Genomic DNA, 49,473 nt, shown 5'->3' with positions numbered 1-49,473 from the left:
AGCCAGAAGCAGACAAGCTTTCATTTACGGAAGAGTTCATTTTCATCCGTATGTTCAAACATTTTTCCATAGATATCAATGAGCGATGTTTGAGAGTAGCTCATTTTACGATCTCCGACGATAATGGTTTGATGAAATTCAACGCAGGATGCCTTCTTACTCATAAATGGTGATTGGACGATACCCCAATGAGGGTCTGCCAATTTGGCCTGAACTTCTAGCACGCGTCGTCCATTCTCATCAGTTTTACCTGAATAGGCACCACCAGCGATGACATTGACGGCGCGAGGGATGACAAAGGAATGCATCAAGATGTTTTGATCTGCATCCCAATGCCAATAGCCTGTCTGGTCATGAAAAATTTCGTCATTTGATTCCATTCTGACGATCTGCCGGTAATGCAGGACGGCCAGTTTTTGTTCGTTGGCATTAAGAACAGAACCAGCTTCTTCAAAAACAATAGTCTCATAATAGGAGTTGTTATCTACACCCTTTAACCCCGGGGCAATATCGGTGCCCTGATTGCCTTTCCAAGTGCCGATTAATTCTTCCAGAGGGCCATAATCTATATCCTGATAATTTTTCATTTTTGGCCCTCATTCAACTCTTTGCTATTTTGAAATGTTCATGAAGTAGTTTTAATCAATTTTCAAGCCCCTTGTGAAATAATCTCAGTTATGGCTGTGAGCCCGCTCCGATAGTCTTGGTAATCAAGCGGAATGGCATAAAGTTTTTCGTCATGTTGAAGTACCATTGATGGAAAACCATGTATGGGGAGGCTTTGGGCAAACTGCAATTCCTCAGAAAAGGCTTGTTCGAGTTTTTGTGAATTGAGGTCAGCTTCAAACCTTCCCGTATCAAGGTCCAGCTCTGATGCTAATTGAAGGTGCGTTTCTTGGTCTGACGGGTTCATGGCTCTGAGATAATAAGCCTCTTGTATGGCGAGGATCATTTTTTCTTCCGCATTCTGCCAACGTGCGGCGATGACTGCCCGACACGCAGGATAGGTTGATCGGCGCGGTGTGTTTTTTGTCCAGAAATCGTAGTTAAATTGTGTCCCAAGCAAGCCTTCAATTTTTTTCCAGTATCCAGAAATGGCTTGTTGCTGTGCCATGGGCATAGGGGCGTCACTGTCCGGTGCCAGACCGCCGACAATGTTTTTCACCATGACCGTATCAGGCAGGTTCTTTTTTAGTTTCTGCCATTGTGGGCAGTGCCCCCAGCACCAGCTACACATTGGATCATGCACGTAAAATAAAGTTGAGGATATCATGGCTATTCCTGTTTGTCTGATGTTCGTTCTACGCGATAGCCCAAGCGAGGGAAATGAACACAAACCTGTCCGACTTGTTCGTCTTCTCTCAATAGGGTCATTCGGTCTGCACAAAGGTGGTGTAGAGCTCCTTCAACTTTTGGACCACCAGCAACAGGGCTGATGGCAATTTTTTCTCCAACTTGCAAACCAAACGGGTCAAGTGGGTCTTCTTGTTCTGGCGTCTGTGGTTGAGCTTTTCTGGCAATTTCAAGGGCATCAAGATCGCTCATATCGTCTGAGGTCCCATGACCGATCGTATCGATACGCTCTGCCCATTCCATCAGGTTTGGGAACTGTTGTAAAAATGGGTTATCTTTTAGCAGACGGTCGCGCAGGAACCAGAGGAGATAATAAACCAACGCATCAGACAGACCCGAATTAGGACCGTTTAGAAAGTCACGGGATTGAAGGGTTTTATCGATCCAGCCAAATTGTGTGCGAATATTGGACAGGCTTTCATTGTATTTTGCCTTTATATCATCCAGCGAGAAATCCGGACCAAAATACAGAGGCCCCCGATCCGCTAAAAATTCTGGGGGCATGTTCGGGCTCATTTCCACCAGGGCAACCGTGACCACATCTTTAAATAAAGGCCCGTCTGTCCATTGACCAAGCCCGCAGGAAAGATGATCAGGAAAGAAATTAGGTGTTGGGAAGCGGTGTTCAAGCTCCTGAATAATGCATTTGGTATCGCAATAGATATCCGCCCCGATCTGCATTACCGGGGTGAGGCGATACCCACCTGTTAGAGGTGTCAAATTGGTTTTAGGCGGCAAACGGGGAATAAGCACGGATTTCCAGGTCAGGTTTTTCATACCAAAGATGATCCTGACTTTTTCACTCACAGGCGATTGGGGATAGTGGTGAAAGATGATCTGTTGGGTGCTCATTTGGGGGCTTCCTCTTTTATTAAATTATAAGGCTTCGTTGTTCTTGGCGTCTTCAGCCATGAACTGCTCGACAATCTCGCGCATATCTGTCCCAAAAACATCTGGGCGCTTGAACAATGGATTGTATGGTACACCTGTTCTATCAATATATGCAGCTTTCATCCCCGTCGTAATGGCTCCGTGAGTGTCCCAGTCGTGCGTTGCGACAAGGCGTAGATCTTCTAAAGGTCTCTCCAGTTTTTCTGCCCCATAGATATAGACCTTTGCATCCGGTTTGAAAGAGCCGCTTTCTTCAACAGAAATAATCCGGTCAAAATAGTCATTCAAGCCAGCATTTTTTATCTGGTTGGTAACCAGCTCAATCGAAGAGTTGGAAAAAGCCACCGTGCGATAGCCATTTGAACGTAAGGTTTTCAGGGCCGGAATAATATCACTGTGGGGCTGTAGGCTTGCAAAACCGCTTAGGATGTCTGTGCGTTGTTCACCGCTTAAAGAGATACCCCGACGTGCAGCAATATTGTCCAATGCAATACCGGCAAGTGTGGCAAACTCGGTATTCACCTTGGTTAGAGAACAGACGGTTGAGTTGTGAAGCAAAATCGTAAACCAGATTGGCATGATCGAGTTGTCTTTGAAAACCTTTTCAAATCTGGGTTTAAGCGAAGACAGGTCAAGGACGGTTTCATTAATATCAAATAAAATCGTATCACATGCCATGTGTTTCTTTCCTTTTTCTGTATCGACAGTTTGAGAGGTTATTGGGTTTTGATTGATTGATAAATGCAATCTATATAAAATAAACATTAATATTATTAATCAATCGAATGGTATTGTGATGGAGTATCTGGATTTAAGCCAGCTCAGAACCTTTGTAGCTGTGGCCGAGCAAGGCAGCTTTGCTCAGGCAGCTGACGTGTTGGAAATATCTGCACCAACGGTCAGCTTGCAAATGAAAAAGCTTGAAGAAAACGTACGTATCCCCCTGTTTAATTCACAAGGCAGAGGAAAAACGATTACGGATGCGGGTTATCGTTTTTTAGAGCAGGCCCGTAAAATGCTATCCATGAACGACGTCCTGCTTTCTGAATGTGAACAACTCAGCACAAGAGGGCGGATCCGTATCGGTACCACACAAGATTTTGCAGAAACAAAACTGTTGGGATTGCTGAAATCCTTTAAGGAAAGGAACCCAAACATACAGATCGATTTGAATGTGGATATGAATCGCAATATCCATAAGGCATTCAAGGAAGGAAAGCTGGACATTGCAATCGCAGGCAAGGATCCAAAGGCAGATAATGGGGGCGAGATCGTTTTTAAAGCCCCTCTGATCTGGATTTGTGCGGAGGATTTCCATCTGCCAACCGAAGCCTCCCTTCCACTGGTGCTATTTCATGAACCTTGCATTGTGCGTGACCTCACCCTTGATTACCTCAATCAGGCAGGTCTGCCCTGGCACATCAGTTCCGTCAGTCCAAGTTTACAAGGTATCTTTGCGGCGACACGGGCCGGGTTTGGTATTACTGCCAGAACACGTGAACAGTTAGGTGAAGGGTTGCGAGAGGCCACGGAACTGACATTTTTACCGCAGCTTCCCAGTCTTGAAATCGCGCTTTACACTCATAAAACGAGCAGCTCAGACATGAAAACCATTGCGGTACTGACGGACCTAGTCCGCACTTCACTTTTCTCTTAAAGCGTTTCCATCTTGATGAAACTGGAAAATAAAATGACATCTCCACAGCCTTTGAAAATTGATATCGTTTCCGATGTGGTTTGCCCGTGGTGTGTGATTGGATATCGCCAGTTGTTGCAGGCTTTAAATGACACAGGAACAGAATTCGAGATCCAATGGCATCCGTTTGAATTAAACCCGCTGATGGGATCAGAAGGCCAAAGCCTGCGAGAGCATGTTGCAGAAAAATATGGTACGATGAGGGAGCAATCTGAGAAGGCACGGGAGAATATCACAGCAATCGGTGTTGAGGTTGGTTTTCAATTTGTATTTACAGATAATATGCGTATGCATAATACGTTCAAAACGCACCAACTGCTTCATTGGGCTGAAGCTTATCAGAAGACCCACGAATTGAAACAGGCGTTATTTACAGCGCATTTCACAAATGGCAGGGACCTTTCAGATAGCACGGTGCTGGCAGAGGTTGCTCAAGACATCGGACTTGAGAAAGAAGAAGCGCTTAATGTTTTAAAAGACCAGCGTTTTGCCGAAGAAGTCCGTCGCCGTGAATTATTTTGGCAGCAGCAAGATATCGACGGTGTCCCCTCTATTATCTTCAAGGGTAAACATCTCATGGTGGGTGCTCAAGGTGTGGAAAATTATGCACAGTTTTTGAAACAGCTTGCTGATAAAGAAAATTAGGAGCTTTAAATGACTAAAGAATATACGCCCCCTGCTGTATGGCATTGGGATAGTGAAAATGGAGGAAAGTGGGCCAAGGTAAATAGACCTATTGCCGGGGCGACCCATGAAAAGGAATTGCCAGTGGGCAAGCATAATTTACAGCTTTATTCCTACGGCACGCCCAATGGTCAAAAGGTCACCATCATGTTGGAAGAGCTGCTTGAGCTTGGTGTCATGCAAGCCGATTATGACGCTTTTCTGATTGATATTGCTGAAGGGGAGCAGTTTTCTTCAGGCTTTGTCGAACTTAACCCAAACTCAAAGATCCCGGCTCTTTATGATGTAGAAGAAAAGGTGCGGGTTTTTGAGACAAGTTCAATCTTGTTATATCTATCTGAAAAATTCGGACATTTCCTGCCGAAAAACCCGGCAAAACGCACCGAGGTTATGAACTGGCTGTTTTGGTCACATGGGGCCGCGCCTTTTTTGGGGGGTGGTTTCGGGCATTTCTATCACTATGCACCGGTAAAAATTGAATACCCTATTGATCGATATGCAATGGAAGTGAAACGACAATTGGATATGTTGGATAAAGAGCTTGTGAAGAAGCCATATCTAGCTGGTGAGAAATATAGTATCGCTGATATAGCCGCCTGGGCATGGTATGGTAATCTCGTGCGCGGTGCACAGTATGGTGCTGCCGAATTTCTTCAGGTTCACACTTATGAGAATGTGTGCAGATGGGCTGAGAAGATTTGGCAACGCCCGGCTGTTCAACGCGGACGCAAAGTGAATCGTGTTTGGGGGGAACCCTCAGAACAGCTTCGGGAACGTCACGATGCTTCTGATTTTGAACATTAACTACAAGACAAGAATGTTTTTGAAAAACACCTTTTTATCAAAGACTAAGTGTTTTCTATTCCTTGTGCAGCTCTGGCATGGTTTCGGCTATTTTTTCTTCCAGTTGGGAGCGATAGGTTCGACTGATCGGTATGATGTCACCGGTGCTCAAAATAACCTTCATGGTTTGGCCTGACTTTTCCAAATCAGTGATCGCGTCAAAGGTAACCCAATGTGAACGGTGTACCTGCATGCCGGGATAGGAAGAAAGGTCTCTAATCAGGTCGGAAAAACGATGGAGAACAGTGCGGCTCTCCTTGGTCGTCACAATTTTTACATAATGTTCTTGAGCTGTAATCCAGAGGATATCACCATGCAGTTGGGGATCTATTGTCTGCAGGAAACCTTCTTCATCTAGCTGTTTCTTTGTCTCGTTTGGACCATTAAATTGGAACAAACGAAAGACAGATAATAAAAGACAGAGGGCGAAATGGTTATCAGATAGATAAACAAGCTCCAGTCCAAATTCGGCAAGTCTTCCATGTTCTGTTGTTCCGCTGTCTTCTATACCAAGTTCTGGATATCCCAGAATAAGATCGAACGCGGTGATGGCGAGGACAAAAGGAATAAGGCTGAGGGCGCAGGCCATAGAAGCTGTCGTAATAGCTGACTTATTTGGTAGGAGGTAGCGTTCAACAACTTCGCGGAAGGCAAAAAACAAAAAAGCTTCGATCAGTATTCGCAGAACCCAGTAGATATATCCGCCAATAACACCGCCCCCTTGTGTAGGCGATGATTGGCTTGCTGCAATTAGAAATGCGCAGGAAAGTGCAATGAATAAAAAGAGATAGCTTTCCTGTCTTAGACGGTTTGATACGGCCATTATACGAAATCAGTTCATGCTTCTTGAATGGATACTGTACTATAAGTGATTGAAAATACATAGAGTATTTTCCTCTTTAAAATTTTTCAAGATAATCAGTGACATTCACGTAATTGTGGATTGGATGACCTTTTTTCATTAGGCCAACTGTGCGTTAATAGAACTGGGCCTTTATTCACGGACGTATGATTTCAGCATGTGAATGGTTCCCAATACATTGATTTCAAACAGGGAGTTTTAAATGTTCAAGATATCCTATGCGCTTGTGGCTGGCGCAGCTTTGGCTGCACTTTCAGTTTCCACAGTTGAAGCATCAGATGCAAAAATGAGTTTCTTTGTCACCAGCGTTGGCGTGGGTGATGGTGGTAACCTTGGGGGGCTGGCAGGAGCGGATGCCCATTGTGGCAAGCTGGCGACTGCTGCAGGTGCAGGGGGTAAAACATGGCACGCTTACCTAAGCACACAGGAAGAAGGCAAGCGTGGAATTTCTGCGCGTGATCGCATCGGCAAAGGCCCATGGTACAATGCGAAAGGGGTGAAAATCGCCAATGATTTGGATGACCTTCATATCAGCCCGAATATCCTAAAGGGAACAGCTCTGGATGAAAACGGTAATCTGGTAAATGGTCGCGGCGACAAACCAAACCAGCATGATATTCTGACGGGTACGATGGCAGATGGAACGGCCTATTTCCCATGGCAGAAAGGTGATCATACCTGTAGCAACTGGACCAGTAATGGTGAAGGTTCTGCGACAGTCGGTCACCATGATCGCCATGGCGGTGGTAATGTTTCGTGGAATGCAGCACATGACTCACGTGGTTGCAGTGCAGATGCTTTGACGAAAACAGGTGGTGCAGGCTTCTTATATTGTTTTGCCGCCGATTGATCCTGACAACACCTCTGACAATCACTTTTGCATTGTTAGAGGTGTTCCTCTTTTTTTAGATTAACCCTTGCTGCTTGTAAAAGATCACCATGTTTTTTTCGATAAATCGTTTACGTAATATTATACCGACACTGTTTTTACTTTTAACCGTTTATAGTGTGAGTGCGGCCTATGCAGACACAGTGTCCTATGTTCGCTATGAAACAGCAGAAGGTGTTCGATATGGTGTTTTATCCGGTGACGTTATTGAAGAACTAAGCGGAGGTATTTTTCCTGTATCGCAGAAAACGGGTAAAAGTCTTACACGTCAAAATGTACGGCTGCTGCCCCCAACGGATGCGCGTAAGGTTTTCGCAGTTGGTATGAATTTCGCCAGTCATCTCGCATCTTCCTCAGACTTGCCACCGCCGTTATTTCTCAAACTACCCTCTTCACTCATCGGAAGCGGAGAAACGATCACGTTGCCCAGAGATGCAAGCAACGTCCATTTCGAAGGTGAACTGGTTCTGATTATCGGCAAGCAGGCAAAAAATGTCAGTGAGGCCGATGCAAATGATTATATATTTGGCCTCACTGCTGGCAACGATTTGAGTGAGCGTAGCTGGCAGAGCCGTGACCTGCAATGGATGCGCGCCAAGGCCAGTGATGGCTTTGGTCCTGTTGGTCCGGTTGTTGTGACAGGGCTGGATCCGAATAATCTTCTGCTCACCACACGTTTAAACGGTGAAACTGTGCAGCAGGAAAATACAAAAAATATGATCCATAAACCGGCTAAAGTCGTGAGTTATCTCAGCCGCTATTTTACGCTTGAGCCGGGAGATATGATTTTTATGGGAACACCGGGGCGAACGAAAGCCCTTGATGTTGGTGATGTGGTTACGGTGACGATTGACGGTATTGGAACCCTGAGCAATCAGATTGCACGAGAATAAATAATGTCAGGCTCACTTAAGGATTGGTGAGCCTGATATTCATTCAAATCTGCTTTTTCTTTAGTTTCTCAAAGATCGCTTCTTTGTGAGCATCCAGGACATCGTAGCCACCGATCAGGTGTCCGTCGATTATAATCTGGGGAACAGTTTTAGCCCCTGAAATCAATTCCTGCATGGCTTTGAATTTATCAATAGTACTGACATCGTGCTCTTTGTACGAAATGCCATTCTCATCAAATAAAGCCTTGGCTTTCTGACAGAACATACAGCTGTCTTTGGTATATATTTCAACACCCATTGTTTTACTCCTTTTATTAAGCACCAGGGCCGCAATCAAGGCAGCGCACTGGTGAAACAGGCCCCAGTTTCAGTTCATGATTGAGATCACGAAGGGCTGTGCGGACACCTTCTTCCACAACCGGATGATAGAACGGACGATCCAGCATTTCTGAAACGGTCAGGTTTGATTGATGTGCCCAGGCGAGCAGGTGAGCGATGTGTTCGGCTTTCGGTCCGATCATTTCTGCACCTAAGAACCTGCCTGTGCCACGTTCACCATAAACCCGCAGGATGCCGTTGTTGACAAGCATGACACGGCTTCGCCCCTGACCTTTAAAGTCGACGGAACCAATGGCGAAATCAGCATCACGTCCCTCAAGTTGACGATAACTTTCGCCGACCATCATGATCTGCGGATCAGAGAACATCACAGCAATCGGAGATGATTTAACGAAAGCTTTAATCTCTGGATAGCGTGCGGCATTAAAACCAACAATCTTGCCTTCATCAGCAGCTTCATGCAGCAATGGAATATTATTAACTGCATCCCCGGCAATAAAGATATGGCTAGCACTGGTTTGACCTGTTGCCAGAACAAAATGCGGAACACCGCGTTCGTCAAGTTTTAACGATGTTTTTTCAAGACCCAGCTTGTCTACATTCGGGCGACGGCCTGTCGCAACCAAGGCATAGTCATATTTTTCAGTCAGGGTTTCACCATCAACCATATGGTCAATCTCGACACCGTTTCCAACCTTCTCCATCCGTGTAACTTCACCATGGGGGTGGAAGTCAAATTCATCCATGAAGGTTTCACGGGCTTTATATTTAACAACGTCATCGCTTAAAGGCCCAACCAGATGGTCACGACCAAACAAGGAGACACGTACGCCAAGACGGCTTAACGATTGCCCCAGTTCCAACCCAATGACACCAGCACCAAAGACAACCACACTTTCAGGCAAGTCGTCCCAGTCAAAGACATCGTCATTAACAATCAGGCGATCACCAAAGGCTTTAAAGGGGGGCGGCACAAAGGTGCTGGACCCTGTGGCAATGACAATGCGTTCGGCATTGACGGTATCACCGTTGGAGAGTTCCAACGTGTTGTCATCAATGAATTTAGCAAAGGCACGAATGCGATGGGCTTCATTCCAGTCTTCGACATCTTCTTTAACAAATCCAACAAAGCGATCACGCTCTGACTTAACCCGATCCATGACGGCTTTACCATCGATAACGGGTTTGTCATAGCTCACACCAAAGGGCTGAGTATGTTGACCGAAATGAGCGGCTTCTGCTGCTGCAATAAGAAGTTTTGACGGCATGCAGCCAACACGGGCGCATGTGGTGCCATACTCACCGCCTTCGATAAGAACGACACTGTCTGTTTTTTTGGTTACTTCACGATATGCACCCATACCGGCGGTGCCTGCGCCAATGATGGCGACTTCTACGTTATGAGTGGTCATGATCTTGTCTTTCGAAGAAAAAAGGAGAGAAAGAGGAAGGGAAGGTTTGCGGGGACATGGAGAGGGCCACCCCTTCCTCTTTAGGAAGAGCCTTAACGGTTCTTCAGGTAGTTCAACATTGTGTCTGCATCAGACACTTCAAATGGGTCAGTTGGGCAGTTGTCAGAATAACCGTCTTCAGAGAATAACTGTTTGATCTCACCGTTTTCGACGTACATAGAATATCTCCAGCTGCGCATACCGAAACCAAGGTTTGATTTATCAACCAGCATACCCATTTTACGGGTGAATTCTGCATTCCCATCTGGCAACAAGAAGACATTTTCTGCACCTTGTGCTTTACCCCACTGGAACATGACAAAAGCATCGTTTACGGAAAGGCAGACAACAGCATCTACGCCCTGATCTTTGAATTCTTCATATAATTCTTCAAAACGGGGCAAGTGTGATGTTGAACATGTTGGTGTGAAAGCACCCGGTAGCGAGAAGAGAACAACATTTTTATCTTTAAACACATCGTCTGTTGAAAGATCTTTCCATTCAAACGGATTATCGCCTTCGATGGCTTCGTTGCGAACGCGGGTTTTAAAGATTGTTGCTGGTACAGTGTTAGTCATTTTAAGATCTCCAAAGTGTGGTTTGTTTCAGGTGTGTGTGTTTGTCTGAAACTGAATGTAGGAGATTACTAAAAATAAGTAAAATGAGTTATTTTTATAAAATTAATAGATTTTTCCTATTAATTAAAGCGGTTGCATAAGGAGCGTGACACATGTCTGGCATGGGTCAGGAGCCGTCATTCATACTCAAGAAATAGACTTCCGTTAACAGGCGTAAAGCGGACATTTTTTTGATTATGACTACTATTACGGCAAAAGCAGACCTGTTGCACAACAAGCTAGAATGCCTGCTGTTGACCCGACTCGGACATAATCAACACAGCGGTTCTCAACCTGTTACATTCCAAGCGAAAGACTATTAATACTAAGTGTCACTTCGCCCGATAGATCTTACTGTCCGACGAAATAAACCAAGGACGTCCGTCTTTTAAAACGCCTACCCAGGTTGGTTTTACACCGGACGGGACGGAAACTTCATCGAAGTCTTCGTTGCTGTAATTCCACTTTAACAGGCGTTCTTGTTCTGATTTTTCAGCGACATACATCGTGCCATCTTTACCAGAAGCGGAATAATGACCATTTCCAATAGTTTAGGTACGGGGGCTATATTTTGTTGGATTTTGTCGGTTTTCTAAATTAGACAAATTCACTCATATCATGTATAAGGAATGAAATGTTTGATTGCAAATTTAGTAATCAATGATTTTTTTACATCTTAGGCAGTTTTCGGGGGAAGGCTGTTTTTTTATGTTTGAGAACACAAGACGTGACTGGGGTTAGGTATTAAAACCACGAGAGTACAACAATCTGCGAACAAGGCGGAAAAAGGTTCTTTTTTGCCTGTGGATGACTTTACGCTGGTTTTAGACATAACATCAGGTTCGAGCGTTGATCTTTCCTCCATTTCCTCCCTTCATTCCTCTGATTTTATTCGTTTAGGCTCGGACCTTGTCATCAAGACTTTAGATGGCGAGACTGTGTTGATAAGGGGCTATTTTGCTGTTGAGAACCCGCCTGCTTTGGTGGCGGCAAATGGCGCTGTGGTTTCACCTGATCTGGTTCAAAAGCTGGCAGGTCCGCTTGCACCGGGGCAATATGCTCAGGCTGCGGGGTCAACTGTTCTGGGTGATGCCATTGGTCGTGTGGAAACATTAGATGGTGTGGTGCGTGTTACGCGCAGTGATGGGAAAGAGGTCCAGCTAGTCGATGGCGATGCAATCTTCCAAGGCGATGTGATTGTTACCCTTGATGCTAGTTCGGTAGGGATTATCTTTGCGGATGATAGTTCGCTTTCCTTAGGTGAAGACGGGCGCATGATCATGGATGAAATGGTCTATGATCCAGCAGGCGAGACAGGCTCGTCCGTGATCTCTCTCACCCAAGGGGCCTTTACTTTTATCAGTGGGGCCATTGCCAAGACACAACCTGATGCGGTGTCCATCAACACCCCGCTGGCAACCATCGGTATTCGCGGTACTGCCCTTGGTGGGCGCGTGGGCCGTGATGGCAGTTTTGAAGCTGCCCTCTTACCCGAAGCCGGACAAGTTTCCGGTGAAGTTACTGTAACGGCTTTGGATGGCAGTAGTTTTACCATCAACCAGTCCGGTCAAGGTGTGGCGATTACCTCCACAGGGGATGTGACGACCCGCAGCTATAGCGCTAAAGAAGTTGGGCAACTTGTTGGTAAGGCGCTCGCGGCACAACCCAATGCAGATCATTTAGACGCAGGGTTTAAAGAAGCAGCAGAGAAAGGTGTTGAAGCTGCAAAAGAGACGCCCAGCCTTGAAGAGGTTGAGCTGGAACTGAATGCTGCAATTGAAGCAGGGGAAGAACAGGCTCACCTGTTTGATCAGACTTTATTACAGGCAGAAACCTTCTTACGTCCGCCCCTGGTTGTCGAACCGGATGTGAAATTGATCTTGCAAGAAGATCGCATTTTGCAACAAAAAATCAACACGCTTCAAACGGATTACAGTGCAGATGCGCAGACAATCCTCGCCATTGTTAATCAAGCTGCAACGGCTGCGACCAATGCGGGGAATGCCGAAGATAGTGCGGCAGCGAGTGCCTCTTCTATTGCCGCGCAATTAAGCGTGCAGGGCACGGATAGCTCAGTGGGACTTTCCACCACAGAAGTTCAGTCTCTAGCTGAAATTGTCACAGGCCCGTTGAAGTCATTGGGTGCTGCCGGTGCGATCTCGGCGACCTCAAGCAGTGTGTCTAAAGCTGCTCTTGCTTTATTGTCTCTGGTCGGAACAACGACACCACCGGACGCCGATGTAATTGCGGAGCTTCAGGCTGCTGCGCAAGCGGCTGAAGATGCAGCTGCCAAAGTGGTGCTCATCGTGAATGCTGCGATTGCTGCTACAGAGAAGGTCTTTGCGAGTGCGATCACAGCTGCCAAGAATGCTGGATCGAATAAGGCTGCTGCTGCAGAAGCTATTGCAGCAACTAACTTTGAAACCGAAGTGGCAAGTGCGTTGAGCACGGATAGTTCCAACACAGCAAACATTTCTTTTGATGCACTACCTGATCTGGTGAATACCGTCACAACCAAGGTCTCTTCGGCCGCCTCCACCTTGTCAGCCAAGGGCAATGTACCTGCGACATTGAGTGATGTAATCGGTTTTGCAGTTAAGACAGCGGCGGCCGCAGACTTGGCAGCAGAAGAAGCCTTTCAGACGATTCGACTGACCGATCCCACTCAAATTAGGGCAGCGGCCACCAAAGCGTTAAATCATGCCAAGACGGCGGAATCAGAGCGAGCCAATGCGGCCAATTCAGTGGACGAAACAGCGCTTTCAAAACAATTAGACAGCTCTATTCTGGATGAGTTTTTAGCGGCCGTTGAACGGGTGAATACAGCCGAAGCCGAAGCTAAGGAAGCGGTCTCAGCCATTGAGGGGGCAACCGATGCACTGGCGGCGGCCGCAGATTATATTGATGGGACAGCGTTAGCTGATCTAAACACAGCCAAGGCTGTGGTGATCAGTCTTCAAACATCCAGCGCCACAGCGAAAGAAGCAGTTCTCACAGCTCAAGGTGTGGTTAAAACAGCGCGCACAACATTGGCGGATAAACTGATTACAGAAGCGGTTGCCAAGGCCAAATACGCGGCCTTGAAAACAGCTGCTGATGAAGCCAGCGCACGACTTGATCAATCCCTTGAAAGCGTGCTGGTTAATCAGAACCTGGGGGCCTTATCGGGTACGGACAGTGTGAGTGTTGCCTTGCAAAAGGCCGCGCAGACAGAAAGTACCGCCAAAACAACAGCGGATACGGCCCGGGCGGCGGCCGATGCAGACCCTACAGATGCGGTATTGGAAGCCCAAGCCAAACTGGCAGAACAGCTTCATGCCAATGCGGATACGACCAAGGCTTTTGCGCAAAAACTATTTAAGCTGTTTGATGATGCCGCGACTGATGCGCAGACTAAAGCAACAACAGCTCAAGCTGCTGTTACACAGGCGACAGCTGATGTTGCCACAGCGAAGACGGACTTAACCGCCAAAGAAGATACCCTTGATGCCAAGCTTGCTGCATCACTGGCAGAACTGGACAAGCTGTCAACAGCGAAGACTGAAGTAGCCACCCTTGAAGGCAAGTACCTTGTGGCACAGGCTGCGGCTGAAGGTCAGGCTAAGGCCGCCCTTGATATTGCCTTGGCAAAGGTGGTTGCGGCCTTGGTGGCGGTTGAGGCCTCAAGCCTGATTACAGGGAGCAATGCAGATGTGGCAGAAGTTGCCGCACGCGATGCTAACTTTGTGCAAACCAAAATTGCTTTAAACAAAGTTGAAGTGGCTTTTGCAGCCATTGAAACGGCAAAGGCAGGGGCTACGGATGCGCTCACTCAGGCGAAAGATGCTGTCAAGTTAAGCTATGCGCGCCAAGGTGTTGAAGCAGAAGCTGCACGGGACGCGCAACTGGTTCAGGCGCAAGCTTCATATGACAGGCTGGTCAAGCTGCATGAGACAGCCCGGCTTGATCTGGAAACTGCAAAACGGGCTTATGTAGTGGCTGAAGCGCCGATCATTGAAGCGGCCAATCAAGCCAGCTTGCAACAGCTTCTAAGTGATGCGGCGGCTAAGGAAAAAGAAGCCTTAAGGCTGGAAAAAGTTCTTGATGAGAAAAAGGCTGAACTAGTTGCAGCTCAGGCTGATCTTGTTGATGCCACAGAAAAACGTGATCAGGCGCAAGCTCAATATGACAACTGGGTAGCACTTAATTCATCTGGCTTCTTCGATGATGAGGTGGCAGCAGCCAAGGTGAGGTTGGATGCGGTCAAGGTGAAATATGATGAGGCCTTTGCGCTTGATGCCACTAAAATCGCCGAAGTTGCAACGGCACAAAGTAACTATGATGCGGCTCGTCTGGTTGCGGATGACACGGCAGCTAACGCAGCGGCTGTTCAGGCGGTGAATGATGCAGCCAAGGGCGATGCAGATATTGAAGGTGCCAAGGTCGCTATTGATCAAGCCGATGCGGCTGCGACACAGGCAGCAAGCTTAGCTGCTGCCCAAAAGGCTGAAATTGCGGCGGCTCAAACCATAACAGAGGCAGCCGCGAAAGAAGCCGCAACGGCTTTAGTAGTCGCAACGGCTGCGGCCAAAGAACAGGCGGAGCTTGCACAAACTCATCTCACATCTGCGCAGGTCCATCAGGCCGAGGTGGTGGCTTATGGCGTGGTGGCGACAGCGGCTTTGACCACAGTTCAAACTCTGGAAACTCAGGCCCTGAGCAATGGGTCCTCGATCAATCTTGCTGACATTGCTCTGTTAAAGACCAAAGCCTTGGAGGCTCTGAACGGGGCCAAAACATCCTTGCTTAAAGTAGAGATTGCTGCCCTTGGGGCGGATGCGGCCAGTGACATGGCCTTTGATCTGGCAAGTGGTAAAGGTGCAGATGCACTTACCCAAGCTAAAGTGGCCCAAACTTCTGCGGCTTCAGCAGGCGGGGTGAAAGAAGAAGCCGATAAATCTTTCCAGCAGATTGATGTGGCCTATGGACGCATCCTCAGTATTGCGGATTTGGCGCAAGCGCAAGCTGATGCCACAACGCAAGCCAATGCCGCAGCCAGTGAAGTCACAACCCAAGCCGATCAGGCAAGCCAAGCAACCGATGAAGCTTCCTCACAAGCGGCCACTGCGCAAAATGCCGAAGAACTGGCAGCCATCACGCGCGCCAAGGCTTTTGCCGATATTTCCATCGCCAAGGCAGACCTGGCGGCTGCTGCTGCTCAAAATAGTGACTCCGCGTCTGCTGAAGTGGCACGCAGATCTGCTGATCAGGCCAAGGCTGCGGCACAGGCGGCGGCTGAAATTGCCGCAGGTAAAGGCGATCTGGCTGCAGCACAGGTGGCTCGTGCCAATACAGCGGTCATTGACGCTGAAACAGCAGCCCAAAGTGTGGATAGCAACCGGGTGATTGCTCAAAACGCCATTGATGATTATGCCTACACAGCTACGGATATAGCCTCTGTCACCACACGTGTGCTGGATAATGATGAAGGTTCCAATCTGAGCATCACATCGGTAGATGCCACTGGATCAGATGGCACGGTGAGTATCAGCAGTGATCGTAAATCCGTGACCTACACTCCGGATGCAGCGACTTTTGAGGCGCTTAAAGAAGGTGTGGTTGAGACACGAACCTTTACCTACACATTAAGTGATAATTCTACAGCGAGCGTTCATGTCACCATCACAGGGACCAATGCAGCCCCCACATTGGTTGCAGATAGCAAAACGCAGATTGATGAAATCACCGCATTAAATATTGATGTGCTAGCTAATGACAGCGATGTGGAAAACGATACGCTTTCCATCACTGATGTCTCAGACGGGACATATGGCACGGTGAAAATTGAGAGTGACGGCACGCTGACTTACACGCCAAACGCAGGCGCTTATGACTTCCTGTCTGTGGGTGAAACCAAAAGCGATAGTTTCATTTACGAAGTGAGTGACGGGGGAATTCTGGGCACATCACTTGCAGAAGTCACCGTGACCTATACAGGTAGCAATGACACACCTGTTGCAAGTGCAGATACAGCCACAGCTGCAGATCACAGCACGGCGGTAACTCTCAATGTGCTGAGCAATGACACAGATGTTGATGCCAATGACACATTGAGTGTGAAGTCTGTCGCCAATGGATCAAATGGCACGGCTGTTCTTAATCAGGATGGCACCATTACTTACACGCCAACGAGCTCGGCCTTTAAGCACCTGAACGTGGGTGAAACCGCAACCGACAGCTTTACTTACATCCTGCAAGATGATCAGGGTGGAGAAAGCACGGGCACCGTCACTGTCACGATCACAGGCACCAATGATGCACCTGAATTGACAGCCGATACGGGTACAGTGGCTGAAAACGGCTCAACTACGCTCAGCGTACTAACCAATGACAGCGACGCCGATACGGGCGATGTCTTAAGCCTGCTATCCGTTAGTCAGGGTGGCAAGGGCTCTGTGGTGATTGCCGATAATGGCACGGATGTAATCTATAAACCAACATCCACCGCCCTTGAGGCATTAGGCGTAGGTGAAACCACAACCGATACCTTCACCTATACCGTCAGTGACAGTTATGGTGCAGCAGCGACAGAAACCGTTACCCTCACCATCACCGGCACCAATGATGCCCCGATTGTGAAGCAGGAGATTGCTGACACCCAAGCAACAGAAGGCAAGGCCTTTAGCTACACCATTTCAGCCGATAGCTTCAGTGATATTGATACAAACGATACGCTCACCTACAGCACCTCAAGTCTACCCAGTTGGCTGAGCTTTAATGCCCAGACCCGTATCTTCACCGGTACACCTGCCACAAGCGATATTGGCACCCAAAACATCACTGTTACTGTAACGGACGGCTCAGGTGCCACAGCTGAAGACACCTTCACGCTCACCACCATCGAAGACCCGAGCGTGACGCTCACAGGTACCTCTGCGAATGATATCCTCATTGGTAAAGAAGGCGATGACGACATTACGGCAGATAGCGGTGATGACGTGCTGTTCGGTAATGCAGGCGATGATCATCTCAAAGGTGGCGCAGGCAACGATAACCTCAATGGCGGTTTAGGCGATGACATCATTAATGGTGGAGATGGCATTGATCAGGTCAGCTATATCGATTTGGGTGCCACAGGTGGGGTAACAGTCGATCTCACCAAACAAGGCACCGCCCAATCCGTTGGTGGTAACATGGGCGTCGATACCCTCATCTCCATCGAAAATCTGCAAGGCTCAGATTTCGGTGACACCCTGATCGGTGATGACAATAATAACTGGCTCTACGGGATGGCTGGAAATGACACCATCACCACAGGAAACGGCATTGATTTCGCCTATGGTCACCAAGGAAACGACAAGCTTATTGGCGGTGATCATGCCGATAACCTGTACGGTGGTGACGATCATGATACAGTCTTTGGCGGTAAAGGTGATGATAACCTGCACGGGGATGCAGGAAATGATACTGTATTAGGTGGTGATGGGCGTGATTTCATCTATGGCGGGGCTGGTGATGATCATCTTCTAGGTGAAGAAGGCAATGATCGCCTTCATGCCAGCCTTGGCGGTGTTGATACTTATGATGGCGGTGATGGTTTTGATGAGCTGGCCTATCATATTGCCGGGACTTCGATGGGGATCTCCGTTGATTTAAGTAAGGCTGGGGTTGCTCAATTCATCAGTGCTGAAATGGGCAGTGATGTCATTACTGGCATTGAATATATACATGCAACCAGTTTCAATGACATTTTGATAGGTGATGATAATGGCAACATGTTCGGTGCTAATGGAGGGGATGATGTTATCCACACCGGAAATGGTAATAATTACGCATGGGCCGGCGATGGGAATGATACCATCACAGGGGGTAACGGCAATGACAACCTGAGTGGCGACAACGGGAATGATACCATTACAGGTGGTCTCGGTAATGATGCTCTTGGTGGAGGTGCTGGAGATGATACGATATTTGGTGGTGATGGTCGTGACTTCCTGACAGGCGGAGCTGGCGATGACATCCTTAAAGCTGAAGAAGGTAATGACCGCATTCATGCCAGCCTTGGTGGGAGCGATACTTATGATGGCGGTGACGGTTTTGATGAACTTGTCTATCATCTTTCTGGGGCGACAACGGGTATCTCCGTTGATCTAAGTAAGGCAGGGGTTGCTCAAACCATCAGTGACGAGATGGGAAGCGATGTCATTACTGGCATTGAATATATCATTGCAACTGATTTTGATGACGTTTTGATAGGCGATGACACGGGCAACAATTTTGGTACTCGAGCAGGTGACGATGTCATTTATACAGGGAATGGAAACAATTACGTATGGGCCCATGCGGGCAATGACACGATTACAGGCGGTAACGGTAATGACAACCTGAATGGCGGTGATGGGAATGATACCATTACAGGCGGCACCGGCAATGATGCTCTAAATGGTGAAGCTGGCAATGATACGATATTTGGTGGTGATGGTCGTGACTTCCTGACAGGCGGAGCTGGCGATGACATCCTTAAAGCTGAAGAAGGTAATGACCGTATTCATGCCAGCCTTGGTGGGAGCGACACTTATGATGGCGGTGCCGGTTTTGATGAACTTGTCTATCATCTTTCCGGGGCTACGATGGGTGTTAGCATTGATCTAAGTAAGGCAGGGGTTGCTCAGACCATTAGTGCGGAGATGGGAAGCGATGTCATTGCTGGCATTGAATATATCATCGCAACTGATTTTGATGACGTTTTGATAGGCGATGACACGGACAACAATTTTGGTACTCGAGAAGGTGATGATGTCATTTATACAGGGAATGGTAACAATTATGTGTGGGCCCATGCGGGCAATGACAGGATTACAGGCGGTAACGGTAATGACGACCTCAATGGGGGGAACGGTGATGATACTGTCATAGGTGGTGCAGGTTCTGATAATCTAAGAGGTGATGCTGGCAATGATACGATATTTGGTGGTGATGGCCGTGACTTCTTAACGGGTGGGGCTGACGATGACATCCTGAAAGGTGAAGAGGGCGATGACCGCCTTCATGCCAGCCTTGGCGGAACCGATACTTATGATGGTGGTGATGGTTTTGATGAGCTGGCCTATCATATTTCCGGGGCTTCGATGGGGATCTCCGTTGATTTAAGTAAGGCCGGGGTCGCCCAATTGATCAGCGCTGAAATGGGCAGTGATATTATCACCAGCATTGAATATATACATGCAACCGATTTCAATGACATTTTGATCGGGGATGATAATGGCAATATGTTCGGTGCTGGTGGTGGGGATGATGTTATCCATACAGGAAATGGTGATAATCACGCATGGGCGTATGATGGCAATGACACCATTACGGGCGGTATCGGCTATGACTACCTCTATGGCGGTAATGGTAACGACTATATTGACGGCGGTGCTGGTGGCGGCCAGATCCACGGCGAAGCCGGTGATGATACTCTGATAGGTGGCAGCGATGCGGACACTATTTATGATGGTGCAGATAATGACACCGTCATCGCCAATGGTGGTAATGATGTGATCATCTCTGGCCTTGGTGGTAGTGATACTTATCATGGCGGGGATGGTTTTGATATCCTGCGATACATCTGGACTGCGAATGTTACTCAAGGAGTTACGGTCGATCTGCGCATACAAGATCAGGCACAGTTGGTCAGTGATGAAATGGGCAGCGATCTCATCACAGGGATTGAATATATTCAATCCACCAATTTTGATGACCATTTGATAGGTGATGATACAGGCAATTTGTTTGGTACTAATGCAGGTGATGATGTCATTCATACCGGGAATGGTAACAATATCGTATGGGCCCATGCGGGCAATGACACGATTATAGCGGGTAACGGCAATGATAGCCTAACCGGTGGCGATGGAGATGATGTTATCAATGGTGGCGCAGGCAGTGACCTAATAATCGGCAATGCTGGATCAGATGCGTTGTATGGTCAAGATGGCGATGATGATATTTATGCGGGCTTAGGTGGAAATGATACCTATGATGGCGGTGCGGGACATGACAAGCTTATATATCACGACGCCGTAACAATGGGCATGACAATTGATCTGACGAAACTGGGAACAGCTCAATTGATTAGTTCTGAACTAGGTTCAGACACGTTAATTTCCATTGAGAATGTACATTCTCACAACTATGACGACATTCTTATCGGCAATGATCAAGATAATGCATTCTCTGCGTATGGGGGGAATGATGTCATCAATACAGGTAACGGCAATAATCATGCTTATGGTTACGAAGGTAATGACATCATTACATGTGGTGATGGGAATGATCTGGTCTGGGGGATGGAAGATAATGACACCATCACGGGTGGTGGCGGTGCGGACCAGCTGTATGGTCATGCGGGTAATGACGTTATCTATGGCGGTGATGGTACGGATAGTCTCTATGGCGGTAGTGGTGATGATGTTCTCTTTACAGAGCATGGCAATAATTTCGCATGGGGTGAGGAAGGCAATGACACCATCACTGGCGGAGATGGCGTTGACAACCTTGCTGGTGGTGCCGGTGATGATACTGTCATAGGCGGTGCCGGTAATGATGGCCTTGGCGGTGATGAAGGGAATGATATTTTATTGGGGGGCGATGGTAATGACACCATCTATGACGGGGCTGGTGATGATGTTTTAAAAGGTGAAGAAGGAAACGATCGCCTTTATGTTCATGGCAGTCTCGGTGGGGCAGATACTTATGATGGCGGTGCAGGTTTTGATATAATCGATTATCACATTTCCGGGGCTACCATGGGTATCTCTGTTGATTTAAGTAAGGCCGGGGTTGCTCAGACCATCAGTGCCGAGATGGGAAGCGATGTCATCATTGGTTTTGAATATATCATTTCAACCAATTTCAATGACACTTTGACAGGTGATGATACTGGTAACATATTTGGTGCTCAAGGAGGTGATGACATCATTTATACTGGAAATGGTAATAATATCGTATGGGCGCATGCGGGTAATGATACGATTATAGCAGGTACCGGCAATGACAGCCTCAGTGGTGGTGATGGGGATGACGTTCTCAATGGTGGAACGGGGAATGATACATTAGACGGTGGTGCTGGCAACGATACTCTGATTTATGATGCAGAAGATATCACTAGGGTGAACGGTGGCGCTGATAATGACATTCTATCTTTCCAAAGCTCAGGCGATAGCCTCGATCTATCCACTATTGCAGATACGGTTTATACAAACCTCGAAGCGATTGACCTGACAGGCTCAGGCGATAATTCCCTCACATTTGATATCAGCGATATCCTCGCCATCAATGAAGGCGCCAACGGCTTTATGGCAGCCACAAATTATGCTGCGACAGATAACCTTCTGATCATTGATGGCGATGCGGGCGATACGCTCACCATGAACGGGTCTTGGAGTGATACCACAACAGATGTATCACTTGTTTTGGATGGATCAACCTCTGAAAGCTATTCTGTCTATCAAAGTAATGATGGTACAGCGACTGTGGTGCTCAATGATCAGGTTTCACTGGTTTAAGGTATACTGAGAACTCCTTCTGAAATGTGTTTCGATATTTTAGCTATGGGTCACAAGCCGTATTTCTCAATGATCTGGATAGCCATCTGCTATAGGGCGTAGAGCGGACATTCTGTTATGAAATGTCAGCTAAACCCTAAATAGCAGACGGAAATATATAGGGTCCTGATTTTTCCTGAGATTACCATCCCATGTGATAAAAAGCCCAGATGCGTTCTACGTTCATGGGTAACCATTCATTATAACTTCTCCAATGTTCATATTTGGGCAGTTTGATGATTTTTTGCAGCTTGTCGGGGCTGTGGGTTCCGTTATCCATTGCTGTTTTAACCGCTGTCATGAGGTCTTCCAGATATTCGCGTTGTTCTGTAACCACAGATGCAGGATCAATAGCAGGTTGGTTTGCGGGGCCATGGGCGGAAATTACATAATCAACATCTAGCTTTTCAATTTCCTTTAAGGAACGGACCCATTCATCTGGCCAAAAATCGGGCATCATTCTGAAGGCAACGCGGCGCGGGGTTACGATATCGACGACAAACAGAAACTTCTCTTCAGGGATACGCATGACAACAAGACTTTCACCATGGTTAGGACCAAAATGGAGAAGTTCCAAAGTACGGTTGCCCAGAGTAAGTGTATAGTTTTTGTCAAAAGTTATGGATGGAATTGGTGTGACTGCGTTTGGATGGTCGCCAAGTTCTTTTACAATATTCTTATGACCAACAAATTTTGGATTATCATCTTTAAAAACAATGCCGCCAGAAATATGATCATGATGGTTATGGCTGTAGACAACGTATTTAACTGGCTTATCAGTGATTTTACGAATTTCATTTTTAAGAAGTTTCGCTGCCTTCGGGTTTAACGGATCGGTTACAATCACACCTTCGTCTGTGACGATGAATACGTTTCTGTAGACCCACCAACGAAAGACGTAAATCCCATTACCAACTTTCTTGACACTATGCCCCCATTGTTCGCCGCCTATGGGCTCTGAGACTGGAGGAACGCTTGTAGCTGAGGCCAAGCCGGAGAACATTAATCCGACAAGGAGAACGATGATACCTGTATGTTTTGTCATAACGACACCTATGCGTAATATGTGGGGAAATTATTTACTTGAAGCGAAAGGCAACATTCTTTGCATGATGCCGTCTTTTCGAACAAACTTGTGGAAAAGGGCAGCACCGACGTGACCAGCAACCATCAAGATGAGAAGATATGCACTGGCCCCGTGGATAAATTTTGCTGTATCTGCCAGTTGCTGGTCTTTGCCGATTAGATTAGGCATATCAAACACACCAAACCAGGAAAGCGGGTGTCCACCAGCAAATGTCATCAGCATCCCACTGATCGGCATAATTAAAAGAACACCATAGAGAGCAAGGTGGAGACCGTGTGCTGCGAAATATTCCCATGCCGGGGCATTGTCATCTTTAGGTGTGGCATTTGAGAGGCGCCAGAAAATGCGACCAAGTAAAAGGAAAAACAGGGTTAGGCCGATGGATTTATGCATCCCCATTACTTTGAACTTTTCAGGGCCAATTGGCAGGCCGTTCATGGAATTGGCGAGAATAAATAAGGCGATAATCATTGCGAACATTCCCCAATGTAGGAATTTGCTCACGCTGCCGTAAGTTTGCTTGTTGTCGGTAAGTTGCATTGTCTTGTCCTCGTTAATTGATTTGTTATGAAGAGGATATGCTTGATTTTGATATCAAAAAAGCATAATTATTATATCATCATGATTGTTATTATAGATCGTTTGGGGTTGTGATATGACATTGGATCAATTGACTGTCTTATGTGCCATTGTTGAAAATGGTGGATTTCGTGCAGCTTCAGAGAAGCTTCATCGCAGCCAGTCAGCGATCAGCATTGCTATTAAAAAGCTGGAAGATGAGCTGCAAATCAGCCTTTTTCTGCGCAACCAGTATCGACCTGTCCTGACAGATGAAGGGCGTTCCCTATATGAAAAGGCCAAGACGGTTTTGGGCCATGCTGAAGATTTTACTAACTTGGCTGAGCATTATGCACAAGGTGAGGAACCTGAATTACGTCTGGCTATGAGTGCAATTATGCCAGTTGAGAACTTGATGCCCATCATCTCAGATGTGACGCAAGCTGCCTCAGCCACAAGGTTGAGCTTATTGGTTGAAAACTTGCACGGCACGATGGAACGCTTGGAGGACGGTGATGCTGACATTGCGATCACAGAATTTCTTCCCAATGAGATGGACTATGAATATGTGGTGTTAGGTACAGTTGAGTTTGTTGCTGTTGTTTCAGCGGCATCAACTTATGCTGCTGAAGCTGCCTCTTTGAGAGAACGGGACTTAGAAGACTCGGTGCAAATTGTTGTACGAGACACCAGTCGACACAGGGAAAAGAAAACCGTAGGTGTGGTTAAAGCCACGACACAATGGATGGTTAATGATTTTAATATGAAAAAACGAATTATTACATCTGGAATAGGTTGGGGACGGATGCCATTGCACATGGTAGAGAGTGAATTAAAGTCTGGTGAGCTTCTTCTTTTGAAGTCGAGCGATTTTGATCCAATAGAAGCCACCATTAAAATGGTACGTAAAAAGCGTAAGCTTGTTGGGCCGGTTGCAGAAAAGCTTTGGGGTTTAATGAAAGAGCGTGCCTTTAATTGACTTTGAAGTCTCTAAATTCATTCAGTTGTTTTGGATGCCTTATTATATCTGTAAGCTGTTTGTGCTCTGGTCAAACCGAGTGAGCGTCCTGCTTCTGAGAGGTTGCCTTCGGCTTGAATAACAGCTTCACCAATGATCATATTTTCTAGTTCTTCAAGGGGTAAGTTTTGATCTAGAATTTGGCGAACGAAATCTCTAAATTCTGCACGTTGGCTATGTGTTGAAGCTCTGTTGCCTGTGAGGCCACCTTCTTTATTCAAGACAGACATTGTTGAATGGTAATCTTCCTGACTGGTAAAGAGATGGGAAAGGTCAATGGGGGCATTATTTGATGCGAGTATGACAGCGCGTTCAATAATATTTTCAAGTTCGCGAATATTGCCGGGATAGTGATAGTTAAATAAAGCGTCCACCGCGCGTTCGGTAAAGCCTGTTACATTGCGTTTATGTTTCTCAATATATTTATTGAGGAAGACTTCCATTAAGAGGGGAATGTCATCTCTGCGTTCGCGAAGCGGGGGGATGCGAATGGGAAAGACATTTAAGCGGAACCACAGGTCTTCGCGAAAACGTTTCTCATCGACTTCTTCTTTCAGATCAACGTTGGTGGCGGCAATAACTCTGACATCTACATTTCTTATTTTTTCATCGCCGACACGTTCGATTTCACCATCTTGTAGGGCGCGAAGAAGTTTACCTTGTGCGGTAAGGGTGAGGGTGCCGACTTCATCAAGAAAGATTGTACCGTTATTTGCGCGTTCAAAACGTCCTGCGCGTGAAGTGCTGGCACCTGTGTAAGCGCCTTTTTCTACACCGAAGAGCTCGGATTCAATTAGTGTGTCAGGGATTGCTGCACAGTTGAGTGCGATAAACGGTTTTTCTTTACGTTCTGAAATTTCATGCAACGTTTTGGCAAAGGCACCTTTACCGACGCCAGTTTCACCAAGAAACAGGACGGTGGCGTCTGTAGAGGCAACCTTTTGTAAGAGATGGCAGACGGTTTGGAAACCCGATGAGGCACCAACAAGGGATTTGAATGTTGCTGTGCGTGGTTCTTCTTGCGTTTCAGACTGTTTAAAAGAACTTCGAACACGGGTTGAGGTCTTCTTATGAGGGGCTTGGTAGTTTTCGCCTTGAAAGTCGGGTGTGAGATATTGGATGCCATCAATATCATCCCAATCGCGTAACGGTTTGCCAACAACACGGCAGTGTTCAGCCCCCATTGCGCGACATTCAACTTCTTTATAGAGGATGCGTTTGCCCATAAATCGCGTGCTATGGCCGCAGGCATAACCGATTAAATTCCAGCAGACTGGATCTGTTGAGGGGGGAAAGTGTTTTAAATGAGCATCTACTTCTGCAGAATCTCGCCAGATAAACTCCGTATGGAAGTGGCCATTTTCCACATCAATATCAAGTTTTACGGGTTCGACTGAGACGACGCCTTCTAATGCATGTAGGGCAGGGCCGACGGCCATGATGTCAAGGTGAGAGGCATTGGGGCGAATCTGTGTGGCCATTTCAGCATCGGTGACGCCAGAGGTGTAGCCCATGCGCGTCAGAATACCACGGGCTTCTTCTATGCCATAGGTTTCAATCATGTCCTTTCGAAGGGCAGCCATGGTGACGACATGCTGCAAGATCATGCGTTGGGTCCCCAACCAAATGCGACCATCGTTTGGGGTGAAGCGTAACTGTTCCATCAGGTCACTATATTCAGGTAACCCCAATCCTTTTATGGAAGGATGTTTTGTCGATTCATGGCTCTTCTTGGAATGGGGCATGCTCTTTTCTCAATGAAATTGGCTTTGTTAGATATTTGATCGTCTCATTTTTTCTTCAAGATGAAAATGAAATAATCATTTTAAATAAATCACTTAGTGGGTGGCTACCGTCTTTTCCTTCAAAGAGGCAATCCTAAAATGCATGAAACATATTGACAGTTTCATGGTTAGGCACCTATAACAATTGTGCGCATAGAGAACAAGTGTTCGAAATGTGAACTTTGCCTCTAAGTAGAAAGTCGTTTTAACTCAGATGAGTTTTACGGCTTTCCTTTATATCTGGGAGATTTTAAATGAAATTTGTGAAAACGTCACTCCTGACGTTATTGGCCTCAACGGTAGCATTACCGGTATTGGCTGAAGAGGCGGGCAACAAAGCAGGTAAAGGCTGGTTAGCCCGTGAGATTATCGGTGATAAACTTGAAAAAGAATACGGCATCCAAATTGACGGACTTGCACAATTCTCAGTAGCTTTTGGTGAACATGCATCAGATTCTAACGATGACTTCTCAGCGACTGGTAATGGTGGGCCTTTGTTCTTTAAAGAAGATGATGGCTTTCACATGGATCAACTTCATCTGTTTGTTCATAAAGATGCCAAATCAAGTGTTGTAAGCCGTGTGACACCAACACCAGCGCCCGCACCAGAAGAGATCGATATCGGGTTTGGTTTTCGTTCCGTTTATGGTTCTGCGGCATATTTCATGACGACAGAAGGCTTTGATGATGGTTGGTCGTTGAATGGTGATTCTGCTGACCCATATGCACCAAATTCAACGGGTGAAGTTTATCGTCTGGCTATTCCAGAAATGTATGTAGATGTGTCTACACCCTTACTGGGCGGTACAAACTTTATGGTTGGTTCATGGATGAGCCCGGTGGGTGATGATATTGGTTTTCCAATGGACCCACCTAACAAGTTCTATTCGCACCCGTGGTCATTCCAATATACACCGGCAAAGCATGTAGGTGCATTGATGTCTTCAAAGCTTGCTCAAAATGAGTCAGGTATCTGGGGTGCTGAATTCGGTGTTGTTCGCGGTTGGAACAATATGGATGATAAGAATGGTGATTTTTCATATATCGCGAACTTGCGTTGGCGTTCAAACGATATGAGGACCTGGATAGATCTTGAATCTATCCATGGTAATGAAGAAGAATCAGACAATTCTATTCTTTCTAATAACCCAGGCCCGCTTCGTGTAAAGAGTACAGACGGTGCCATGCGCCATCTCTATGTTTTGGATGCCTCACACGCAATCAATGACAAATATACTGTCCGTGCAGCAGGTATCTATGGCACGCAGGAAGCGGGTAATATTACCTCTGATCCAGGTGCCGCAGCTGGTCACCTTATTACAAAAGACAGCAAGTGGTACGGCCTGACGGGTGAGCTGAGCTATCAATATAGTCCTCAAACAACATGGAACTTCCGTGCAGAATGGTTGAATGACGACAATGACGGTGATGCCGCAAAGTTTAACGCACAAGCTGGTGATTATTATGGTCTGACAGCGAATGCAAATTATAAGATGAATGACTTCGTACAGTTGCGTCCTGAAGTTCGTTGGGACAAGTTTAATAGCTCTGTCGACAATGTTAATTACTTCCCAAACAATGAAAATGATCAATTCTCATTCATGTTTGATGCAGTGTTTAATTTCTAAGTCTGACCTCCCTGGTTTGACCCAAACTGGACCTGTCCCTTTTTTGGACAGGTCTTTTTTTTGCCTTTGATTTGATGATTCCATCAATCTATTTGAAGTGAAGTCAGCCTAATTGATCATATGATTAATTGCTATGAATTGTGCGTTGCGAAGATGTGGCTTGGAATAGCGTGTATAAGGTTATTTATTTAATTTAAATCAAAGTGTTATATTTATTTTGCAGCTGCGAAAATAAGGATTTGGCACGGCCTTTGCGATTATCAGGGCAAGGGTGAACAAGGGTTCATCTTATCGATAGCGCAAAGGAAAGGAGGAGAGAGGCTTTGATCGCATTACTGCGATTTTGCAAGAGCTTCACTTATGTTGCGAGAACATTCCAACAGCTTTGGTAGCACTGTATCTTTCATGGATTTAATTGACATGCGTGATGTATGGCTACTGATGTTAACAGCTGCAATCGTTTGATGATTGTTATTAAAGATCGGGGCACCGATTGAAATAAGCCCCATCTCAAGTTCATCCTCAACGATCGCAAAACCTTCTCGTCGTGCCTGATCAATAATGGCTTTTAATGTATCGATATCTGTAACTGTTTTTTCTGTATGTGCTTGAATGTCTACATCGTCGAAATAACTGTTCAGTTTATCAAAAGGCAGACCAGCCAGATGTACGCGCCCCATTGAGGTCGCATAGGCAGGAAGACGGGTACCGATGTTCAAGGTAATGGACATCACACGCTGGGACGTTGGTACACGCGCAACATAAACCACATCAAACCCATTGAGCACCGATGCTGAACAGGACTCCTGAACTTCATCTGTAAGCTTCTGCATGAAGGGGTACGCCACTTCATTCAAGCCAAGAGATGATAGGTAGGAATAACCAAGGTTTAGTGTTCGTGGAGTGAGGGAAAAAAGCTTTCCATCGAACTCTGCATAGCCCAATTGGACGAGTGTGTGAAGCAAACGTCTTGTCGCAGCACGTGATTGACCAGTGATCTTGGAAACATCAGCTAAAGTTTGGTGTGACGTATCGTGTGTGAACGTCTCAATAACCTGCAGACCTTTGGCTAAAGATTGCACAAAAGTACCGGAATTAGAGTCGGATTTACTTGACATAAAATACAACCTCACCTAATGTGTTCGTTATAAGAACTTATGTTCGCATTGCGCACACATTAAGAGTTAGAAAACAAACATGCAAGTTGTTTCTAACGGAAATGGTGGCGGTTTCATAGTCTTCAAATCAATGAATTGAGCTGAAGACAGGATTCACGGCTCTGCGAATTATTATAAGCAGACCATTCTTACAGGGCGGAACTATCCGCAAAATGGGAGACAATTTATGACTGAGTACCAAACAGTATTTGGTTCCTTAAGAGACTTTGATAAGGGCCATATTGAAATCATCAATGACAAACCGATGCATTATGCATTTTCAAACGTCTTTGAAGTTGCATCTAATTCAGCGCCTTATGAAAAGGTTGCTGTTGCAAAGAACCTTGAAAATGTAATCGAAGCGGTTCGCATTGAAGGTGACTCACCTTGGTATACAAACGCGCATGATGAATTTGCGATTGTGATGGACGGTGAAGTCGAAGTTCATGTCTACAAAGCTGTAGATGGTGAAAAAATCGACGAAGAAAAAGAAGGTACTCATCTTGCTGAAGGTGAACCAAAGGGCCCGAAAATGGGTATGGCTGTTCTTAAGCGCGGTCATCAATGCATCATGCCAAAGGGTTGTGTTTATCAGTTCCGTGCACGTGAAGTTGGGGCGCTTATTCAACAAACAATTCAAGGCCCGCTGACTGTCGAGAAATGGGCCGAGATTTGTTACACCTGATTTCGCTTTTTTCGAAATTCAGACATACGCACCTTTAGATATAGATATTGAATTACGGGAGTAATTTTAAAATGGATACAATTGCTGTAAAAGCGAGCGCAATTAATAACCGTACGGGTTACCGCTCTTTCGAACTTGGTTCTTTCAAATTTGAACGCGACGAATATTTTGTTTACATCACATGGCCGACAAAAAACGGTGATATGACACATTATATGTCAGCTGATGTTTTCTTGCGTGCCATGATGCGTGATGTTGCTTGGGGCTTCTTTTTCTATCAAGTAAACTTTGATCATGTATTTGGTACAAATAACCTATATGGCCAAGTTGAAATGTTCTCTGGTAGCTTTAACGCAACCTTTAAAGAACAGGGCCTCGACCTTTTGGAAACCTTTGATACGCCAATTATTATGGCGACTTTCAAGGAAATCCTAGATGATTGGACAAACGAAGGTTTTGATCCGTTTGCTGCACCTGAAGAAACAGGCACTGCATGGTTAGGTGCGAAAAACGGTAACAACCGTGATGCCATTAATCGTGAGCGTGAAGTATGTACGCGTATGGTTGGCCTTAAAGGTGACTCACCTTTGCGTACAGATGAAGCAGGCTATCCTGTAAATCGTGCGTTTGCAGATGTTGCACAAGATGCACCTGAAGTTCATGTTGAACCAGGCTTTGAAGAAGAGTTTGGTGCCATCAACATGTATGCATATTTGTCTCGTTCTGACGTGACGTGGAACCCGTCGATCAGTTCAGTTTGTAAAACAAGCCTCTATTGTCCAACAACTGAAGAATACATCCTGCCGATCAAACACGGAAATGACCGTGTTGAATGGTTCATTCAATTCTCAGATGAAATTAAATGGGAAGTTGAAAACACCGAAGACGGTAAACCTCGTGCCAAGGTTGTTATGAAAGCTGGTGATGTTGCGGCGATGCCAGCCGATATTCGCCACCAAGGTTTCTCTGCCAAACGTTCGATGCTTTTGGTTTGGGAAAATGCAAACCCTGAAGTTGTGCCTATGCATGCCGAAGGTGAAATTCCACCATATCCGGTTGAATTTTAAGAACTCCTATCCCTAGGAAACTATAGGGGAGGGAGTTCTTCCCGGCTCTCTCCCCGTTTTTTTAATTACTCAACGTTTTTGACACACCGTCAGAAGCGGACAGGAAAGATCTGTCTACAGGAGACCAGTTCGATGACTATTCAGAACAAGCTATTTATTGGTGGTGAGTTCGTTGATGCTGTTGATGGCGGCACAATTGATGTACTCAATCCCCATGATGGTAGCCTAATCACAAAAATTGCTGAAGCCCGTGAAGCCGATGTGGATCGCGCAGTTGAAGCCGCTAAAAAAGCTGAAGCAGGCTGGCGCAGAATGTCGGCTATGGATCGTGGTCGTTTACTTCTGAAATTAGCTGATGCCATTGAAGAAAATGCTGAAGAAATTGCCCAGCTTGAATCATTGGATACTGGTCACCCTTTAAAAGATACACGTTTTTTGGATGTGCCACGAACTGCGGTTACGTTCCGCTATTTCGGTGGCATGGCTGATAAATTTCAAGGCGATGTGATCCCTGTAGAAAGCGGCTTCCTAAATTATACCCTACGCCAACCCATTGGCATTGTCGGGCAAATCGTTCCTTGGAACTTCCCTTTGATGTTCACCAGTTGGAAAATGGGCCCTGCACTAGCTGCTGGAAACTGCGTTATTCTTAAGCCGGCTGAAATTACACCACTCAGTACCCTCAAGATTGCTGAGTTGATGAAAGAAGTCGGCTTCCCCGACGGGGTGGTCAACATCGTCCCCGGCTATGGTCAGAGTGCTGGCCAACGCATTGTTGATCACCCCGACATTCATAAAGTTGCGTTTACAGGGTCAACCCCTGTGGGCAAACATATTGCACGTTCGGCTGCTGATAACCTGAAGAAGCTTCAACTGGAGCTTGGTGGTAAAGGCGCAAATATTGTCTTTGACGATGCCAATATCAACGCCGCTGTTGGTGGTGCGGCTTTTGCCATTTTCCATAACCAGGGCCAAGCCTGTATCGCGGGTTCTCGCCTTATTTTGCATGAAGATATTGCAGATGAGTTTCTGGAAAAATTCGTTTCGTTGGCCAAATCCATCAAGCTGGGTGATCCACGTGTGGATGGCACTGAAATGGGGCCCTTAACATCAAAAATGCATCAAGAACGCGTTTTGGAATATTGCCAGATTGCCAAAGATGAAGGTGGTGAAATCCTTTGTGGTGGTAAAGCGCCTACTGATCCTGCACTTGCAGATGGTTGTTATGTGGAACCAACCATCGTGCGTGCAAAACCAGGCGATCGCGTATGTCATGAAGAAGTCTTTGGCCCGTTTGTGGCGGTAACGACCTTTAAGACAGACGAAGAAGTCATGGAAATCGCCAATTCAACTGAATATGGCTTAGGTGGTGGTCTTTGGACAACCAACCTGCAACGTGCCCATAAAGTCGCTGAAAACATGATCGCCGGTATGGTTTGGATCAACTGTTACAAGCGGGTTAATCCCGGTTCTCCATTTGGCGGTGTTGGTCAGTCCGGCTATGGCCGTGAAATGGGCTTTGAAGTGATGCGTGAATACACTCAGGTGAAGTCAATCTGGGTGAATGTCGATGCCGAAATTCCACCATATTACAAGAGGTAAGGTAAGATGGCTGAATTTTTATCTTTAAAAGAAGCAGTAGCAAAATACGTACAAGATGGTGATACGCTTGCCATGGAAGGGTTCACACATTTGATCCCCCATGCCGCAGGTCAAGAGATCATTCGCCAAGGTAAAAAAGACCTGACATTGATCCGTATGACACCGGATTTAATCTACGATCAATTGATCGGTATGGGGGTTGCCAAGAAACTGGTGTTTTCTTGGGGCGGTAATCCGGGGGTGGGTTCTCTTCATCGTTTACGTGATGCCTATGAAAAATCATGGCCGCGCAAACTTGAAATTGAAGAACATTCCCATGCGGCGATGGCGTCGGCTTATGAAGCCGGGGCAGCCAATATGCCGTTTGCTGTGATCAATGGTTATTTGGGAACGGATTATCCCAAGGTGAACAAAAATATTCGCTCGATTACGTGTCCGTTTACGGGCAAAGAATTCTCAGCGGTTCCCTCAGTTCGACCTGATGTTGCTGTGATCCACGCCCAACGCGCAGATCGTCGCGGTAACGTTCATATTTCCGGCATTGTAGGTGTTCAAAAAGAAGCCGTCATGGCTGCGAAACATTCCATCGTAACGGTGGAAGAAATCGTAGATGAGTTGGATACAGCAAAAACAAATTCATTTGTGCTGCCTCGCTTTGTCGTTGGGGCCATTTGTGAAGTGCCCAGTGGCTCATTTCCTTCATATGCCCATGGGTATACCACCCGAAACAACGCTTTTTACAAAGTGTGGGATGAGATTGCACGGGACCGTGAAAGCTTCACCCAATGGATGAAAGCATATGTCCTCGATGTTCCTGATTGGAATGCAACTTACGAAAAACTAAAGGAGGACGGTTATGTCTGAGTATACCCCAGATGAGATTATGACCATCACAGCAGCACGTATGTTGCAAAATGACCATGTGTGTTTTGTCGGCATTGGTATGCCAAGTGCAGCTGCAAATGTGGCGCGTCTTTCCCATGCACCCGATGTGGCTTTGATTTATGAATCTGGCACGGTTGCAACAAAACCGGATGTTCTACCACTTTCCATTGGGGATGGAGAATTGGCTGAAACAGCGCGTGCGGTTGTATCTGTGCCGGAAATGTTTCGCTACTGGCTACAAGGCGGCAAGATTGATGTCGGTTTCCTTGGTGCTGCCCAAATTGATAAATACGGCAACATCAACACCACCACCATCGGGGACTATGATCACCCGAAAGTCCGTCTCCCCGGTGGTGGTGGTGCCCCTGAAATTGCAACACAGGCCGGTGAAATTTTTATCATCATTCGTCAATCCCATCGTGGGTTTGTGGAAAAGCTCGATTTCGTCACATCGGTTGGACAATACAAAGGCGGCAACAGCCGTGATGCGCTTGGCATCCCCGGTAAAGGACCAACTGTGATTGTGACCGATCTTGGGGTTCTCAAGCTTCACCCTGAAAGTCGTGAATTCATCATGACAACTCTGCACCCTGGTGTGAGTAAAGAGCAATGTTCTGCGGCCACAGGTTGGGAGCTGAAATTTGCTGATGAAATGGATGAAACCATTCCACCAAGCGACGACGAATTGAAAATTTTGCGTGATTTGAATGCACGCACAGCAAAAGCACATGAAGGAAAATAACCATGCATGATTTTATTTATAATGCATTGCCGGGCAAAGTCGTTTTTGGTTGCGGCAAGCTGGCCTCCGTTAAAGAAGAAGTTGCTGCAATGAATTCGGGTAAAGCCCTTGTTCTTTGTACACCTGAACAACGCGAACTGGCTGAACAGGTCTCCGATCTCTTAGGGGAACTTTCTGCAGGTGTTTATGACAAAGCCGTGATGCACGTGCCTATTGAGACAGCCCATGCAGGTGGTGATGAAGCCAGTCGTGTGAAAGCAGGTTGTACCGTTGCTGTGGGTGGGGGCTCCACCATCGGTCTGGCAAAAGCCATTGCTTTACATCAAGGTTTACCCATTCTTGCTATCCCGACCACATATGCAGGTTCAGAAATGACACCAGTGTGGGGGATTACAAAGGATGGCATTAAAACGACCGGGCGAGATCAAAACGTTCTTCCCGAAACGGTTATTTACGACCCGGAACTGGTGACATCCCTTCCCGGGTTTATCACAGGACCAAGTGGCTTAAATGCCATCGCACACTGTGTTGAAGCACTTTATGCTGAAAATGCCAATCCAATCATTTCCATGTTGGCGGAAGAAGGCATTCGGGCGATCGCACGCAGTCTGGAAACAGCGGTCAATGAACCTGAAAATCTGGATGCGCGTTCTGACACACTTTATGGCGCATGGCTGGCTGGGGCCTCACTCGGGGCTGTGGGAATGTCTTTGCACCACAAACTTTGTCACACGCTGGGTGGCAGTTTCAATTTGCCACATGCAGAAGTCCATTCCATCGTGATTGCCTATGCAACCGCTTACAACACACCAAATGCGCAAGATGCCATTCAACGTGTAGCGCGCGCTATGGGCTGCGACAAACCAGAAGATGCCCCAAAAGCACTGCATCAGCTTGTAAAAGCGGTGTGTAACAAAACCTCACTTAAAGAACTCGGTATGACGGAAGAAGACCTGGATAAGGCCGCCGATATTGCTGCGAGTAACCCTTACTACAATCCACGCCCCGTTACCCGTGAAGGCATGCGTGCCTTGTTGGGTGATGCCTTTGATGGGCGTGAACCTTCTGTTGCTTAAAACATTCGTTTCGAAAATTTACAGGGAGTAATTCAATGTCGAAACCTAACTTCTCACTATCACGTCGTAACCTGCTTAAAGGTGCTGGTGCTGTTGCAGGTGTGGCTGCAGCATCAACACTGGGCTCTAGTGTTGCATTTGCAGCCCCTAAAACCATCAAAATTGGTTACGTGACACCCAAAACAGGCCCGCTTGCGCCATTTGCGGAGGCTGATGAGTTTGTTATCGGTCAAATGCGTGAATTGTTTAAAGGTGGTCTTGATATCAACGGGACAAAACATCCGATTGAGATCATTGTTAAAGACAGTCAATCCAGCCCAAACCGTGCAGCGGATGTGGCGTCTGAGTTGATTTTAAATGATGAAGTCAACTTGATGCTGGTGGCGTCTACGCCTGAAACAACAAACCCGGTTTCTGATCAATGTGAGCTAAATGAAGTGCCTTGCATCTCAACAGTGGCTCCATGGCAGCCTTGGTTCTTTACGCGTGGTGGTAAGCCGGAAACAGGTTTTGATTGGACATATCACTTCTTCTGGGGGTTGGAAGATATCATCAGTGTCTTTAATGACATGTGGAGCTCACCAACTATTTCTCACAATAAAGTCGTGGGTGGTCTCTGGCCTAATGATGGTGATGGCAATGCGTGGGGTGATGGTAAAATTGGCTTTCCCCCAGTACTTGAGAAATCGGGTTATAAAATTGTAGATCCCGGTCGCTATCAAAACCTGACGGATGATTTTTCCGCGCAAATTTCTGCTTATAAAAAGGCAGGTGCTGAGATCGTGACAGGTGTGCCGATTCCACCAGATTTTACAACATTTTGGACACAGGCTGCACAACAAGGTTTTAAGCCAAAGATTGTAACGGCTGGTAAAGCGCTGCTCTTCCCCGTCGGTTTAGAGGCATTAGGCGATAAGGGGCATAACCTTTCTTGTGAAGTTTGGTGGTCACCAAGTCATCCATTTATTTCAACCCTAACCCAGCAGTCAGCACAAAATATTGCGGATGATTTCACAAAGGCAACAGGCAAGCAATGGACCCAACCAATTGGTTTTGCGCATGCTTTGTTTGAAATTGCCACTGACGTTTTGAAGCGTACGCAAGATCTGGACAGTAATGAGTCAGTGCGTGATGCGGTGGCTTCAACCAATCTTGAAACATTGGTTGGTCGTGTGAAATGGGGCGGGAACGGTCCGTTCAAAAACGTTGCGAAAACACCTTTGGTGGGCGGTCAATGGCGCCATCAAGGTAACGCGAAATACGAACTTGAAATTGTTTCCAACAAAGGCGCTGAGATGATCTCAACTCAGGGCATTTTGGAACCGATTATGTAATTGAAAGAATGCGGGCGGCGTTAAAATAAAAATAGCCGTCCGCACCTCTCGGGAGGCCAATTTGTCTACTTTATTAAGTTTGGAAAATGTATCCAAAAGTTATGGATCATTAAAGGTGACGGACGATTTGTCGTTCAGCCTGAATAAAGGTGAAGCCCTGGGTGTAATCGGTCCAAACGGGGCTGGTAAAAGCACCATGTTTAACCTGATTACAGGTGATGTGAACCCGGATGTTGGGAATATTACCTTTGATGGGCAAAGTATTGTCGGGATTGCCCCTGCCAATCGGTGTCATTTGGGGATTGGCCGTTCCTATCAAATTCCACACCCCTTTGTGGGGATGACAGTCTTTGAAAACCTGTTGGTTGGTGGATCGTTCGGTGCAGGTATGGCTGAAAGTGAAGCTTATGATTTATGTGTTGAGACATTAGAACGCACAGGTCTTCTTGCCAAAGCTAACCAAACAGCAGGTAGCTTGAGTTTGCTGGACCGCAAACGTCTTGAATTGGCCCGCGCGTTAAGCACAAAACCTAATCTTTTACTTCTGGATGAAATCGCGGGCGGTTTAACCGAGCATGAAGTCCATGAACTAATTGAAACTATTAACGAAATTCGTCTTGAAGGCGTTTCCATTATTTGGATTGAACATATTGTTCATGCGCTTTTGGCTGTGGTTGACCGCCTGATTGCCATCAATTTTGGGCAACTTCTGACACAAGGCGATCCTGCAAGCGTTATGGCCAGTCCTGAAGTGCAGGAAGTTTATATGGGGATGAGTGAAGAATGACCCTATTAACCACACACAATCTTGAATCTTATTATGGTGACTTTCAGGCCCTGTTTGGTGTCGATGTGACCATTAATGAAGGTGAAACAATCGCTATTATTGGTTCCAATGGTGCTGGTAAATCAACGTTTTTGCGGACCTTGACCGGGCTGCTCTCATCACCAACAGATAGTATTGTTTTTGATGGAGAAGCCATTGGGGGTATCGCGGCCAATGAAATCGTTGGTAAAGGCCTTGCCATGGTGCCGGAAGGTCGACGTTTATTTCCAAGTCTTTCAGTCGAAGAAAACCTGATTATCGGGGGCTATTCAGAACGCCCTGGTCCTTGGACAATTGAAAGAATTTTTGATCTGTTCCCCATTTTGAAGGAAAGACGGAACCATCCGGGTACCGCTTTATCCGGTGGGCAGCAACAGATGGTCGCCATTGGTCGCGCCTTAATGTCCAATCCGAAGCTTTTACTGTGCGACGAAATCTCACTTGGTCTGGCCCCGATTATCATCAAAGACATCTATGAATGTCTGCCCGGAATTATGGCTGAAGGCACGTCCGTTCTTGTTGTGGAACAGGACATTAACCAAGCGTTATCCGTGTCTGATCGAATTTATTGTTTCCAGGAAGGTAAAATTTCTTTGGAAGGGGCACCTGGTGAGTTGAGCCGTGATCAAATTTCAGCAGCTTATTTTGGAGTGTAAAACATGATTGAATTAGTGAATACAGTCATACAAGGTTTGCTGCTTGGTGGATTATATGCACTGTTTGCCGCCGGTCTCTCCTTGGCCTTTGGTGTCATGCGCCTTGTAAATATTGCCCATGGTGATTTGATTATTCTATCTGCTTTTCTTGGGTATGCTATCGTCGAACCGCTTGGGTTAAATCCGTTTTGGGTGTTGATTGTGATTGTCCCAGTGATGGGGGCAATTGGGTATGTTCTGCAACGGTTTGTATTGAATAAGACCTTGGGGGATGACATTTTACCACCCTTGTTGGTGACATTTGGCCTTTCCATCATCATACAAAATACGTTGTTGCAAACATTTTCAGCGGACTCACGTGGTTTAAATGCCGGTGACATTGAAACCGCGAGTGTGACAATAGGCTCCATTTCCCTTGGTGTGTACCCACTGTTGGTTCTTTTTACAGCAGTTGCTGTGATCGGTGGTTTGCAATACCTCTTTAACCACACGTCAATAGGTCGCGCGTTTCGTGCCACATCTGATGATCAGAGTACGGCACAGCTTATGGGTATCGATAATAAGCATATTTATGGCCTTGCAATGGCAATTGCCATGGGGATTGTGGCGATCGCAGGGATCTATCTGGCGATCCGTACAAACTTTGACCCAACAGTAGGTCCCGGTCGTCTCCTTTACGCTTTTGAAGCCGTCATTATTGGTGGCCTTGGTTCCTTTTGGGGCACCTTGGCTGGCGGCATGATCTTGGGCGTTTCTCAAGCTATCGGTTTTGCAATAGACCCGGGTTGGGGGATTTTAACGGGGCATCTGGTTTTTCTTGCTGTTCTGGTTGTGAAGCCAAACGGCCTTTTCCCAAAAACGATTGATCGATAGGAGCGGATACAATGACAACGCAAGTAACAAGTTATCGTGTGGAACGCTCTACCAAAGCAAGCCATATCGGAACCTTTATTTTTATCGCGATCGCGGTTGCATTGATTTCAATGCCGTGGTGGGGTTCTCGCGGTGACATGCGCACCATTACAGAATTTCTGTATATTCTCGCTTTGGCACAAATGTGGAACCTGTTGGCAGGATATGGTGGCCTGGTATCCGTCGGACAACAGGCCTTTGTCGGTCTGGGCGGTTATGCCATGGTGGTTTTCTCGCTCAAAATGGGACTGAATGTTTTTGCCTCCATTTTCTTAGGCGGTCTCGTCGCCATGGTTCTGGCGATCCCGACTGCGGCTGTCGTCTTTCGCTTGCGCGGGGCCTATTTTGCCATCGGTACATGGGTGGTTGCTGAAGTCTTTAGATTGCTTCTTGCCAACACGACCTGGCTGGGTGGCGGTTCTGGTGTGTCAATCACGTCCGCTGTGAAAGGGATTTCGCGCTGGTATCGCGAAAGCATCATCTTTTGGATTGCCATTGCCATCGGTCTGGGCTCAATCTTGTTAGTCTATACGCTTTTGCGATCACGTTACGGTCTTGCCTTAACAGCTGTGCGTGACAGTGAAGCGGCCTCTGAAAGCCTGGGCGTGCGTGTGCCAAAGGTGAAATGGTTTGTTTATCTCGCTTCTGCCTTTGGCTGTGGTGTTGCCGGGGCACTTATTTTTGTCACCAAACTTCGTATTTCACCCGATGCTGCTTTTTCGATTGATTGGACAGCCGCCATGTTTTTCATCGTTGTAATCGGTGGAATTGGCACCATTGAGGGGCCGATTATCGGGGCGTTGATTTATTTTGTGTTACGTGAATTTTTGGATGACTTCGGGTCTTGGTACCTCATCGTTTTGGGGCTTGTCTCTGTCATTTTGATGTTGAAAGCACCGAAAGGCGTTTGGGGCGTAATCGCTGACAAATGGGATATTCGATTTTTCCCTGTTCAACGCCGCCTGAAATTTGAAGAGAAGGGAGATAAGTCATGAGAACGACAATAAAAGTATTGGCCCGTGAACACCTCGCTCTCAATGGAATTGCCCGAATTTTGAAAATTGATGCCAACTTGATCCGAGACGGTAAAGTCGTATCGCACGAATTGTTGGATGATATTGTTACTTATATTCGTGAGTTTCCAAATAAAATTCATCATCCCAAAGAAGAAAACTTCCTTTTTAAGGCCATGCGGGAACGTTCAGAAGAAACCCATGAGGTTTTAGATCATCTTTATGAAGAACATGAACGTGAATATGAGATGATCGAATATTTCTCAAAGGCTTTGGCAGATTATAAGGTCAATCCACGCAAAGAGGCGAAAGTCTTTGCCCAGATAGCTATTGAATATGCCGAGTTTCTGGAAGGTCATATTCGCTATGAAAATAGCAATGCTTTTCCCTTGGCCAATGCTGTTTTGACAGAAGAAGACTGGGAAAAAATTGATGTAGCTTTTGCGGATAATAAAGATCCGATTTCAAATCCAGATGAGATGAAGAAATTTGCAGACCTACATCATCGTATCATGGACCTAGGTCTTCCCCCCTTTGATATCAAACATAAAGACAGGACTTAAAGAGATGACTGAAGCATTTATCTGTGACCCCATTCGTACAGCTATCGGTCGTTATGGTGGAACGCTTTCTGCAATACGTGCCGATGACTTAGGTGCTGTCCCTTTAAAGGCACTTAAAGAGCGCAATAAAAATGTTGATTGGGCCTCCATTGAAGAAGTGGTGTTTGGTTGTGCCAATCAGGCAGGTGAAGACAATCGCAATGTCGCACGCATGTCGACGCTATTGGCAGATTTACCGAACTGTATTCCCGGAACAACTGTCAATCGCTTATGTGGCTCGGGTATGGACGCGGTTGGTATCGCAGCGCGTGCAGTCAAATCCGGTGAAGTGGAACTGACCATAGCCGGTGGTGTGGAAAGTATGTCACGTGCACCTTTTGTCATGCCCAAGGCAAATACCGCGTTTTCACGTGCCAATGAAGTGCATGACACAACAATCGGTTGGCGTTTTGTAAATAAGCGGATGAAAGAGCTTTACGGTGTGGATTCAATGCCGGAAACGGCAGAAAACGTCGCTGAAGATTTCAATATCTCTCGTGAAGACCAAGATCTTTTTGCATTTCGTTCACAAGAAAAATGTGCAGCAGCCCAAAAAGCAGGTGTGTTTGATGATGAAATCGTGCCCGTGACCATCCCTCAACGCCGTGCAGAAGCGATTGTCTTTGATAAAGATGAACACCCGCGCCCTTCGACCCTAGAAACCCTAGCTGGTTTGCGTGCCCCGTTTCGTGCAGGTGGTTCGGTAACTGCCGGGAATGCATCAGGCGTGAATGACGGGGCCTGTGCCATGTTTGTGGCCTCAGAAAGTGCAGTTGATCGCAACGGCTTGAAACCACTAGCGCGTATAGTCGGTATGGCAACTGCAGGGGTGGCACCACGTATTATGGGGTTTGGTCCAGCACCTGCGACAAAGCGTGTGCTGGCAAAAACACAAATGACGCTTCAACAGATGGATGTGATTGAACTGAACGAGGCCTTTGCATCTCAGGGGCTTGCAACGTTGCGTGATCTTGGTTTGGCTGATGATGACCCGCGCGTTAATCCAAATGGCGGGGCGATTGCACTGGGACACCCTTTGGGTATGTCAGGTGCTCGTTTGGTTACAACAGCCACACGTCAACTTCATCGTACAGGTGGTAAATATGCCTTGTGCACTATGTGTATTGGTGTTGGTCAAGGCATCGCAATGATTATTGAGAAGGTATAAGGCTATGGTTCAATTCACAGCTGAAAGTCATTTAAAAGAAGCCGTAAAGCGTCTTCAAAATAGTGAAAACCCGCGTCTCAAAGAGGTCATGACAGCCTTTAGCAAGCATATGTTTGCTTTTATTAATGAAGTTCAGCCAAGCGAAGAAGAGTGGATGACAGGGATACAGTTTCTAACGGAACTTGGACAGACCTGTAATGATGTTCGCCAAGAATGGATTTTATTCTCTGATGCGTTTGGGGTGACTATGTTGATGGATTATATCAACCATCACAAAGAACAAGGTTCGACAGAAAGTTCGGTTCTTGGCCCGTTTTACCGTGAAAGAGCACCGGTTTATGAAAAAGGTGACAGTATTTCGCAGGATCATGTTGGTGAGGAGACTCTTTTGCGCGGTCGTGTGACAGATCGTTCGGGTAAACCTATTGTCGGGGCATCTTTGGACGTTTGGCAAACAGCTCCTAATGGCATGTATGAAGTACAGGATGAAAACCAACCGGATTTCAATTTACGTGGTTTGTTTAAAACAGATGAAAATGGTGAATATGAAATCAGAACAGTTAAACCCGTAAGTTACCCGATCCCTGATGATGGTCCTGTAGGCAAGTTGTTGGGTGCTGTAGGCCGTCACCCTTATCGGCCTGCACATATTCATTTCATTGTGAATGCAGCTGGCAAGAAACCAATTATCACACAGTTGTTTACCAAGGGTGATGAATATCTGAGTTCAGATGCTGTCTTTGGGGTGAAAGACAGTCTGGTTGTTGACTATGTCCAAAAGGAAGATGGCTATCAGGTCGAATATGATTTCGTTCTAGAGGACATGTAATCATGGCTTACTTTGTTGTCTTTGGAACCGATAAAGAAGGTGTGATCGATAAGAGATTGGAAACACGCCCTGTACATCGACAATATCTGCGAGATCATGGCATGGAGGGGCTTAAGGTCATCATTGGCGGCCCCACCATCGATAAGAGTGCTGAACAAATGAACGGCACCATGTTGGTTGTGGAAGCTGACACCCTTCAACAGGTGGAAACATTTGTCGCAAATGATCCCTACTGTAAAGGGGGTGTTTTTGAAACATTACTGATCAGGCCGTGGAATTGGGGACTAGGGCGACCAGAAGAACTCCACAAGGATTAGAGACATGAAAGATAATGTACAAAGTGCCGTACAACAAATTGCACAAGATGTTGGTTCCCTCGCAATTGAGGTGGTCGATGTAGCGGCAAATGTGGATATGGTCAGTAACAGGGTAGCCAGTCAGGTTGAAGGCTTCAAAACATTGGAAACAGCTACGCGCGAGGTTGTGGGCTCAAATGTAGAAATTGCGGGTTCATCAATCCGCCTTCAAGAAGAGACATCCCAGCGCAAAATAGAAATAGAAGATACAAAACATACGGCACAAGCCTCTTTAGATGAAATCCGTCAGTTGATTGAGGAAGTTTCCGGCATCAATGGTGAGATGGGTGAACTGAATGAAGCCCTCGATACAGTTGGGAAGGTTGCTAAAGAAATTTCAATAATTGCCAGTCAGACAAAATTACTAGCGCTCAATGCGACAATTGAAGCTGCACGTGCTGGGAAACTGGGGAAAGGATTTGCCGTTGTTGCTGATGAAGTAAAGGCACTGGCAGGGCAAACGGAAACAGCAACAGATCAAATCGCGGAATCCTTAAAAGCCTTAACCGAGACTATTTATTCTGTGGGCAAACGCAGTGCAGCCAGTGTGGATACAGCACGTTCAGTGCAAGTCGGGGCACAGAGTATTGGTGGTGCCTTTGAACAGGTTGATCAAATGATTGAATCCCTTGATGGGGGGCTTGATGAAATTGTCTCCAGTACAAATAGAATTGAAACACAATGTTCCCATCTGGATGAAACCGTTATTGATTTATCCAAGGGAGTTGAACAGTCCCAACAGAATTTAGAACAGGCAAATGTCAGGCTTAATTTATTAAAAGGGTTAAGTGAGGATTTGGTCGGCGAAGTCGCTGAAATTGATGTGGAAACAAATGATACGACTTACATTCAACTTGCACAGAAAACAGCAAATCGTATTTCTGAACTGTTTGAGCAAGGCCTTGAGGCTGGGCATATAAAAGAGGCGGCCTTATTTGATAGAAACCATCAGCCCGTTTTGGGGTCCAACCCAAAACAATTTACGACCCCCGCATTGCCTTTTTATGAGCGGGTTTTGCCTGATATTCAGGAAGAAGTCTTTGCCTCAGCCCCTGAAATTGCGGCTTGCATTGCAGTGGATACAAAAGGCTATTTGCCCGTTCATAATAAACAGTTTTGTAACCCGCAGCGGCCTCATGACCCTGAATGGAACCAGGCCCATTGTCGTAACAAAATGTTCTTTAATGATACTGTAGGCCTTAAAGCGGCGCAGTCTCAAAAGAGTTTTCTTTTACAGGTTTATCGTCGGGATTTAGGGAATGGACAATCAACTATGTTGAAAAGTTTGTCTGCGCCCATTTTTGTTAAAGGGAAACATTGGGGTGCGTTACGTGTGGGATACAAGGTGGAGTAAAGGGCATGGAATGGAAAAAACACCCTTTTGCTCCCCGAACAGGTGAAACCCTATGTCATATTAATGAGCTTGAAGACGGTAATGTGACCCCGTTCAGTTTTGGCGAGGGTAAAGAAGCCTTCTCCATGGTTGTTTATAAACGTGAAGAGATGATCCGTGCGTACTGGAACCTTTGTCCTCATTTTCGCATTCCTCTTAACAAGCCGGGCGGTGGCATTCTTCTTTATAACGATGTTCTGTGGTGCGTACATCACTCTGCAGAGTTCAGGGTTGAGGATGGGCATTGTTTTAGCGGGCCTTGTCAAAGTGGGGCCTTGGAAAGGATTGATTTAGAACAGATTGATGGCGAACTAAAAATTGTCTGAATTAGATATTCTGCACATAAGTCCAGCGGGAAGAGGGTGATGCAGGTTCGAAAGGAACGAACCATGAGAAAAATAATAAATTACTCAGTTATATGTACCATATATTGTTTAGCATTCCTGTCTCCTGTGGTTGCACAGGAAAAAATGACAAGGGTGATTACAACTCATATGCCGCCCTATTCTATCAATGAAGGTTTTTTCAGAATTGGTGCGATTATGGATATCGTGCAGGAGATGCGTAAAATTGTCGGGCGCTCTTATCAGGTCGAATTTTTGCCCTGGAAACGCGCGCAGAAAGAAGTCATTGAGTTTGAGAGATCTAAAGGGAATGCGGTAATTTTCCCTCTGGGGAGAACGGCAAAAAGAGAAGAAGACTATCGTTGGATTGTGAAAATCATAACGGACCCGATTGCACTACATGCCGTTAAAAATATCCCAATTACATCATATGAAGATGTGAAAGACTTAAAGGTGGGTGTCTTGACCAGTAGCTCGGGTTTACAGTTGTTAAAAAAAGCCAAGTTCACAGATATCTATACATGCGCAAATGTGGTGATGTGCGCAAAGATGTTAAATGCAGGCCGTATTGATGTCTGGCTGGCGCCGGGGTTAGTCGCACCTTATGTCTTTGACAAGCTTGAGATGAATATTGATCGGCTGAAATATGGGTATGTTCTGAAATATATGGACTTTTATTTGGCCGGAGCAAAAGAAATGCCAGATAACAAAGTACTTTTATGGCTTAAGGCATACGACCTATTAAAGGCGCAGGGGCGTATAGAACAAATTTTGGAAAACTATCAGTATACAGGATATTGAGGTGTTGAATATGTGGGATAAAAGATACGCGAGGGAACAGTTTCAATATGGATTGAAACCAAACCAGTTTCTGGAAGAGCAAAGTCATTTTTTATCCCCAAAACGTCAAATACTTGCGGTGGCAGATGGTGAGGGGCGAAATGGTGTCTGGCTGGCTGAGCAAGGCCATCGTGTTTTATCGGTTGATGGTTCAAAAGTAGCCACAGAGAAAGCGCAGAAACTGGCAGTGGAGCGCGAGGTGATTATGGCGACCCAATGTACGGATTTATATCATTGGGGCTGGCCTGAAAATCAATATGACTGTGTGGTAAGTATTTATTTTCATATGCAGTCTTCACAAAGACAGCGACTTCATCGAAATATGGTTCGGGCTTTACGGCCCAATGGATTAATTATTTTGGAAGCTTTTTCAAAGGATCAATATGGTCGCGATAGTGGTGGTCCGCCTGACCAAGATTGGCTTTACAGCGTTGACGAGCTGCGAGAAGACTTTAAAGACCTCCAGCTTGAATGTCTTGAAGAAGTGGAAACGACCCTCGACGAAGGGCCTTTACATTGCGGAAAAGCGAGTGTTGTCCGCTTGATTGGAATGAAATGTAGTAGTCGCGATGTGTTCTGACACGTACCCACTTTGATGCGGTGACTGTCAGACCGGATCGGAACTATTCCAATTTAGCCTACAAACTTTACCTACCATATTTGATTTTCTCTGAAATCTTACAACTCCCAACGATTAAAATCATTAAATTGCAAAAGAAGCGGTAGGCCCTCACTGATTGGGTCAACTTTAAGGGCATGTCCTTTAGCCCATTCTATCCATTCCAAAACACGTTCAGGATTTTCGTAGTCATTTGTAGCAAGTTTTTCTTCAACATCTTGAACAAAGTCCATAATCTCTCGACTTAGCTTACGTTTCTCAAGCATGGAAGTAAGAGCTTCTATTCGCTTATTCTCAAGTGAATTTATGCGGCGTTGTTCCGCTTCGCGTTTTTGACGTTCTTCACTTTCTCTCTTCCAACGTTCACGCTCGGCCCTTCTTTCTTTAACCGCAGCAGCACAGCTTGCCAGGCTTTCAAGAATCGGATTGATTAGTTTCTCAATTCGTTGAACTTTGCCATCACCAAAAGTGCGGCGAATACCGTTACAGGCATAATCATCCTTATGAATTTTGACCTGCAGTTTCCCGTTTGGAATGTAATCCCATTCTGGTGGGTTTGGTTTTGGTGTCCAAGGTACGCTATGCCAGTTATATCTGCGACGTTCTTGTTGCTTTTCCCATTTTTTAAGAGCAGCAAGTTCTTTTTCTGTCGGAAGATGCTCTCGGCGTGTAGTTTGCTCCACAACACTGAATGAAAGAGACTCCTCATCTACATAAAACACTAGGGCATTGTCGCCTTTAACGATTTTGTATTTACGTTCTTCTGAGGCTTTATGCAAAGTATTGAGAAAAGTAATCGTACGATCAATGCTTTCAGTTCCAATAGACAAGTCAAACAGGTCTGAGCCGGAAATTTTGATAAGTTCATCAGACGATACCCTCAAACTTCTCAATTTCTTGCGGGAACGTTCAACTTTGGGAAACAAGTCTGTAGGATCTGTTTCAACAGTGACTTCTGTTTCTTGTTTTTGAGAAACTTTTTTGGCTTCTTCTTGTGCCTTTTTAACTGGCTCTGGTAATTTGTTGAAAGCGCTGCCGTAAATTCTGATGCGGTTTACAGAAGGATCTTTCACTTCTCTAAAATGTGTTTTCTTGACCTTCTTACCCGCTGCAACCTTGGCCCAATAGCCTCTGCCGGGTACTGGAATACGGTGCTTGTCACAGATTTGTTTAAGTCCAACATCTGATATTCCATATTCAGCAGCAAGCTTGGTCATTGGCATAGACCAAACTTTATCGAAAAGTTCTTTTCTGGTTAATTCTTTAACCATTATCCCTGTTCCCTCAAAATAAATTCCCTGTTTTATTTTTAGGGGAAATTGCCAAAAAGGCTATGCTTTTACTGGGGTTAAGGAGTTCTTTTCTGTGATTTTAGCGGAAAAAACGTAAAAATTCCCTATATTTTCCCTGTTAAACAGAGAAATTCGAGACTGGTTCGGCTCAGACTGGCTCCACCGCCATTGATTTGAGATAGCTCGTTGAAAACATTATATGTTTTCCGAGCTATTTTCATTTGGGGTACAAAATGGGGTACAAGTTAGTTTGTACTTTGTACCCCATATCAAAATTTATCTAAGAATACCTACACCCTCACTGCACTAGGAGCATATCACCAGCGCAGACTGAGTGAGCGGTTGACGCGTAAGTAAGCTTAAACACAAGCGCAGCGCAGTGTTTAAGCGTTACGCGGCAGGTCGTGAACGAGGGATAGGACTGGTGATAGGCTCCGGTATAAAAACTATTTTAAAACCCACTCAATGCCTAAGGACTGTTAAAGGTCATGCCTTATAGATGCGGTTCAAACTATGTTTGAACCTCTGCCCTTCGGCGAGAATGGGGTTAGCAACGGAAAGAATGTTCGCGTGGAGTCAGTTAAGATGCTTCAGAACTACGAGTCAGGCGCAGCCCTGATAAGGGTGAGCATGGCGACTATGGTAGATTCAGATAAGGATGGCACGGAACATTCTTGTAGGCGCGAGGGGCAACGCCCCTTAGCCTGCGGTCTAAGTAGGAATGAAAAAACAAAAAAGGTACACCCCACCCGTAGCATCGTTTACATTCAGTGAACTTAGGGACACCGGTGGGAAGTCAGTCAGACTGTTATCGTTAATGCCCTGACGTATTTTTTGTTCATTTTATGTGTTGGCTAATGCAAATGTATAATGGCCTTATCTCTTTGTATTAAGTGTCTAAACGTATATAAGCCTTTCGTAAATCTTGATAATATTCTTATAATTATAAAGGTGTACTTGCTTGAGATTATTATGCTTGATGATAAAGATAAAGATAAAGATGAACTTAGGTTAGTTGGTAACGCCTACTTAAAAGTCATTAAAGAAAGTGTCTGCATCCCTTGTGTTGCTGAAGGCAACAATCATAAACCTGTAGATTTTGATAATGTTCTTGAATGTCAGTGTTCATGTAAAAAGGTAGAGCAAACATTAGAAGCAGCTAGAGGGCTTCTTGAGGTTGCAAAAGAGTAGTAACAGAACTGTGCTTATTCTTATTTGTCCAGCTTGCAATGTTTATGGGGTGATGGCTTCTATAGGTAATGAGTCCCACAAAGCCGTTTAAGGAGGCTCTATGAGTCTTTAGGTGTTGTGGTGTAAACGTGCTGGAATTTTAGCTAGATGATTCTGGTGAGCCTCTGAGGGCTTTCTTTGCATCGGAAAGGCATCTGATCATTGACTGATGTGTTGTAATATTGGTCTGTGTCAAGCTGCTGAAGGTTCAGAAGGTATTTCGCAACTCTAGTTGTGTAATGTTGAAAAATATAAAGGATCCCGAAGGATCCTGTTAATTAATCAGAAAGTTGAGCAATGGCTTTGGCCAGCTGTTCTTCAGTTACATTACGCTGCTTAAGTAAATCAGCTGTATTAGCAACATAGTCGATGGCTGCTTGATTACGGGCCTCTAGCGTTGAAGCTCTAACAGTCTGAGCGATGTCATTGACCCCACCAAGGGTGGTTAAAGCTGCATCTGTGGCTTTATCTACCGCGCCTAATGCACGAGTTGTAGAAGTGCCGAGTACGTTAAAGAATTTCATGTTGTGCGTTCCTTTAGATAATTGGTCTAATTCCCAGTTAGAACGCAGTGACTGTGTAAAAGATTGTTATCAGTACCATAGGGGGGGGTGGCAAGCCCCTAGTATTGTAGACACGTGATAGTGTTATAAATGACACTAAACATGAGGTGCTTATTATGAGT

The 49,473-nt window shown here is 46.0% G+C and carries 43 protein-coding genes; 28 read left to right on the top strand and 15 right to left on the bottom strand.

The window, feature by feature from the left end; genetic code table 11:
- Window positions 1–20: 20 nt before the first annotated feature.
- From MTBPR1_RS06380 to MTBPR1_RS06365, 4 genes are all read right to left on the bottom strand, one after another.
- On the bottom strand, window positions 21–587 hold the full coding sequence (locus MTBPR1_RS06380) for a heme-binding beta-barrel domain-containing protein (protein WP_069186740.1): 567 nt from the start codon (window positions 585–587) through the stop codon (window positions 21–23).
- Between the two features lie 62 nt (window positions 588–649).
- Entirely contained in the window at window positions 650–1,273 is a 624-nt protein-coding gene (locus tag MTBPR1_RS06375) for a DsbA family protein (protein ID WP_069186739.1), read from the bottom strand.
- Window positions 1,274–1,275: 2 nt separating this feature from the next.
- Complete coding sequence (locus MTBPR1_RS06370) at window positions 1,276–2,205, bottom strand: glutathione S-transferase family protein (protein WP_069186738.1); 930 nt, start codon at window positions 2,203–2,205, stop codon at window positions 1,276–1,278.
- Window positions 2,206–2,229: 24 nt separating this feature from the next.
- Entirely contained in the window at window positions 2,230–2,922 is a 693-nt protein-coding gene (locus MTBPR1_RS06365; RefSeq protein ID WP_069186737.1) for a haloacid dehalogenase type II, read from the bottom strand.
- A gap of 52 nt (window positions 2,923–2,974) precedes the next feature.
- Between MTBPR1_RS06365 and MTBPR1_RS06360 the strand changes: the two genes are divergently transcribed.
- Genes MTBPR1_RS06360 through yghU form a run of 3 tightly spaced genes read left to right on the top strand, consistent with a single transcriptional unit; the run spans window position 2,975 to window position 5,428 of the window.
- Window positions 2,975–3,901 (top strand): LysR substrate-binding domain-containing protein, encoded by a 927-nt coding sequence (locus MTBPR1_RS06360; protein WP_126465060.1) that lies wholly within the window; start codon window positions 2,975–2,977, stop codon window positions 3,899–3,901.
- Window positions 3,902–3,916: 15 nt separating this feature from the next.
- Entirely contained in the window at window positions 3,917–4,585 is a 669-nt protein-coding gene (locus MTBPR1_RS06355; RefSeq protein ID WP_069186735.1) for a DsbA family oxidoreductase, read from the top strand.
- A 9-nt stretch (window positions 4,586–4,594) separates the two neighbouring features.
- Complete coding sequence (yghU, locus tag MTBPR1_RS06350; RefSeq protein ID WP_069186734.1) at window positions 4,595–5,428, top strand: glutathione-dependent disulfide-bond oxidoreductase; 834 nt, start codon at window positions 4,595–4,597, stop codon at window positions 5,426–5,428.
- Window positions 5,429–5,483: 55 nt separating this feature from the next.
- Here the strand turns inward: yghU and MTBPR1_RS06345 are convergent, their stop codons facing one another.
- Window positions 5,484–6,290: a LytTR family DNA-binding domain-containing protein gene (locus tag MTBPR1_RS06345; RefSeq protein WP_069186733.1), complete on the bottom strand. Its 807-nt coding sequence runs from the start codon at window positions 6,288–6,290 to the stop codon at window positions 5,484–5,486.
- Between the two features lie 241 nt (window positions 6,291–6,531).
- Between MTBPR1_RS06345 and MTBPR1_RS06340 the strand changes: the two genes are divergently transcribed.
- Both MTBPR1_RS06340 and MTBPR1_RS06335 read left to right on the top strand, forming a co-directional pair.
- Entirely contained in the window at window positions 6,532–7,179 is a 648-nt protein-coding gene (locus MTBPR1_RS06340) for a hypothetical protein (protein ID WP_069186732.1), read from the top strand.
- Window positions 7,180–7,268: 89 nt separating this feature from the next.
- Entirely contained in the window at window positions 7,269–8,111 is an 843-nt protein-coding gene (locus tag MTBPR1_RS06335) for a fumarylacetoacetate hydrolase family protein (RefSeq protein WP_083222933.1), read from the top strand.
- Window positions 8,112–8,154: 43 nt separating this feature from the next.
- Here MTBPR1_RS06335 and MTBPR1_RS06330 read toward each other — a convergent pair whose 3' ends face one another.
- The 4 genes from MTBPR1_RS06330 to MTBPR1_RS18095 all read right to left on the bottom strand — a co-directional run bounded on the left by MTBPR1_RS06330 (window position 8,155) and on the right by MTBPR1_RS18095 (window position 11,024).
- A complete protein-coding gene (locus MTBPR1_RS06330) occupies window positions 8,155–8,409 on the bottom strand; it encodes a glutaredoxin domain-containing protein (RefSeq protein WP_069186731.1) in 255 nt (84 codons plus the stop codon).
- A 16-nt stretch (window positions 8,410–8,425) separates the two neighbouring features.
- On the bottom strand, window positions 8,426–9,862 hold the full coding sequence (locus MTBPR1_RS06325) for a dihydrolipoyl dehydrogenase (RefSeq protein ID WP_069186730.1): 1,437 nt from the start codon (window positions 9,860–9,862) through the stop codon (window positions 8,426–8,428).
- 92 nt (window positions 9,863–9,954) lie between these two features.
- Entirely contained in the window at window positions 9,955–10,479 is a 525-nt protein-coding gene (locus MTBPR1_RS06320) for a peroxiredoxin (protein WP_069186729.1), read from the bottom strand.
- Window positions 10,480–10,850: 371 nt separating this feature from the next.
- A complete protein-coding gene (locus MTBPR1_RS18095) occupies window positions 10,851–11,024 on the bottom strand; it encodes a hypothetical protein (RefSeq protein WP_165602625.1) in 174 nt (57 codons plus the stop codon).
- Between the two features lie 297 nt (window positions 11,025–11,321).
- Between MTBPR1_RS18095 and MTBPR1_RS17950 the strand changes: the two genes are divergently transcribed.
- Window positions 11,322–22,046, top strand: coding sequence for an Ig-like domain-containing protein (locus tag MTBPR1_RS17950; protein ID WP_126465058.1), 10,725 nt, complete (start codon window positions 11,322–11,324; stop codon window positions 22,044–22,046).
- Window positions 22,047–22,227: 181 nt separating this feature from the next.
- On the opposite strand, the gene MTBPR1_RS06310 is transcribed toward MTBPR1_RS17950, so the two are convergent.
- A complete protein-coding gene (locus tag MTBPR1_RS06310; protein WP_069186727.1) occupies window positions 22,228–23,130 on the bottom strand; it encodes an MBL fold metallo-hydrolase in 903 nt (300 codons plus the stop codon).
- A 30-nt stretch (window positions 23,131–23,160) separates the two neighbouring features.
- A complete protein-coding gene (locus MTBPR1_RS06305) occupies window positions 23,161–23,712 on the bottom strand; it encodes a cytochrome b (RefSeq protein ID WP_069186726.1) in 552 nt (183 codons plus the stop codon).
- A gap of 115 nt (window positions 23,713–23,827) precedes the next feature.
- Between MTBPR1_RS06305 and MTBPR1_RS06300 the strand changes: the two genes are divergently transcribed.
- The gene (locus MTBPR1_RS06300) at window positions 23,828–24,709 is read left to right on the top strand and encodes a LysR family transcriptional regulator (RefSeq protein ID WP_069186725.1); all 882 of its coding nucleotides are present in this window, start codon (window positions 23,828–23,830) and stop codon (window positions 24,707–24,709) included.
- A gap of 17 nt (window positions 24,710–24,726) precedes the next feature.
- Here MTBPR1_RS06300 and MTBPR1_RS06295 read toward each other — a convergent pair whose 3' ends face one another.
- Entirely contained in the window at window positions 24,727–26,412 is a 1,686-nt protein-coding gene (locus MTBPR1_RS06295; RefSeq protein WP_205631216.1) for a sigma-54-dependent Fis family transcriptional regulator, read from the bottom strand.
- 374 nt (window positions 26,413–26,786) lie between these two features.
- On the opposite strand from MTBPR1_RS06295, the gene MTBPR1_RS06290 reads away from it, so the two are divergent.
- A complete protein-coding gene (locus tag MTBPR1_RS06290) occupies window positions 26,787–28,160 on the top strand; it encodes an outer membrane beta-barrel protein (protein ID WP_069186723.1) in 1,374 nt (457 codons plus the stop codon).
- 332 nt (window positions 28,161–28,492) lie between these two features.
- Here MTBPR1_RS06290 and MTBPR1_RS06285 read toward each other — a convergent pair whose 3' ends face one another.
- Window positions 28,493–29,278, bottom strand: a complete 786-nt coding sequence (locus MTBPR1_RS06285) for an IclR family transcriptional regulator domain-containing protein (RefSeq protein ID WP_069186722.1) — start codon at window positions 29,276–29,278, stop codon at window positions 28,493–28,495.
- Window positions 29,279–29,504: 226 nt separating this feature from the next.
- Here MTBPR1_RS06285 and MTBPR1_RS06280 point away from each other — a divergent pair, with 226 nt between their 5' ends.
- The 19 genes from MTBPR1_RS06280 to MTBPR1_RS06190 all read left to right on the top strand — a co-directional run bounded on the left by MTBPR1_RS06280 (window position 29,505) and on the right by MTBPR1_RS06190 (window position 46,227).
- Window positions 29,505–30,002 (top strand): cupin domain-containing protein, encoded by a 498-nt coding sequence (locus MTBPR1_RS06280; protein ID WP_069186721.1) that lies wholly within the window; start codon window positions 29,505–29,507, stop codon window positions 30,000–30,002.
- Window positions 30,003–30,073: 71 nt separating this feature from the next.
- Window positions 30,074–31,069: a hydroxyquinol 1,2-dioxygenase gene (locus MTBPR1_RS06275; protein ID WP_069186720.1), complete on the top strand. Its 996-nt coding sequence runs from the start codon at window positions 30,074–30,076 to the stop codon at window positions 31,067–31,069.
- A 132-nt stretch (window positions 31,070–31,201) separates the two neighbouring features.
- Window positions 31,202–32,671: an aldehyde dehydrogenase family protein gene (locus tag MTBPR1_RS06270; protein WP_205631215.1), complete on the top strand. Its 1,470-nt coding sequence runs from the start codon at window positions 31,202–31,204 to the stop codon at window positions 32,669–32,671.
- Between the two features lie 6 nt (window positions 32,672–32,677).
- Window positions 32,678–33,535 (top strand): CoA transferase subunit A, encoded by an 858-nt coding sequence (locus MTBPR1_RS06265; RefSeq protein ID WP_069186719.1) that lies wholly within the window; start codon window positions 32,678–32,680, stop codon window positions 33,533–33,535.
- The gene (locus MTBPR1_RS06260) at window positions 33,528–34,298 is read left to right on the top strand and encodes a CoA-transferase subunit beta (protein ID WP_069186718.1); all 771 of its coding nucleotides are present in this window, start codon (window positions 33,528–33,530) and stop codon (window positions 34,296–34,298) included. Before MTBPR1_RS06265 ends, MTBPR1_RS06260 begins: the two co-directional genes overlap by 8 nt.
- A 2-nt stretch (window positions 34,299–34,300) precedes the next feature.
- Complete coding sequence (locus MTBPR1_RS06255) at window positions 34,301–35,374, top strand: maleylacetate reductase (protein WP_069186717.1); 1,074 nt, start codon at window positions 34,301–34,303, stop codon at window positions 35,372–35,374.
- A 35-nt stretch (window positions 35,375–35,409) separates the two neighbouring features.
- The gene (locus MTBPR1_RS06250) at window positions 35,410–36,708 is read left to right on the top strand and encodes an ABC transporter substrate-binding protein (RefSeq protein WP_069186716.1); all 1,299 of its coding nucleotides are present in this window, start codon (window positions 35,410–35,412) and stop codon (window positions 36,706–36,708) included.
- A gap of 115 nt (window positions 36,709–36,823) precedes the next feature.
- On the top strand, window positions 36,824–37,495 hold the full coding sequence (locus tag MTBPR1_RS06245; protein ID WP_240492869.1) for an ABC transporter ATP-binding protein: 672 nt from the start codon (window positions 36,824–36,826) through the stop codon (window positions 37,493–37,495).
- On the top strand, window positions 37,492–38,190 hold the full coding sequence (locus tag MTBPR1_RS06240; RefSeq protein ID WP_069186714.1) for an ABC transporter ATP-binding protein: 699 nt from the start codon (window positions 37,492–37,494) through the stop codon (window positions 38,188–38,190). Before MTBPR1_RS06245 ends, MTBPR1_RS06240 begins: the two co-directional genes overlap by 4 nt.
- 3 nt (window positions 38,191–38,193) lie before the next feature.
- On the top strand, window positions 38,194–39,063 hold the full coding sequence (locus MTBPR1_RS06235) for a branched-chain amino acid ABC transporter permease (protein ID WP_069186713.1): 870 nt from the start codon (window positions 38,194–38,196) through the stop codon (window positions 39,061–39,063).
- A gap of 11 nt (window positions 39,064–39,074) precedes the next feature.
- Window positions 39,075–40,097: a branched-chain amino acid ABC transporter permease gene (locus tag MTBPR1_RS06230; protein ID WP_069186712.1), complete on the top strand. Its 1,023-nt coding sequence runs from the start codon at window positions 39,075–39,077 to the stop codon at window positions 40,095–40,097.
- A complete protein-coding gene (locus tag MTBPR1_RS06225) occupies window positions 40,094–40,678 on the top strand; it encodes a hemerythrin domain-containing protein (protein WP_069186711.1) in 585 nt (194 codons plus the stop codon). The genes MTBPR1_RS06230 and MTBPR1_RS06225 overlap by 4 nt, the downstream gene beginning before the upstream one ends.
- A 4-nt stretch (window positions 40,679–40,682) precedes the next feature.
- A complete protein-coding gene (gene pcaF, locus MTBPR1_RS06220; RefSeq protein ID WP_069186710.1) occupies window positions 40,683–41,885 on the top strand; it encodes a 3-oxoadipyl-CoA thiolase in 1,203 nt (400 codons plus the stop codon).
- A 4-nt stretch (window positions 41,886–41,889) separates the two neighbouring features.
- Window positions 41,890–42,714 (top strand): intradiol ring-cleavage dioxygenase, encoded by an 825-nt coding sequence (locus MTBPR1_RS06215; protein ID WP_069186709.1) that lies wholly within the window; start codon window positions 41,890–41,892, stop codon window positions 42,712–42,714.
- Window positions 42,715–42,716: 2 nt separating this feature from the next.
- Window positions 42,717–43,031, top strand: coding sequence for a YciI family protein (locus tag MTBPR1_RS06210; RefSeq protein WP_069186708.1), 315 nt, complete (start codon window positions 42,717–42,719; stop codon window positions 43,029–43,031).
- Window positions 43,032–43,035: 4 nt separating this feature from the next.
- Window positions 43,036–44,424 carry a methyl-accepting chemotaxis protein gene (locus tag MTBPR1_RS06205; RefSeq protein WP_069186707.1) on the top strand — a complete coding sequence of 463 codons (1,389 nt, stop codon included), beginning with the start codon at window positions 43,036–43,038 and terminating at the stop codon, window positions 44,422–44,424.
- Window positions 44,425–44,429: 5 nt separating this feature from the next.
- A complete protein-coding gene (locus tag MTBPR1_RS06200) occupies window positions 44,430–44,789 on the top strand; it encodes a Rieske (2Fe-2S) protein (RefSeq protein ID WP_069186706.1) in 360 nt (119 codons plus the stop codon).
- Window positions 44,790–44,852: 63 nt separating this feature from the next.
- On the top strand, window positions 44,853–45,608 hold the full coding sequence (locus tag MTBPR1_RS06195; protein WP_165602624.1) for a substrate-binding periplasmic protein: 756 nt from the start codon (window positions 44,853–44,855) through the stop codon (window positions 45,606–45,608).
- Window positions 45,609–45,618: 10 nt separating this feature from the next.
- Entirely contained in the window at window positions 45,619–46,227 is a 609-nt protein-coding gene (locus MTBPR1_RS06190) for a class I SAM-dependent methyltransferase (protein ID WP_069186741.1), read from the top strand.
- Window positions 46,228–46,325: 98 nt separating this feature from the next.
- Here MTBPR1_RS06190 and MTBPR1_RS06185 read toward each other — a convergent pair whose 3' ends face one another.
- The gene (locus tag MTBPR1_RS06185; RefSeq protein WP_069186704.1) at window positions 46,326–47,537 is read right to left on the bottom strand and encodes a hypothetical protein; all 1,212 of its coding nucleotides are present in this window, start codon (window positions 47,535–47,537) and stop codon (window positions 46,326–46,328) included.
- A gap of 993 nt (window positions 47,538–48,530) precedes the next feature.
- On the opposite strand from MTBPR1_RS06185, the gene MTBPR1_RS06175 reads away from it, so the two are divergent.
- Entirely contained in the window at window positions 48,531–48,749 is a 219-nt protein-coding gene (locus tag MTBPR1_RS06175; RefSeq protein WP_126465052.1) for a hypothetical protein, read from the top strand.
- Window positions 48,750–49,066: 317 nt separating this feature from the next.
- Here the strand turns inward: MTBPR1_RS06175 and MTBPR1_RS06170 are convergent, their stop codons facing one another.
- A complete protein-coding gene (locus tag MTBPR1_RS06170) occupies window positions 49,067–49,312 on the bottom strand; it encodes a hypothetical protein (protein ID WP_069186701.1) in 246 nt (81 codons plus the stop codon).
- Window positions 49,313–49,473: the final 161 nt, after the last annotated feature.

The organism is Candidatus Terasakiella magnetica (assembly GCF_900093605.1).
GTDB lineage: Bacteria > Pseudomonadota > Alphaproteobacteria > Rhodospirillales > Terasakiellaceae > Terasakiella > Terasakiella magnetica.
This window is presented reverse-complemented; position numbering and strand designations above follow the sequence as displayed.

Bases quoted from the DNA above. Each gene is read 5' to 3' on its own strand.
- MTBPR1_RS06280 (WP_069186721.1), top strand. From the start codon at position 29,505: ATGACTGAGTACCAAACAGTATTTGGTTCCTTAAGAGACTTTGATAAG.
- MTBPR1_RS06235 (WP_069186713.1), top strand. From the start codon at position 38,194: ATGATTGAATTAGTGAATACAGTCATACAAGGTTTGCTGCTTGGTGGA.
- MTBPR1_RS06290 (WP_069186723.1), top strand. From the start codon at position 26,787: ATGAAATTTGTGAAAACGTCACTCCTGACGTTATTGGCCTCAACGGTA.
- MTBPR1_RS18095 (WP_165602625.1), bottom strand. From the start codon at position 11,024: ATGTATGTCGCTGAAAAATCAGAACAAGAACGCCTGTTAAAGTGGAAT.
- MTBPR1_RS06215 (WP_069186709.1), top strand. From the start codon at position 41,890: ATGGTTCAATTCACAGCTGAAAGTCATTTAAAAGAAGCCGTAAAGCGT.
- MTBPR1_RS06370 (WP_069186738.1), bottom strand. From the start codon at position 2,205: ATGAGCACCCAACAGATCATCTTTCACCACTATCCCCAATCGCCTGTG.
- MTBPR1_RS06210 (WP_069186708.1), top strand. From the start codon at position 42,717: ATGGCTTACTTTGTTGTCTTTGGAACCGATAAAGAAGGTGTGATCGAT.
- MTBPR1_RS06275 (WP_069186720.1), top strand. From the start codon at position 30,074: ATGGATACAATTGCTGTAAAAGCGAGCGCAATTAATAACCGTACGGGT.
- MTBPR1_RS06255 (WP_069186717.1), top strand. From the start codon at position 34,301: ATGCATGATTTTATTTATAATGCATTGCCGGGCAAAGTCGTTTTTGGT.
- MTBPR1_RS06170 (WP_069186701.1), bottom strand. From the start codon at position 49,312: ATGAAATTCTTTAACGTACTCGGCACTTCTACAACTCGTGCATTAGGC.
- MTBPR1_RS06205 (WP_069186707.1), top strand. From the start codon at position 43,036: ATGAAAGATAATGTACAAAGTGCCGTACAACAAATTGCACAAGATGTT.
- MTBPR1_RS06240 (WP_069186714.1), top strand. From the start codon at position 37,492: ATGACCCTATTAACCACACACAATCTTGAATCTTATTATGGTGACTTT.
- MTBPR1_RS06190 (WP_069186741.1), top strand. From the start codon at position 45,619: ATGTGGGATAAAAGATACGCGAGGGAACAGTTTCAATATGGATTGAAA.
- MTBPR1_RS06320 (WP_069186729.1), bottom strand. From the start codon at position 10,479: ATGACTAACACTGTACCAGCAACAATCTTTAAAACCCGCGTTCGCAAC.
- MTBPR1_RS06225 (WP_069186711.1), top strand. From the start codon at position 40,094: ATGAGAACGACAATAAAAGTATTGGCCCGTGAACACCTCGCTCTCAAT.
- MTBPR1_RS06185 (WP_069186704.1), bottom strand. From the start codon at position 47,537: ATGGTTAAAGAATTAACCAGAAAAGAACTTTTCGATAAAGTTTGGTCT.
- MTBPR1_RS06285 (WP_069186722.1), bottom strand. From the start codon at position 29,278: ATGTCAAGTAAATCCGACTCTAATTCCGGTACTTTTGTGCAATCTTTA.
- MTBPR1_RS06345 (WP_069186733.1), bottom strand. From the start codon at position 6,290: ATGGCCGTATCAAACCGTCTAAGACAGGAAAGCTATCTCTTTTTATTC.
- MTBPR1_RS06355 (WP_069186735.1), top strand. From the start codon at position 3,917: ATGAAACTGGAAAATAAAATGACATCTCCACAGCCTTTGAAAATTGAT.
- MTBPR1_RS06250 (WP_069186716.1), top strand. From the start codon at position 35,410: ATGTCGAAACCTAACTTCTCACTATCACGTCGTAACCTGCTTAAAGGT.
- MTBPR1_RS06265 (WP_069186719.1), top strand. From the start codon at position 32,678: ATGGCTGAATTTTTATCTTTAAAAGAAGCAGTAGCAAAATACGTACAA.
- yghU (WP_069186734.1), top strand. From the start codon at position 4,595: ATGACTAAAGAATATACGCCCCCTGCTGTATGGCATTGGGATAGTGAA.
- MTBPR1_RS06305 (WP_069186726.1), bottom strand. From the start codon at position 23,712: ATGCAACTTACCGACAACAAGCAAACTTACGGCAGCGTGAGCAAATTC.
- MTBPR1_RS06270 (WP_205631215.1), top strand. From the start codon at position 31,202: ATGACTATTCAGAACAAGCTATTTATTGGTGGTGAGTTCGTTGATGCT.
- MTBPR1_RS06295 (WP_205631216.1), bottom strand. From the start codon at position 26,412: ATGGAACAGTTACGCTTCACCCCAAACGATGGTCGCATTTGGTTGGGG.
- MTBPR1_RS06330 (WP_069186731.1), bottom strand. From the start codon at position 8,409: ATGGGTGTTGAAATATATACCAAAGACAGCTGTATGTTCTGTCAGAAA.
- MTBPR1_RS06380 (WP_069186740.1), bottom strand. From the start codon at position 587: ATGAAAAATTATCAGGATATAGATTATGGCCCTCTGGAAGAATTAATC.
- MTBPR1_RS06260 (WP_069186718.1), top strand. From the start codon at position 33,528: ATGTCTGAGTATACCCCAGATGAGATTATGACCATCACAGCAGCACGT.
- MTBPR1_RS06365 (WP_069186737.1), bottom strand. From the start codon at position 2,922: ATGGCATGTGATACGATTTTATTTGATATTAATGAAACCGTCCTTGAC.
- MTBPR1_RS06300 (WP_069186725.1), top strand. From the start codon at position 23,828: ATGACATTGGATCAATTGACTGTCTTATGTGCCATTGTTGAAAATGGT.
- MTBPR1_RS06230 (WP_069186712.1), top strand. From the start codon at position 39,075: ATGACAACGCAAGTAACAAGTTATCGTGTGGAACGCTCTACCAAAGCA.
- MTBPR1_RS06310 (WP_069186727.1), bottom strand. From the start codon at position 23,130: ATGACAAAACATACAGGTATCATCGTTCTCCTTGTCGGATTAATGTTC.
- MTBPR1_RS06375 (WP_069186739.1), bottom strand. From the start codon at position 1,273: ATGATATCCTCAACTTTATTTTACGTGCATGATCCAATGTGTAGCTGG.
- MTBPR1_RS06335 (WP_083222933.1), top strand. From the start codon at position 7,269: ATGTTTTTTTCGATAAATCGTTTACGTAATATTATACCGACACTGTTT.
- MTBPR1_RS06340 (WP_069186732.1), top strand. From the start codon at position 6,532: ATGTTCAAGATATCCTATGCGCTTGTGGCTGGCGCAGCTTTGGCTGCA.
- MTBPR1_RS06325 (WP_069186730.1), bottom strand. From the start codon at position 9,862: ATGACCACTCATAACGTAGAAGTCGCCATCATTGGCGCAGGCACCGCC.
- MTBPR1_RS06175 (WP_126465052.1), top strand. From the start codon at position 48,531: ATGCTTGATGATAAAGATAAAGATAAAGATGAACTTAGGTTAGTTGGT.
- MTBPR1_RS06195 (WP_165602624.1), top strand. From the start codon at position 44,853: ATGAGAAAAATAATAAATTACTCAGTTATATGTACCATATATTGTTTA.
- MTBPR1_RS06200 (WP_069186706.1), top strand. From the start codon at position 44,430: ATGGAATGGAAAAAACACCCTTTTGCTCCCCGAACAGGTGAAACCCTA.
- pcaF (WP_069186710.1), top strand. From the start codon at position 40,683: ATGACTGAAGCATTTATCTGTGACCCCATTCGTACAGCTATCGGTCGT.